At 38.4% G+C, this 53,683-nt stretch carries 40 protein-coding genes and 6 tRNA genes; 5 read left to right on the forward strand and 41 right to left on the reverse strand.

What is annotated here, in order from left to right; genetic code table 11:
* The 3 genes from P6922_RS05000 to guaA all read right to left on the reverse strand — a co-directional run.
* A partial coding sequence (locus P6922_RS05000) for an ESPR-type extended signal peptide-containing protein (RefSeq protein ID WP_276874865.1) occupies positions 1-4,875 on the reverse strand: 4,875 nt, incomplete at its 3' end.
* A gap of 527 nt (positions 4,876-5,402) precedes the next feature.
* Complete coding sequence (locus tag P6922_RS05005) at positions 5,403-6,560, reverse strand: MFS transporter (protein WP_276874868.1); 1,158 nt, start codon at positions 6,558-6,560, stop codon at positions 5,403-5,405.
* Positions 6,561-6,904: 344 nt separating this feature from the next.
* Positions 6,905-8,443 (reverse strand): glutamine-hydrolyzing GMP synthase, encoded by a 1,539-nt coding sequence (gene guaA / locus P6922_RS05010; RefSeq protein WP_276874870.1) that lies wholly within the window; start codon positions 8,441-8,443, stop codon positions 6,905-6,907.
* 146 nt (positions 8,444-8,589) lie between these two features.
* Here guaA and P6922_RS05015 point away from each other — a divergent pair, with 146 nt between their 5' ends.
* Entirely contained in the window at positions 8,590-9,954 is a 1,365-nt protein-coding gene (locus P6922_RS05015; RefSeq protein ID WP_276874872.1) for an amino acid permease, read from the forward strand.
* Positions 9,955-10,128: 174 nt separating this feature from the next.
* Here the strand turns inward: P6922_RS05015 and P6922_RS05020 are convergent, their stop codons facing one another.
* The 6 genes from P6922_RS05020 to P6922_RS05045 form a co-directional block, all read right to left on the reverse strand.
* Positions 10,129-11,190, reverse strand: coding sequence for an NAD(P)-dependent alcohol dehydrogenase (locus P6922_RS05020; protein ID WP_276874875.1), 1,062 nt, complete (start codon positions 11,188-11,190; stop codon positions 10,129-10,131).
* Positions 11,191-11,551: 361 nt separating this feature from the next.
* Complete coding sequence (gene metF, locus P6922_RS05025) at positions 11,552-12,436, reverse strand: methylenetetrahydrofolate reductase [NAD(P)H] (protein WP_276874876.1); 885 nt, start codon at positions 12,434-12,436, stop codon at positions 11,552-11,554.
* Positions 12,414-14,696: a 5-methyltetrahydropteroyltriglutamate--homocysteine S-methyltransferase gene (metE, locus tag P6922_RS05030; RefSeq protein WP_276874879.1), complete on the reverse strand. Its 2,283-nt coding sequence runs from the start codon at positions 14,694-14,696 to the stop codon at positions 12,414-12,416. The genes metF and metE overlap by 23 nt, the downstream gene beginning before the upstream one ends.
* A gap of 100 nt (positions 14,697-14,796) precedes the next feature.
* Positions 14,797-15,723: a LysR family transcriptional regulator gene (locus tag P6922_RS05035; protein WP_007555051.1), complete on the reverse strand. Its 927-nt coding sequence runs from the start codon at positions 15,721-15,723 to the stop codon at positions 14,797-14,799.
* Between the two features lie 406 nt (positions 15,724-16,129).
* Positions 16,130-16,681, reverse strand: a complete 552-nt coding sequence (locus P6922_RS05040; RefSeq protein ID WP_007555041.1) for a phosphoribosyltransferase family protein — start codon at positions 16,679-16,681, stop codon at positions 16,130-16,132.
* A gap of 22 nt (positions 16,682-16,703) precedes the next feature.
* A complete protein-coding gene (locus P6922_RS05045) occupies positions 16,704-17,390 on the reverse strand; it encodes a hypothetical protein (RefSeq protein WP_276874881.1) in 687 nt (228 codons plus the stop codon).
* Between the two features lie 136 nt (positions 17,391-17,526).
* On the opposite strand from P6922_RS05045, the gene P6922_RS05050 reads away from it, so the two are divergent.
* Positions 17,527-17,617 (forward strand) — tRNA-Ser (locus tag P6922_RS05050).
* A 79-nt stretch (positions 17,618-17,696) separates the two neighbouring features.
* Here P6922_RS05050 and P6922_RS05055 read toward each other — a convergent pair.
* From P6922_RS05055 to acpS, 3 genes are read right to left on the reverse strand one after another with little or no spacing between them, the layout of a single operon-like run.
* Positions 17,697-18,683 carry a diaminopimelate dehydrogenase gene (locus P6922_RS05055; protein WP_276874883.1) on the reverse strand — a complete coding sequence of 329 codons (987 nt, stop codon included), beginning with the start codon at positions 18,681-18,683 and terminating at the stop codon, positions 17,697-17,699.
* A 60-nt stretch (positions 18,684-18,743) separates the two neighbouring features.
* The gene (locus tag P6922_RS05060; protein WP_276874885.1) at positions 18,744-20,273 is read right to left on the reverse strand and encodes an NAD(P)H-hydrate dehydratase; all 1,530 of its coding nucleotides are present in this window, start codon (positions 20,271-20,273) and stop codon (positions 18,744-18,746) included.
* Positions 20,274-20,275: 2 nt separating this feature from the next.
* Positions 20,276-20,644: a holo-ACP synthase gene (gene acpS / locus P6922_RS05065; protein WP_007554716.1), complete on the reverse strand. Its 369-nt coding sequence runs from the start codon at positions 20,642-20,644 to the stop codon at positions 20,276-20,278.
* Between the two features lie 144 nt (positions 20,645-20,788).
* Between acpS and rpsT the strand changes: the two genes are divergently transcribed.
* A complete protein-coding gene (rpsT, locus tag P6922_RS05070; protein ID WP_007554724.1) occupies positions 20,789-21,046 on the forward strand; it encodes a 30S ribosomal protein S20 in 258 nt (85 codons plus the stop codon).
* Positions 21,047-21,139: 93 nt separating this feature from the next.
* Here the strand turns inward: rpsT and rplL are convergent, their stop codons facing one another.
* The 20 genes from rplL to truA all read right to left on the reverse strand — a co-directional run bounded on the left by rplL (position 21,140) and on the right by truA (position 33,139).
* Positions 21,140-21,511 carry a 50S ribosomal protein L7/L12 gene (gene rplL, locus P6922_RS05075; RefSeq protein ID WP_007554715.1) on the reverse strand — a complete coding sequence of 124 codons (372 nt, stop codon included), beginning with the start codon at positions 21,509-21,511 and terminating at the stop codon, positions 21,140-21,142.
* Between the two features lie 35 nt (positions 21,512-21,546).
* On the reverse strand, positions 21,547-22,086 hold the full coding sequence (gene rplJ / locus P6922_RS05080) for a 50S ribosomal protein L10 (protein WP_007554718.1): 540 nt from the start codon (positions 22,084-22,086) through the stop codon (positions 21,547-21,549).
* Positions 22,087-22,247: 161 nt separating this feature from the next.
* Positions 22,248-22,955 (reverse strand): 50S ribosomal protein L1, encoded by a 708-nt coding sequence (rplA, locus tag P6922_RS05085; protein WP_007554722.1) that lies wholly within the window; start codon positions 22,953-22,955, stop codon positions 22,248-22,250.
* A gap of 41 nt (positions 22,956-22,996) precedes the next feature.
* Positions 22,997-23,422, reverse strand: a complete 426-nt coding sequence (gene rplK / locus P6922_RS05090; RefSeq protein ID WP_007554723.1) for a 50S ribosomal protein L11 — start codon at positions 23,420-23,422, stop codon at positions 22,997-22,999.
* 95 nt (positions 23,423-23,517) lie between these two features.
* A complete protein-coding gene (gene nusG, locus P6922_RS05095; protein WP_276874887.1) occupies positions 23,518-24,141 on the reverse strand; it encodes a transcription termination/antitermination protein NusG in 624 nt (207 codons plus the stop codon).
* Between the two features lie 12 nt (positions 24,142-24,153).
* Positions 24,154-24,387, reverse strand: coding sequence for a preprotein translocase subunit SecE (gene secE / locus P6922_RS05100; RefSeq protein ID WP_007554714.1), 234 nt, complete (start codon positions 24,385-24,387; stop codon positions 24,154-24,156).
* A gap of 31 nt (positions 24,388-24,418) precedes the next feature.
* The gene (rpmG, locus tag P6922_RS05105; RefSeq protein ID WP_007554713.1) at positions 24,419-24,568 is read right to left on the reverse strand and encodes a 50S ribosomal protein L33; all 150 of its coding nucleotides are present in this window, start codon (positions 24,566-24,568) and stop codon (positions 24,419-24,421) included.
* 482 nt (positions 24,569-25,050) lie between these two features.
* Entirely contained in the window at positions 25,051-26,238 is a 1,188-nt protein-coding gene (tuf, locus tag P6922_RS05110; protein ID WP_276874890.1) for an elongation factor Tu, read from the reverse strand.
* 313 nt (positions 26,239-26,551) lie between these two features.
* A tRNA-Met gene (locus tag P6922_RS05115) sits at positions 26,552-26,628 on the reverse strand.
* A 1-nt stretch (position 26,629) separates the two neighbouring features.
* Positions 26,630-26,705 (reverse strand) — tRNA-Thr (locus P6922_RS05120).
* 20 nt (positions 26,706-26,725) lie between these two features.
* A tRNA-Met gene (locus P6922_RS05125) sits at positions 26,726-26,801 on the reverse strand.
* 5 nt (positions 26,802-26,806) lie between these two features.
* Positions 26,807-26,891, reverse strand: a tRNA-Tyr gene (locus P6922_RS05130).
* 3 nt (positions 26,892-26,894) lie between these two features.
* Positions 26,895-26,970: transfer RNA gene (locus tag P6922_RS05135), tRNA-Thr, on the reverse strand.
* 136 nt (positions 26,971-27,106) lie between these two features.
* On the reverse strand, positions 27,107-27,337 hold the full coding sequence (locus P6922_RS05140; RefSeq protein ID WP_007554044.1) for a DUF951 domain-containing protein: 231 nt from the start codon (positions 27,335-27,337) through the stop codon (positions 27,107-27,109).
* Positions 27,338-27,347: 10 nt separating this feature from the next.
* Positions 27,348-28,382 (reverse strand): copper amine oxidase, encoded by a 1,035-nt coding sequence (locus P6922_RS05145; protein ID WP_276874892.1) that lies wholly within the window; start codon positions 28,380-28,382, stop codon positions 27,348-27,350.
* The gene (gene whiA, locus P6922_RS05150; protein ID WP_276874894.1) at positions 28,372-29,313 is read right to left on the reverse strand and encodes a DNA-binding protein WhiA; all 942 of its coding nucleotides are present in this window, start codon (positions 29,311-29,313) and stop codon (positions 28,372-28,374) included. The genes P6922_RS05145 and whiA overlap by 11 nt, the downstream gene beginning before the upstream one ends.
* A complete protein-coding gene (yvcK, locus tag P6922_RS05155) occupies positions 29,313-30,647 on the reverse strand; it encodes a uridine diphosphate-N-acetylglucosamine-binding protein YvcK (RefSeq protein WP_276874896.1) in 1,335 nt (444 codons plus the stop codon). The genes whiA and yvcK overlap by 1 nt, the downstream gene beginning before the upstream one ends.
* Positions 30,644-31,543, reverse strand: a complete 900-nt coding sequence (gene rapZ / locus P6922_RS05160; protein WP_276874898.1) for an RNase adapter RapZ — start codon at positions 31,541-31,543, stop codon at positions 30,644-30,646. The genes yvcK and rapZ overlap by 4 nt, the downstream gene beginning before the upstream one ends.
* Position 31,544: 1 nt before the next feature.
* Positions 31,545-32,354: a Cof-type HAD-IIB family hydrolase gene (locus P6922_RS05165; protein ID WP_276874899.1), complete on the reverse strand. Its 810-nt coding sequence runs from the start codon at positions 32,352-32,354 to the stop codon at positions 31,545-31,547.
* A gap of 50 nt (positions 32,355-32,404) precedes the next feature.
* On the reverse strand, positions 32,405-33,139 hold the full coding sequence (truA, locus tag P6922_RS05170) for a tRNA pseudouridine(38-40) synthase TruA (protein WP_276874902.1): 735 nt from the start codon (positions 33,137-33,139) through the stop codon (positions 32,405-32,407).
* 81 nt (positions 33,140-33,220) lie between these two features.
* Here truA and P6922_RS05175 point away from each other — a divergent pair, with 81 nt between their 5' ends.
* The gene (locus tag P6922_RS05175; RefSeq protein ID WP_276874904.1) at positions 33,221-34,486 is read left to right on the forward strand and encodes a M18 family aminopeptidase; all 1,266 of its coding nucleotides are present in this window, start codon (positions 33,221-33,223) and stop codon (positions 34,484-34,486) included.
* 188 nt (positions 34,487-34,674) lie between these two features.
* On the opposite strand, the gene P6922_RS05180 is transcribed toward P6922_RS05175, so the two are convergent.
* The 6 genes from P6922_RS05180 to P6922_RS05205 all read right to left on the reverse strand — a co-directional run bounded on the left by P6922_RS05180 (position 34,675) and on the right by P6922_RS05205 (position 40,103).
* Positions 34,675-35,466, reverse strand: coding sequence for a carbon-nitrogen family hydrolase (locus P6922_RS05180; RefSeq protein ID WP_276874907.1), 792 nt, complete (start codon positions 35,464-35,466; stop codon positions 34,675-34,677).
* Positions 35,467-35,514: 48 nt separating this feature from the next.
* Positions 35,515-36,864 carry a phosphoglucosamine mutase gene (gene glmM, locus P6922_RS05185; RefSeq protein ID WP_007554012.1) on the reverse strand — a complete coding sequence of 450 codons (1,350 nt, stop codon included), beginning with the start codon at positions 36,862-36,864 and terminating at the stop codon, positions 35,515-35,517.
* A gap of 77 nt (positions 36,865-36,941) precedes the next feature.
* Positions 36,942-37,862: a CdaR family protein gene (locus P6922_RS05190; protein ID WP_276874910.1), complete on the reverse strand. Its 921-nt coding sequence runs from the start codon at positions 37,860-37,862 to the stop codon at positions 36,942-36,944.
* Positions 37,859-38,689 (reverse strand): diadenylate cyclase CdaA, encoded by an 831-nt coding sequence (cdaA, locus tag P6922_RS05195; RefSeq protein WP_035062696.1) that lies wholly within the window; start codon positions 38,687-38,689, stop codon positions 37,859-37,861. The genes P6922_RS05190 and cdaA overlap by 4 nt, the downstream gene beginning before the upstream one ends.
* A 205-nt stretch (positions 38,690-38,894) precedes the next feature.
* The gene (locus P6922_RS05200; RefSeq protein WP_007553949.1) at positions 38,895-39,170 is read right to left on the reverse strand and encodes a hypothetical protein; all 276 of its coding nucleotides are present in this window, start codon (positions 39,168-39,170) and stop codon (positions 38,895-38,897) included.
* Positions 39,171-39,176: 6 nt separating this feature from the next.
* Positions 39,177-40,103: a LysR family transcriptional regulator gene (locus P6922_RS05205; RefSeq protein WP_007554057.1), complete on the reverse strand. Its 927-nt coding sequence runs from the start codon at positions 40,101-40,103 to the stop codon at positions 39,177-39,179.
* Positions 40,104-40,350: 247 nt separating this feature from the next.
* Between P6922_RS05205 and nifJ the strand changes: the two genes are divergently transcribed.
* On the forward strand, positions 40,351-43,956 hold the full coding sequence (nifJ, locus tag P6922_RS05210; protein ID WP_276874920.1) for a pyruvate:ferredoxin (flavodoxin) oxidoreductase: 3,606 nt from the start codon (positions 40,351-40,353) through the stop codon (positions 43,954-43,956).
* A gap of 470 nt (positions 43,957-44,426) precedes the next feature.
* Here nifJ and P6922_RS05215 read toward each other — a convergent pair whose 3' ends face one another.
* The 3 genes from P6922_RS05215 to P6922_RS05225 all read right to left on the reverse strand — a co-directional run bounded on the left by P6922_RS05215 (position 44,427) and on the right by P6922_RS05225 (position 53,669).
* Positions 44,427-45,947, reverse strand: coding sequence for an alanine/glycine:cation symporter family protein (locus P6922_RS05215; RefSeq protein ID WP_276874912.1), 1,521 nt, complete (start codon positions 45,945-45,947; stop codon positions 44,427-44,429).
* Positions 45,948-45,963: 16 nt separating this feature from the next.
* Positions 45,964-47,214: an aminotransferase class I/II-fold pyridoxal phosphate-dependent enzyme gene (locus tag P6922_RS05220; RefSeq protein ID WP_276874915.1), complete on the reverse strand. Its 1,251-nt coding sequence runs from the start codon at positions 47,212-47,214 to the stop codon at positions 45,964-45,966.
* Positions 47,215-47,522: 308 nt separating this feature from the next.
* Entirely contained in the window at positions 47,523-53,669 is a 6,147-nt protein-coding gene (locus P6922_RS05225) for a YadA-like family protein (protein ID WP_276874917.1), read from the reverse strand.
* Positions 53,670-53,683: the final 14 nt, after the last annotated feature.

Genomic DNA, 53,683 nt, shown 5'->3' on the forward strand with positions numbered 1-53,683 from the left:
TTCCGTCTTACCGCTTACTTCTGCCAAACCTTCGCCGACAAATTTCACGGTTTGTGCATTGGTCACGGTGGCATGATAATTACCGCCGTCAGCTACCACAAAGCCTACCCGTTTCAAATCGTCTACGGTTGCTACGGTACCTGATTTCGCATTCGCCAAATCTGCCAAGCCGTTAGTCGGATCATTTGGTTTATCAATGGCACTTGTTGCCGGAGCTACATTGGTGAGCTGTGTCGTTTTACCTTTTTCACCTACCTGAATACCTGCCGGTTCCACTGCCTGTGCACCCTGTGTAGGCTGTCCGTCTTCGCCTACCTTATCTTTCGGATAATATTTACCGTCTTTTGCTTTAACAAGCGGATTTCCGTCTTTATCTACATACTGTGTCGGAGCGTTTCCGGCTTTATCGTTAATGCTCTTTACGGCATCAGCCACTTTCTTGTCATCGACTTTAACCGTAATAACTCTCTTTTCGCCTTCCGTCTTACCGCTTACTTCTGCCAAGCCTTCGCCTTTAAAGTTGACTTCTTGAGCATGTTGTACTTTTTCGGAATAATTATCTCCGGCACTGACAACAAATCCCAATTTCTTCAAATCGTCCACGGTTGCTACCGTTCCGGGTACGGCATGTTCCAAATCTGCCAGTCCTTTGGTCGGTCCGTCTGCCGTGATGTCATTCGTTCCAGGTTTTACATTAGTGAGCTGCATGGGCTTATCTTTTTCACCCAAGCGTACACCTGCCGGATCGACCGCTCCGCCGTCTTTATCCGGTGTACCGTCTGCTTTCGGTTTGTAATACTTACCGTCATCACCCTTTACAAGCGGATTGCCGTCTTTATCCACATACGTTGTCGGTGCGGCTCCCTTCTTCGCATTTTCTGCATTAACCGCTTTGGCAATCTCTTCTTTATTTACCTTAACAGTTACTTTGCTTACACCGTCTTTAGATTCGGTAATGACTTTTGCCAAATCTTCACCGGCAAATTCTACCGTATCGGCATGTTTTACCTGTGCAACAACATCAGTTGTTCCATCTTCCGCTTTACCTTTAATGACAAATCCCAATTTCTTCAGATCTGCCACTGTTGCTACAGTACCATCTTTCGCCTTCGCTAAATCTGCCAATCCGTTTGTCGGGTCATTTGGTTTATTAATAGCTTCCGTTGCCGGTGCTACATTGGTAAGCTGGATCGGTTTATCTTTTTCACCCAAACGTACGCCTGCCGGTTTCTGTTCTCCTGCCGCTGTATTCGGAGTTCCGTCCGGATTCGGTTTGTAGTACTTACCGTCATCACCTTTTACAAGCGGATTTCCGTTCTCGTCTACATACGTTGTCGGAGCGGATCCCTTCTTAGCACCGTCCGCATTGATGGCCTTTGCCACTTCGTCTTTATCTACTTTAACAGTAAATGTGCGAATATCACCCTTTGTTTCACCGGTTACCGTTGCCAAGCCGTCGCCGACAAATTTCACGGTTTGTGCATTTGCCACGGTGGCATGATAATTCGCTCCGTCAGCAACTACGAATCCCATTTTTTTCAAATCATCCACGGTCGCTACCGTTCCGGATACGGCATTTGCCAAATCTGCCAGTCCTTTTGTCGGGCCTTCTGCTGTGATGTCATTCGTTCCCGGTTTGACATTCGTAAGCTGAGTGGGCGTATCTTTTTCTCCTAAGCGTACACCTGCCGGATCGGTCGTGTCGTTATCGAGTGTACCGTCATCTTTTACTTTGTGATAATTACCGTCATTGCCTTTTACAAGCGGATTACCATCTTTATCTACATACGTAGTCGGCGCAGTCCCTTTTTGCGCATTGGCGGCATTTACAGCCTGTGTAACATCATCTTTATTTACTTTAACGGTCACTTTGTGCTTACCGTCTTTAGATTCGGTAATAACTTTGGCCAAATCTTCACCGGCAAATTCTACCGTATTGGCATGTTTTACCTGTCCGGTGACATCACTGTCATCATCAGCTTTACCCTTGATGACAAAGCCCAAATTGTGCAAATCTTCTACAGTTGCTACATTACCTCTCTGACTGTCTTTACTCAAATCAGCCAGTCCGTCTGTCGGATCACCGGTTTTATTAATCACATCGGCACCGTGTTTAACATTGCTCAAAACGGTCGGATGAGATTCCACATCCGCCATACGAGCTGCCGGCTCTACAGACGGTTTACTCGTATCCGGTGTATCATCTGTAGGACTGACAGGATAATAATATTTCCCGTCCTTAGCTCTAACCAACGGCTTATTATCGGCATCTACATAACGAATCTGTGTAAATCCGTTATTGAGGAATTCCTGTTCAACTGCTTTTCCCGTTTCTTTACGGTCAACGGTCACCGTAATTTTTCTCGGATCTTCGCCTTTACCGGCACCGGTGACTTTCGCCAAATCATTACCAAAGAAAGAAACTTTGCGATTATGAATAACCGCTTCGGAATAATTATCTTTCGGAACACTTAAAATCCAGCCGATTTTACTGATATCATCGACATTTACACCGGTCGTTTTCGGAATGTTGGATAAATCGGCAAGACCGTCCGGTGTTAACTGTGTAACGGCACCGTTCACATTGGCCAGTTGCAATCCCGGTCGTTTACTTGTAATAGCCGCCGGTGTTTCCTCCTTCGTTTCATCCAAAGAACCGTCCGGATTTACCTTAAAGAACTTACCGCCTTTTTGCTGTAATTTTTCACCTTTATCATTCAAATAAACAAGCTCGCCTATTTTCTTTTCCAGATTGTCACGTTCCTTTTTAGCCGCATTCATACGTTTGACTAATTCACCGGCCGTAATCAATCCGTCTTCATTATTTTTCGTTGTATAGGTACCGTCTTGATTGCTGACCAATTCCGTGGTTTTGGCTTTAAGGGTAATACGCGGCCCTTCTTTATCTTGTGAAAGTTCTGTACTAAGGTATGATTGTCCGGAAATTTTCAAACGTGAATTATCTAACAAAAAGTCGCTAAAAGCCTTCGGTGTTCCTGCACCGGCAGAATCCGCTTCAATCATCATATTTACGTTTCTGAGCTGTGCCACGTTAACGGCATCCGTATCATTCGTACCGGCTGCGACATTGACAATCTGACGCGTAATTGCATCCACTGCATCCGGAGTACTTCCCTTTTTACCGATAGACAACGCACCGGCATTAGCCTTTAACGCAGGTCCTTTCAAGCCTTCATACACATGTGTACGGAATCCTTTTTCAATATCCGTTTCTGTTGCCTTTGGTACTTCCCAAGCAGACGGAGTCACCTTCACTTCATAATTTTCAATCAAATCCGCCGCTCCGTCTTTCAGCTTCAGCTGTATAGAACCGGCTTCTTTGGACTTATCAATAGTTGCCGAATTGTAACCGTAGAAATATCCCGCCATGTCGGATCCTCTGTCGGCTTCCGCTAAAGAACCCAATGCAACGCTGTCAGCATTGTTGGCGACCGTACCGTAACCGATAGCCGTTATACGGTGTATATCGCCACCGGGATATGCATTTGCACGACTACCCAAAGCAATCGTCCCGATACCCTTAGCAGAACTGCCCATACCGATAGCCACCGCCCCATTACTGTCGTGACCTCTCTGCGTTCCTACGGAAGCCCCGGCACCGAGGGCGACAGCACCGAAAGAGTTCGGTTCAATACGAGCCAGCACCCCTACGGCCGTTCCCATTTGTGTCATCATTACATGCGCTTTCGTACCGATAGCCACACTAGCTTCACCGGCATATGTCGTTCCTTCATTATAATTCCCAGGATTATTGTCCACAGGTCTATATCCGGACAACTTTCTGAAAATACCGTCTTTGGTTAAATACATCGCATAAAAGGAGTCATTATCCTTATCATCTCCAAACGTATTACCGCCCATGACGATACTGTATCTACCCGCTATGGAATTGGAACCGATGGCAACGGCCTGATCTCCGATAGCACGACTTTGATGTCCGAGGGCCACCTGATCCGTGCCGCTGTCCCGTACAACATCATAAAGTTTCAAATCCCCATCGCCTTTTGCGGCGGCATTAATATCCCCTTCGCCATAAAAACGATCGGAAATAGGTTTTTTATCTCCTGCCTTTATTTTTGTCATTTGTGCACGGGAATATATACGACTGGCCCAGAAGTTCGCCGTACTGGTAAAGTCCAAATAAGTACCTTCACCCCCGGCAAGAAGATATGCTATGTTACTGGCCCCTGCCAAGGCGTTGGTACCGATGGCTACGGCATTCTTATTGAATACAGGATTATTCGGATCATCGCCGCCTAAAGGATACGTTACTTTTGCCCCGGGATTCCCTATATTTCCGGGACGACTATAGGCGGCACGCGCCATTCTGCCAATCGTAATGGAATTGAGTCCGGACTGCGTGTCACGACCGATGGCGATTCCGGATATACCGCGAGCATACGAATCACGGCCGAAAGAAATACCGTCATTTTGAAGTGCATTCCCCAGAATCGCTATACCGCCGTCTATCATCGCATTTGCACCGGCTCCGATAGCTACCGTACGATATTGCACCGCATGTGCATTTCTGCCTATAGCTACAGCACCGTATTGTTCAGCATTTGCTTTTGCCGGAGTTTCACCATTTTTTACCACATCATTATCTACTGCGGTACCGTCTCCGATTCCCTTTTTCACATAGTTGGCCTCTACCTGTTTCATTACTTCCTTCACAATATTTTCTTCGGAAGGGGTCAATGCAGAAACAAAACCCGTACCTGCGGAAACTCCCATCACGAATGCCAACACCGATGCTGTCAGCTTTTTCTTTCCGCCGCAAGCATTGGCAAATTCGGAAACGACAATATATGTTCGTTTCGACTTACTCCAAATAATTTTGAAAATTCGATTCATTAATTATCCTCCTTATCTATAAAATAAACATAATATTGCATTTTCTACGAAAAAATTAAATTTACAGAAAGACATACTCGCTATTATTTTACATTATTTATTTAGATAAATAAATGATAAATAGCAATTTAAAAATCCTATTATTTAGACTTTATCATAATTCCTTTCAAAATAAACAACATTTTAAATTTAATAAAACTGCATGACTCATAAGAAAACAAGCTATATTCAAAAGTTTCTATTTTATAAAATATTCGTTATAAGTACTGACAAATACTATAAATATTAAAAATTTTTATAGCAAATTATAAAAGTGTACAAAATTTTATTTTTCCCCCCTAAATTCTTGCTTGATACTCAGCAACCGTCCTATTTTATTCCTTTATAATTTCAACAAAAATGATTGTACCGTTTTATTTCAAACACATTTATTGCAAAAATCACAAACAAAAAAGATACGATTTTCATCAACCGTATCTGTAAATCAAACTTGAGTAAAAATATCCTTTATACATATAAATTTATCGTCAAACCGATTTAAACTTTTTTTGGGACAACAATGAAATCACAAGCCCTATGGCAAATACCCCGAAAGCGGCAATCACAATTGACATAATCCCATGATTATCCAATAAATATCCTGCACCTGAAGAACCTGCCATAATAGCAAAATTAAATGAAGTCGACTGTATGGAATTGGCAACGGCAACACCTTCCTTCACTTGTCGTGCCGTTGCAGTCTGATATACACTGCTTAACGATCCGAATGTAATTCCCCACAACACAAATGCCAAATGAATGCACACGATTTCATGGCATAGATAAAAAAGAGCCATGGTACCGGCACCCAACAAGTACACGGATATCATCAGAATCGACAAATATTTATCAATAAATTTCATCGTCAAAAATACTGAAATAACCGATCCTATACCAAAAAACATTTGAGCGATTTCAATATCGGGATAAAAGCGATTACTCACTAAATTTGTAATAAATGTATATAACCCGTAGTTCGATCCCACTCCGAGAAAAGTCAATACAATCACAACTATAATTCCTGAATTTTTAAGCATGGTAAAAGGAGAATTACGCTTTGACAATTTTTCCCCTGACATTTCCGGCAGCTTCATATGGCAAAAAACACCTATTATGAACAAAGAAATTCCCAATATAAAAAACGACACACGATACCCGAAATAATTACCTACCCAAGTCATAAAAGGAATTCCTACCGACATACCCACGGTAATACCGGACATAATTATCGTGACCGCTTTTCCCTGATCGTCTATATCCACAAGCTGCATTCCATATGCCGTTATCATCGGCCAAAGAGTCCCGGCACAAATACCTCCAAGCAATCTTCCGACTATTGCAGTTTCAAAGGAAGGTGCCAAACTCACAATAATATTTGATATGGAAAAACCTGTCAAAAGCAAAAATAAAAGTTTTTTACGGCTCCATGAAATGGTGGCGGACACCAGGTATATACCGAAAATGGCAGATGACACGGCATATATTCCTACCAAAATTCCCGCTTTGGAGTCGGATATACCGTACATCTTACCCATTTGAGGTAAAACACCCGAAGGCATCAGCTCGCATAGTATCGCCATTAACGTGATGCTTGCCATAAGAATAAGCAACGGCAAATTTTTCTTCGTATTTCTTAACTCGTTCATCTCATCACCTACATTATATGCTTTACAAATATAATTATAACAAAAAAATAAGACGAATTTTACAAACCCGTCCTTCTATACAATGTTAATACATATTATACTGCATTTCATGTGCATTTATGACGAAGTCCATACTTCAATACTCTCTCGAAAAACACATTGCCTGCAACCACATCCGATACTATCATATTGATTACTTTTCTCAAGGCTTTACACAAACAAATCATTTGTAATTTTATTTTTTATAATTCACCGCATGCAAAAAACGCTTTCAATACCGTAAATCCGTTAATTGAAAGCGTTTTTAATTGTACTAAATATAAACAGATATCGTAATTACAAGCTTACTCCCATTCGATTGTGGACGGGGGTTTTGAGGTGATGTCGTAGACTATTCTGTTTACACCTTTAACTTCATTGCAAATTCTTCTGCTCATTTCGTCTAAAACGTCCCATGAGAAACGATAGTAGTCGGCTGTCATTCCGTCCGAGCTTGTTACCGCTCTGATACCTACAGTGTAGTCGTATGTTCTTTCATCGCCTTGTACTCCTACACTTCGTATTGCGGCGGGAAGGACTGCGAAGGATTGCCAAATTTCTTTTTCAAGTCCTCTTTTCTTGATTATATCTCTAACGATGTAATCCGCTTTTCTTAATATTTCAAGTCTTTCTTCGGTTATGTCTCCTACAATTCTTATTGCAAGTCCCGGGCCCGGGAACGGTTGTCTGTTGACAATTTCTTCCGGCATACCGAGTTGTCTTCCGAGTTCTCTTACTTCGTCTTTAAAGAGTTCACGAAGCGGTTCGATAAGTTTGAATTTCATGTCTTTCGGAAGTCCGCCTACATTGTGGTGACTCTTTATTGTCGCTGCAGTTGCGGTTCCGCTTTCAACTACGTCAGGATAGAGTGTTCCTTGTACCAAAAACTTTACGTCTTTTATTTTGTCCGCTTCTCTTTGGAATGTATTTATAAATTCAGCACCGATGATTTTACGTTTTTTCTCCGGTTCCGTAACTCCGTCCAAGAGTTCCATAAAGTGTTTCGATGCATCAATATGAACGAGTTTCATATTGAATTTGTTTTTAAATGTTTCTACTACTTGCTTTGCTTCTCCCAGTCGCATGAATCCGTGATCTACAAACACACATGTAAGTTGTTCTCCGATTGCACGATGTACGAGTACTGCCGCTACCGATGAGTCCACTCCGCCCGAGAGTGCGCAGATGACTTTATTTTTTCCTACTTTTTCTCTTATTTCTTTTACTGCTATATCTATGTAGTTGCCCATGGACCATCCGCCTTTGCATTCGCAAATGTGGAAGAGGAATTGTTCGAGCATTTTCATTCCTTCGGGTGTATGCACTACTTCAGGATGAAATTGAACTCCGTACAGTCTTCTTGCTTCGTCTGACATTGCCGCCGTAGGTGTCAAGTCCGTGTGTCCGGAAAGTCCGAATCCTGCCGGCATTTCAGATACGGAGTCGCCATGACTCATCCATACTGCGGTTTTCTTTGATACGCCTTCAAAAAGCGGACAGCTTCCGTCTCTATAGAAGTCGGTATGTCCGTATTCTCTTTTTTCCGGTTTCTGTACTTTTCCTCCCAATGTTTGTGCCATGAGCTGCATTCCGTAGCAAATACCGAATACCGGTATTCCTGAATGGAATATTTTTTCGTCAATTTTCGGTGCATTTTCTTGATTTACGCTTGAAGGTCCTCCGGATAAAATAATTCCTTTGGGAGCGGATTTAAGTATTTCTTCAGCCGTTTTTGTATAAGGAAGTATTTCACAGTATACTCCGCATTCACGCACTCTTCTTGCAATGAGTTGTGCGTATTGACCTCCGAAATCGACAATTACAATCATTTCCTGATGTTTCATGAATTTCCTCCGTTTTGTACTTTTTCCAATATTATATCATATTTCATTTTTACTTTTATGCTTTTCATATTGTTTTTAAAAGTGGTATAATATTTTTATATTTTTTTATATTTTATCTTATTATAACAGGATGGTAGGATGGTAGTATGGAACAAAAGCAAAATTTACAACGAAATTTAAAAAGTCGTCATGTTGAGATGATTGCTCTCGGTTGTGCAATCGGTACCGGTTTGTTTTACGGTGCTTCTTCAACAATTCAATTGGCAGGCCCTGCAGTTTCATTGGCTTATGCCATAGGTGGTATTTTTATTTACTTTGTAATAAGAGCTTTGGGAGAAATGTCTGTCTATCGTCCTGTGTCGGGTTCATTTCCGGATTATGCTCAATTGTATTGGAGTCCGATTGCCGGTTTTATAGCCGGTTGGAATTATTGGTTTTTGCATGTTGCGGTTTCTATGGCGGAACTCTCGGTTATAGGATTGTATGTCCATCATTGGTTTCCGGATATACCTTCGTGGATTTCCACATTGACAATGTTTTTGATTGTCAATATTATAAATTTACTCAGTGTAAAAATTTTCGGAGAACTTGAGTTTTGGGGATCTTTTATAAAAGTTTCCGCTCTTGCTTTGATGATAATTTTCGGTTTATTTATGATTGTAACTGGAATAGGTACCGAATCGTCTACACCTATCGGTTTGCATAATTTATGGCAGCATGGCGGATTTTTCGCTACCGGTTGGAAAGGCTTGATTCAATCGCTCGTGGTTGTAACTTTCTCTTTCGGAGGTACCGAACTTATAGGTGTTGCTGCCGGTGAAGCTCAAAATCCCGAAAAAACTATACCGAAATCGGTAAATATGACTCTCGGTCGTATTTTGATTTTTTACATCGGTGCGGTTTTCGTTCTTGTTACTTTGTATCCTTGGAATGAGGTCGGAGTAAACGGAAGTCCTTTTGTGGAAATTTTTTCAAAATTAGGTATTTCCATAGCTTCAGATTTATTGAATATTGTCGTAATTATTGCAGCTTTATCCGCTTATAACAGTTGTTTATTTGCAAATGCACGTCTGCTTCACAGTATGGCTTTGCATGGTAATGCTCCCAAGTTTCTTGCTGCAACTTCAAAACACGGTGTTCCGTGGAAGGGTGTTTTTTTCAGTTCGTTTTTCGTAAGTTTGGTTGTTTTCCTTTGTTACATTCTTCCGCACGAAGCTTTTACTTATATAATGAGTATCGTTACGGTTGCCGTTATTACAAGTTGGATTTTAATAATTTTAACGCATTTCAAGTTTCGTAAATTTTTGGGTGCTGAAGGCGTGAAAAATTTATCTTACAAAACAATTTTCTATCCTTACGCAAATATCCTTACTTTAGGTTATTTCGCACTGGTTATATTTGTTATGATTTCAATGCCGGAATTCCGTATTGCAGTTTGTTTGGCACCGATTTGGTTGGCTATTATTTATATAGGTTACCGTTTCACGGTAAAGAATAAATTAAATAAATAACAATCGCATATAAAACTATAATAAATGTCGGAGTAGGGAAATATCCTTACTCCGCTTTTTACTTGAAAATTGCCTTATAAAACAAAAACACCGTGAATCTGCTTATTACGCAAAATTCATGGTGTTTTTCGTCATTCGATAAATGAAATGCAAAAGAATATGCAATTCAATAATTTATTCTTCAAAAACAACAACCGGTTTAATCAAATCTTTCGGTTTGTCTTTCATAATTTGAACAGCTTTCGGAACTTCTTGCCAACCGTGGAATACATGTGTCGCAAGCAAACTTACATCAAGCTTTCCGCTTGCAACAAGAGCACCGAGTTTTTCCATACGCAAACGTCCTCCGGGCATCAGTCCTCCGTTGATGGATTTATGTCCCATACCTACACCCCATTCAATTCTCGGTATCTTTATATAATCTCCTTCACCCAAGTAATTTACGGAACCTATATGTCCGCCCGGTTTCACAACTCTTACGGCAGAAGCAAATGTGTCAACTGTACCTCCGGCAATAATTACGCAATCAACGCCTTTACCTGAAGTAAGTTTCATTACCTGTTCTTCTATTGAACCGTTTTTGTAATTGACAATATCGTCGGCTCCGTATTTCTTTGCAACTTCCACACATACCGGACGACTGCCTACGGCAATAATACGTGAAGCCCCTCTCAGTCTTGCACCGGCAACCGACATCAGACCTACCGGTCCTATTCCTATTACAAGAACTACGTCACCGAATTTTACATCGGCGAGTTCAACACCGTGGAAACCTGTAGGAACCATATCAGACAACATACAAGCATCTACGACATTTATTTCTTTAGGAAGCTTTGCCAAATTTCCGTCAGCATCATTTACATGAAAAAATTCAGAAAATACTCCGTCTTTTATATTTGAAAATTTCCAACCTGCAAGCATTCCGCCTGAGTGCATTGAATAACCGGCCTGAGCTTCAAGGGAATTCCATTCCGGAGTAATTGCCGGAACCAAAACACGATCTCCGGCTTTGAAATCTTTAACAAGTTCACCCACTTCTACAACTTCGGCACAACATTCATGTCCCAAAATCATATCCGTTCTTTCACCTACGGCACCTTCCCATACAGTATGTACATCCGATGTGCATATAGCTATTGCCAACGGTTTACAAATTGCATCCATAGGTCCGCAAACAGGACGATCTTTTTCTACCCAACCTACTTCTCCGATTTTTTTCATTGCAAAGCCTTTCATATACATGCCTCCACTCCTCATTCTCAACAATTAATAAGTATACTCTTATTATATAAACATTTGCAAAAAATCACAAATAGAGCGTATTGAAAGCACTTTTATAAATACTGTTTTCTGCAAAACTTATGAGTTATTCTCATTTATTATTTTAACTGTTAATCATACATGCAAAAACTATAACTTTTTACATACAAAAAATTCTCGGAATTTTCAAAAGTTTCAACAAATTCCACCGCAAAAATTTTATTATCCGACTTTACATCGGCTACAGCAAAAGTATTTTAAAAAAACATAATTCTTTCGAAACGTTGGTTTCTATAACGATAAAAGGAGACAGTTTTTTCACTATCTCCTTTTTTGCTTATGCTTCTTTCAAAAATTCAGTTTTATCAAGCAGTAAATTATTGATTGCTTCATGAATTCTTTTTGCTACATACGGATTATTCATTGTATAAAGGTGAATTCCGTCCACTCCTTGTGTTATGAGATCTGCTATTTGATCTATTGCATAAGCTATACCGGCATCTCTCATCGCTATTTTATTGTGTTCGTACCGATTCATCATTTTAAGAAATTTTTTCGGAGTTTCAACTTTACAAAAACTCGTCATTTTTTCGATTTGTCTTTTATTTACTACCGGCATTATTCCTGCTTCAATAGGTACGTTTATATCTGCAAGCTCACATCTTTCTTTGAATGCGTAGAAGTAATCGTTGTCGAGAAATAATTGTGTTATAAGTTGATTTGCTCCGGCATCTACTTTTATCTTTAAATTCTTTACATCTTCAACTATATTTTTGGAGTCGGAGTGTTTTTCCGGATAACATGCGGCAATTATATTGAAATCACCATGTTCTTTTATAAATGTTATCAAGTCCGAAGCATACTTGAAATCTCCCTTTCGATATCCGTCTTCCGGTTTGTCACCTCTTAGCGCCAAAATATTATTTATTCCGAGTTTTCGAAGTTCTTCCAATTTCAGAAGTACTTCTTCTTTTTTCAGTTCCAAACAGGGAAGGTGCGTTATCGATTCTATTCCGTAGGATTTAATAAGAGATGCAATTTTAAATGTATCGGTATTGTTTCTCGCTCCTATAGCTCCATATGTCACACTTATAAAATCGGGATTTAATTTTTTTAATTCTTTTATCGTTTCGCAGACTGAATCTATTCCGGCATTTTTTCTGGGAGGAAATACTTCATAAGAAAATACTTGCTTTCTATTAAATATTTCCCTTAAACTCATCTCTGATTTCCTTTACTGCCTTGACTACATTTATCAAGCTTTCTCTTACTTCTTTTTCTCCCCTTGTTTTCAGTCCGCAATCAGGATTTATCCATAATTTTTCTTTTTTTACTTTTTTCAGTATTCTTCTTATTTGTGTTTTTATTTCTTCTTCAGAAGGAATTCTCGGTGAATGTATATCGTATACTCCCGGACCAACTTCCGTTTTGAAATTGTTTTCTTTTAAAGAATCCAATATTTTCAAGTCGGATCTTGATGCTTCAAATGAAATTACGTCCGCATCCATATCGTCTATGGCTTTTATAATGTCGGTAAATTCACTGTAACACATATGTGTATGAATTTGAGTTTCTTCTTTTACTCCGGAGTGTACAAGTCTGAATGCCGGAATTGCCCAATCCAGATATTCACCGAACCAGTCGGATTTTCTGAGAGGTAATTTTTCTCTCAAAGCCGCTTCATCTACTTGTATAATATTTATTCCGTTTGCTTCCAAATCGAGTACTTCATCTCGAATGGCAAGTGCAATTTGTAAAGTTTGTTCTTTGACGGTTATGTCTTCTCTCGGAAATGACCAGTTGAGTATCGTTACCGGACCGGTAAGCATACCTTTTACTTCTTTTTCGGTTAATGAGTTTGCATATTTTGACCACGGAACGGTTATTGCCTGTTCTCTTTTTACATCTCCCCACACAATCGGCGGCTTTACACATCTTGTTCCGTATGACTGAACCCATGCATTATTTGTAAATACAAAGCCTTTCAATCTTTGACCGAAATATTCGACCATATCATTTCTTTCGAATTCACCGTGAACTAAAACGTCAAGTCCGATTTTTTCCTGTTCTTCGATGCATTCTTTAATTTTTTCTCTGTTGAATGCAATATATTTTTCTTGTGAAATAAGACCTTTTCTGAAATCTCTTCTGTTTTGTCTTACTTCTTTTGTTTGAGGGAATGAACCTATTGTCGTTGTCGGGAAAAGCGGAAGTTTGAATCTCGCTCTTTGCACTTTTTCTCTTACGGCAAATTCCGGAGTACGAATATAGTCTTTTTCTTTGATATTTGCAACTCTGTCTTTAACTTCTTTCCTGTATGCGTCCGGTCTTTCCGATGCAAATAACTTCTGATTTTCGATAAAGCTTTCTTCTTTTTCATAGTCTTTGCCGAACAAGTTTTTCAATTCTTCAAGTTCGTTCAATTTTTCTTCGGCAAATGCAAAATGTTCTTTGTATTCATCTTTTAATTTATCTTCATGTTTCAATGTGTACGGAACATGCAAGAGTGAAGATGATGTATTCAATACGAATTCTATATTCTTTTCTTTTAAGAAATTAAGTGCTTCCAATGTTTTTTTATAATTGTTGCGCCAAATATATTTTCCGTTGACAAGTCCGGCAAAAAGAATTTTTCCTTCTTTAAATCCGTTCTTTTCTATTAATTCCCTTGTCTTTATTCCTTCGATAAAGTCCAAACCTATTCCGTCAAAATCAAGTTCGATAAGTTTATTGTAAATATCACGAACATCGCCGAAGTAAGTTTGAAGTAAAATTTTCGTATTCTTTTTAGATTTCAAAATTTCTACATATAAATTTTCAAATAATTTTATTTCACTTTCATCTAAATCGTATACGATTTCCGGTTCATCTATTTGTATCCATTTTGCACCGAGTTTGTTCAACTTCACAATTATTTCCGAGTATGCTTCGATAAAATCTTTTATAAAGTCGTTTGCGTTTTTCTTTCCCGTATATCTTATTTTTCTCAAAAGTGTATACGGTCCGATTAAAACCGGTTTTGTATTTATTCCGGCAGTTTTCGCTTCTTGATATTCATCGAAAACTTTAGTGCCGACAAGTTTCACTTCCGTGTTGTCATCAATTTCAGGAACCATGTAGTGATAGTTTGTATTAAACCACTTCTTCATCGCCAATGCTTTTACGTCACCATGCTCACCTTGATATCCTCTTGCCATCGCAAAATATGTATCAAGATTCGAAAGATTTAAATCTTTATATCTTTGTGGAATTATATTAAGTAATGCCGCAGCATCCAATGTAAGATCGTAAAAAGAAAAATCGTTTGACGGTATAAAGTCCAATCCCGATTCTTTTTCGGTTTTCAAATTTTGCAATCTTAATTCTTTTGCCGTTCTTTCCAATTCTTCGCTTGATATTTCTTTTTTGAAATATTTTTCCGTTGCGAATTTCAGTTCTCTCAAACTTCCCACTCTGGGAAATCCTATAATTGATGTTTTCATATGTCTCCTCAGATTTTCAAATAACAATAAAATAAGCTGTAACTTGTGCTATAGTTTATCAAGTTACAGCTTATATGTGTTAATACTTATTTTCTTTCACTCACGATAACTTTTGGTTATGTCTATAAAATTTAATGTATTTTTTCAAATGATTTATATATGAAATACATATTTTTGAAAGCGGTCTGTCTATATTTTTTATATATCCGATTTCCATTATTTCATCGGTTTGCAAAGGTATCGCAACTATTTCGGTTCCGTTCAGATCTGAGGATAATACTCCGGAAGCAATTGTATATCCGTTCAAACCTATCATAAGATTGAAAATTGTCGCTCTGTCCGTTACTATAATATTTTTATTTGAATCTATTATGGGTTGGGGTTCTTCCGCAAAATAAAAAGAGTTTTTTATTCCCTGATCATATAAAAGTCTGGGAAAATTTTTCAAATCGGACAGTTTTACTATTTTTTCTTTCGCCAAAGGATTTTTTCTCGATACAAATATATGCGGTTTGACGGCAAATAATTTTGTAAATTTCAAATCCGCATCTTCAAGCATCTTGAGTATAACTTTTCTGTTGAAATCCGATAAAAACAGTACGCCTATTTCGGATCGTGATGTTCTCACGTCTTCTATTATATTGTTTGTCAAAGTTTCTCTTAAAGAAAATTCATACTTGTTTTCACCGTATTCTTTAACCAATGCCACAAAAGCATTTACTACAAACGCATAGTGGTGACTTGTTATAGAAAACACTCTTCTTTGTTTTTCTTTATTTTTGTACTTGTTTTCCAAAAGATCCGCTTGTTCTACTACTTGTCTGGAGTATGATAAAAAACTCAGTCCTTCTTCAGATAAATAAACTCCTCTGTTGTTTCTGTTAAAAATAGTTATTCCCATTTCTTCTTCTATTTGATTTACAACTTTTGACAGTGAGGGCTGTGAAACCAAAAGTTTATCGGCAGCAGAAGTTATGGAGCCTGCTTCGGCTATGGCAATTATGTATCGTAATTGCTGCAAAGTCATTACATCACCTCTTATTTTCAGATATTATTATGCTTTATTTATAAAATTCAATTGTTATGATAAAAATATTTCTTATTGACAGTTTGTGTCCGAAATAAATTACATAACTTTATTCCCGTTCAATTGTTCCAATGGTTAAAATTATATAATAAACTATTCTATTTCCATCTTCAACTTCATTTCAAATTTTTCCAATCTTTTCATTGACTGCTTCTCGGAAAATTCGACAGTCCGTCCGAATTTGTTACCGCTCCTTATTGCTGCGTATGTATTTCTGTTTGTCAGACATTGTTCAGGCAGGGGATTATTTATGCACATGATAAAAATAATTTAAATAAAAGTTGCATGTAAAAAGCTCTGTGATATACAGATAAATTTAAATTCGATATATTACAGAGCTTTTGTTTTATTTCAATTTTATTAAAGGAAGTTCTTCAAGGAATATAATATCTTTTCTTTTTACCGAGTCTCCTTCTGCAAGTATTGCGGCTTCTCCTACAACGGTTGCACCAGCAGCAGATGCCAATTTCTTCATCGCAGTCATCGAGCCTCCGGTGGAAATGACATCATCTACAAGTAATACGTTTTTACCTTTCAAAAGTTCGGCGTCGGTATCCATAAGGCACAGTATTTGCTTTCCTTTTGTTGTAATGGATTGATCTTCTACCACGAGAGGATTTCTCATGTATAATTTTATACTTTTTCTTGCGACAATGTATCTCTTCATTCCGAGTACTCTTGCCATTTCCGCAACAAGCGGTATTCCTTTTGTTTCCGCAGTCATCAAAATTTCGGTTTCTTTCGGAATTCTTTTCGCAAGTTCACTTGCCGATTTTTCTACAATTTCCGTATCTCCCAATATTATAAATCCTGCTATGGCGATATCTTCCGATATAGGCATTATAGGTAATTTTCTTTTACAACCTGCAACATTAAGTTCATAGTATTTATTAGGCATTTTGTTCTGCACCTCTGTTTAATTATGGATGTGATGTTATTTCTACTTGTACATCATCATGACTTACTATTTCAACTGTGGGGGTTTCGGTGATTGTTACTACAACATCATCCGATTTGGCATTTTTCTTCGCTTCTTTTTCTTTCATGGATTCGAGTTCTTTGTCGGTAAGTACTTGTCCGTGTGTTTTCACACCTGTGATGTCTATTTTATTTTCATATTTTTTGTTTTGTTTACGTTTTGCTTTATTTTTTTTGTTATGTTTTTTATGTTTGATTATATATTCGATTTGTTTAAGAAATATTTCTCTTCTTTCCGAAGACCCGAGTTCTTTACGAATTATCGGTATTGCCTTTTTGAATTTTTTCCCTTGTTTTTCATCTACGGATACCCATTTATTTTTTATTTGAACGGATTCGGTTCCTTTGGTGGGCAATAAAAATTTTACGGGACTTTCTTTTACTATATTTCCGGATTTCATTTCTACGATACAAATTACAACTTCAAGTGCATTTTTTTGTACATCCGTTACTGCCAGTGTTTCTTTATCGGCAATAAAAATTTTACCGTTTTCTTCATAAATGTTATCTTTCTTGTCAAGTATTATAGGTACTTCTTCATATTTCAAAGGGTCTACTGAAGCATGTACGCTAAATGTAGTGCATGTAGCAAGTACGCATATAGCAAGTATGAGTTCAGCTTTTTTCATTTTATATCCCCCTTTATAATCCTTATAGATTATACCATGATTATATCGTCTAAACTACATTTTTATTTTAACGTTTTTTTATAAAAAACTTGACAATTACCTTAAAAATAGTGTATCCTAAACAAGTCAGTTATATGGAGCGGTACTCAAGTGGCTGAAGAGGACGGTTTGCTAAATCGTTAGACGGTTTATCCCGTGCGGGGGTTCGAATCCCCCCCGCTCCGCCATTACCGATAAAGCCTTCGGGCTTTTTTTATTATATTTTCTCATAAAAAAACTTGCACGTTTTGTGCAAGTTTTTTTGTTTTATAATATTGTTTTTCTTAATTCCGCTCCGCCGAGTTGTGAGAGGTATGCCGGCGGTATGTCGAATACCGTTTTACATCCGTATTCATTGTCTTTATACATTCTCACGCATGCTCGTGCATATGCCGCAAGAACTTGTGCGGTAAATTCCGGATTTGAATCCAATTTTACATTGTATTCCACAACTTGTTTGTGTTCTCCGCTTTCGCCTGTTTGTCCGGTACGTATTACAAATCCTCCGTGCGGCAATTCACTGTGATTTTTTATAAATTCTTCTTCGCTGATGAAATGTACGGTTGTATCATATTCATCAAAATAATTCGGCATCGTTTTTATTTCTTTTTCTATTCTTGCAAGATCTGCGCCTTCTTCTGCAACTACAAAGCATTCTCTTGTGTGTTTCTGTCTTGTTGTAAGTTCTTCCTGACTTCCGCTTCTTGCAATTTCCAATGCCTCTTTTACCGGTATTGTATATTGCTTTGCGTCTTTTACGCCTTTAATTCTTCTGATTGCATCGGAGTGTCCCTGGCTTACTCCTTTTCCCCAAAATGTATAGTCCTTACCTTCCGGAAGTATACATCTTCCATAAAGTCTTGACAGTGAGAAAAGTCCGGGATCCCAGCCTACCGAAATGATTGCGGTATGTCCGTTTTCTTTTGCAACTTCGTTTACATGATTGAAATGCTGCGGTATGTGCGCATGTGTATCGAAGCTGTCTATAACATTGAAATATTTCACGTATTCGGCGGTTTGTTTCGGAAGATCGGTTGCTGAGCCTCCGCAAAGTATCAATACATCTATTTTATCTTTCCATTTTTCTATTTCCGATACGTTTACTACGGGTACATTTTTCGTCTTTATTTTTATATTTTCCGGATTTCTTCTTGTAAATATCGCTTTAAGCTGCATGTCCCAGTTGTCACGCAATGCGAGTTCAACACCTTTACCGAGATTACCGTATCCTAAAATTCCTACTCTTATACTCATATTTCCTCCTTATTTATCAGATTTCAAGTACATTATACTCTTTTAAATATGAAATAAAAATTATTTTTTATTTTCCGACATTTTTCTTACGTAAGGCAATGTTTGTGCAAGTTCGCTTGCGGTATATCCTATGCCTTTTTCTTTGAGTAATATATCTCCTGATTTACCATGCATATACACTCCAAATGATGTAGCATATAATGTATTTTCAATTTGGGCATTCATTACCGCAATTATTCCCGAAAGTACATCTCCGCTGCCTCCGCTTGCCATTCCGGCATTTCCTGTCGTATTTACAAATGCATTACCGTTTTCATCGGCCGTTACTGTCGGAAATCCCTTAAGTACAACAGTAACTTTATTTTCTTTTGCATATCTTATCGCTTCGTCTATTCTGTTTCTTTCTATTTCTTTTTTATCTTTTCCCGTAAGTTTTGAAAATTCTCCTACATGGGGTGTAAGTATAAGTTTTGCCTTACATTCGCTTAGATTTATATGTTGATCGGCTATCGCATAGAGTGCATCCGCATCTGCAATTATTTTTCCGTCATGTCGAGTAAGTATTTCTTTCACAAATTTTTGCGTTTCTTCATTTCTTCCTATTCCGCATCCGAGTACAATCGTTTTATAATTCATTGCTTTTTCAAGTGCGGCTTCAATTGATTTTTGTGTGAAATATTCACCGTCTTCAAGTGCCGTTACCATTACTTCTTTTATTTTACCTTTTACACTTCTTGAAACTTTTTCCGCAACATTCAGTGATATTTTACCTGCTCCGGCATACAATGCTCCGGATGCGGCAAGCAGTGATGCACCTTCCATACCATATGATCCGGCATATATTCCTATATGTCCGTTTTTACCTTTATGCGTTATTCTGTTTCGTTTGGGAACAGTTTTTTCCGCTTCGGTTTCGGTAAATATTTTTACCGGATATTTTTCGGTTTCGATGTACGGATATCCTATATCTGCAACTATTGTTTTTCCGCAATATTCTATTCCGGGATAAAGCACATGTCCACGTTTCAATGTCCCCATTGCAATTGTATAATCTGCATTTACACAAACAGGTTTCATTTGTCCGTCCGTACCCGAAAGTCCGCTCGGTATATCAAGAGATATTATTGTGCCTTTGTATTCGTTTATAACTTCTATCAGTTTTATTTTTTCATTGTTGAGTGTTTTTTTCAGTCCGCTTCCGATAAGTGCATCTATGAGTATATCTTTATTGAATAACTGTTCTTTCAGTTCTTTTTCATTGTTTATATATACAAATGGTATATTCATTTCTTCGGCAATTTGTCTATAATGTTTTGATGTTTGTCCTTGTTTTTCCATATGTCCGTTTTCAAGTATGACTACATCCACACAAAGATTTTTTAAATATCTTGCAGCAACGTATCCGTCTCCGCCGTTATTTCCGCTACCGCACAAAACTGCCGCAGATTTATTTTTCAAGTTAATATTTCTTTCTATAATTTGTACCGCTTTGGAACCTGCCGTTTCCATAAGTGTTTCTTCTTTTATTTTCCACTTGTTCATCACTTTGAAGTCCAATTCTTCGGCTTCTCTTGAAGTCAGCAGTATCATTTTTACCTCCCCAATACAACTACCGTTATTGAAAGATTATCTTCATGAGAAATGGACATTGCCATTGTTTTTATTCCCATTTGTGTCGCACGTCTTTTAAATTCTCCTTTTAAATGAAGTACCGGTGCACCCAAATTTGTCCATGTAACGTATGCATCTTGCCAAGTTGCTCCTTGCAATCCTATTCCCAATGCTTTGCCTGCAGCTTCTCTTGCACCCCAAAGGGCGGCATACGATTCGGCTTTCTTTCGGCCTTTTTTTTCACAATGCTCTATTTCTTCCGTAGTAAATATTTTTTTCAATCTTTCCGGATATTTTTCTATTATTTTTTCCCAACGTTTTATTTTCACTAAATCTACACCTATGTACATATTTCCTCCGTTCATTTAATTATATAATATAAAAGCTTTTTTAAATATTCAAACTCAAACTTCGATTTATATTCATTTCTTGCCATAGATGATGAAACATGTTAGAATAACAAGGTATGAATACATCTGACGGGAGGTGAAATAATGGCACAAATCAAGGCTAGTATCAAGAGTATAAGACAAGATATTAAAATTACTGCGGCAAATGCGTCTGTTAAGTCCGAAATTCGTACTGCTGTAAAAAAGGCAATCGCTGCTGCAGGTACTGAACAAGAAACTGAATCTTTACGTTCTGCAATCAGCGTAATCGACAGTGCAGAAAGAAAGGGTATCATTCACAAGAATAATGCCGCTCGTAAAAAATCCCGTCTGAACGCACGTATTAAAGCTCAGAAGGCTTAATTCAGACATAAAACGAAGTCCTTTGTGTCTTCGTTTTTTATTTTGCATTAAAAAAGACTCGTTTTATCAACGAGTCTTTTCTTATAATTGAAATTATTTCAATTCAACTGTAGCGCCTACAGCTTCGAACTTCTTCTTCATTTCTTCAGCTTCTGCCTTAGCTACGCCTGTCTTAACTTCCTTCGGTGCGCCGTCTACGAGGCCCTTAGCGTCTTTCAAGCCGAGTCCTGTAATTTCACGAACAACCTTGATTACCTGAATCTTCTGGGATCCTGCATCTTTGAGGATTACATCGAATTCAGACTTTTCTTCAGCTGCTTCGCCTGCTGCCGGAGCTGCTGCTGCTGCTACTGCTACCGGTGCTGCTGCGGATACGCCGAATTTTTCTTCAATTGCTTTTACCAATTCACTAAGTTCGAGCACGGACATGCTACTAATCGCTTCAAGAATTTCTTCGTTTGTCATTTATTTTTCCTCCAATGGATATTTAAGATTAATAATTAAGCACTTTCTTTCTGTTTACGTACAGCTTCAAGCGCATATGCCAAGTTTTGAATGTTGCCGTTCAATGCACGTGCCAATCCTGTGATAGGAGCTGCCAACGTACCTGCGAGAATGCCAAGCATCTGTTCGCGAGAAGGCAAGTCTGCCAAAGCCTTAATGGCTTCAACGCCAATTACTTTTCCGTCTAAAATTCCGGCTTTGATTTTTATTGCTTCACTCTTTGTTTCTTTCAAAAATTCCTTGATTGCTGCAGCCGGAGCTACTCCGTCTTCTTTTGAATAAGCAATACCGTTAGGTCCCTGTAAGAGATCATCGAGTTCAGTAATACCTAAATTGTTTGCCGCAATACGTGTCAAAGTATTCTTTACAACCTTGTATTCAACGCCGTGTTCAAAGAACTTACGACGCAGTGCCATTGCACTTTTTACGTCAAGCTTGTTGAATGAAATAAGAATTACACCTTCTGAGGATAATTTTTCTTTCATTTCATCTACTATTGCCACTTTTTCCGGATGAATCTTCAATTCATAACTCATTTTACACCTCCTCTGCACTTTTTTTATATTTATCACGTTAGCTAAAACGACCTCACAAAGCTTGCGAGGTCGTGTACTGTCTTTTTTTCAGTACTCAGCCTCGGGAGGCGGGTTTTCACCCATTATAAATACCGCCGGTCTTAAGCTAAGTGTAAATAACTTTATTCAGCTTTCGGTGCTGCCACAGTGTTGAGATCCAAATGAATTCCGGGTCCCATTGTGGAGCTTATTGTAAAGCTCTTAATGTATACACCCTTTACGGATGCAGGACGAGATTTCAATACCGTTTCATAAATTGAACGGAGATTTTCTTTCAATTTTACTTCATCAAATGATGCTTTTCCGATAACTACTTGTACATTACCGGCTTTGTCGGTACGGTATTCTACTTTACCCGCTTTAATTTCTCCGACAGCTTTTGTAATGTCCATTGTAACGGTTCCGACTTTCGGGTTAGGCATCAAACCTTTCGGTCCGAGTACACGTCCCAAACGTCCTACTACAGCCATCATGTCCGGAGTTGCAACCACTACATCGAAGTCGAACCAACCTTTCATAATTTTGTCTGCGTAGTCTTTGCCGCCTACGTAGTCAGCACCTGCAGCTTTGGCTTCTTCTTCTTTCTTGTCTTTTGCGAAAACAAGAACTTTCTTTGTTTTGCCTGTGCCGTGCGGAAGAACTACCGCACCGCGCAACTGCTGGTCTGCGTGTTTTGTATTTACATTCAAGTTAAAAGCTACTTCTACAGTTTCATCAAACTTTGCGGTAGCTGTCTTTTTGAGCAATGCCACAGCTTCATCGAGGTCATAGAGTTTATGACTGTCAACGATGGCTGCTGCCGCTTTTTGCTTCTTTGTCAGTTTTGCCATTGTTTCCTCCTATGTGTAAGTATACTTACACTCACAGTCAATTATTCTACTACTTCGATACCCATGCTGCGTGCTGTACCTTCAATGATACGCATAGCTGCATCTACATCGTTTGCATTCAAGTCAGGCATCTTTGTTTCAGCGATTTCCTTAACTTGAGCTTTGGTTACCTTACCTACCTTCTTGGTATTCGGTTCACCCGATGCAGTTTCAATTCCGGCTGCTTTCTTCAAAAGAACTGATGCCGGAGGAGTTTTACAAATAAATGTAAAGCTTCTGTCTTCATAAACAGTAATTTCTACAGGAATAATAAGACCTGCCTGTTTTGCCGTACGATCGTTAAAGTCTTTAACGAATGCCATAATGTTGACACCGGCCTGACCGAGTGCCGGACCTACCGGCGGTGCAGGGGTCGCCTTTCCTGCAGGAACCTGCAATTTAACAAATTTTGTTGCTTTCTTTGCCATGTGTTACACCTCCTTTTCCTTTTTAGGAATGTGGTTTGCGGGCTGTAACAACCCTCCCACAAAAAAGATTCTTTAATTGAATCTTACAGAGTATATTAACGAAGCAGTTCAAAAAATCCTGCTTCCAACTCTATCTTTGTTGTATTTCCGAATGTACTGATATCTGCTATTACAAGCTTCTTATCATCGGAAACTTCCAAAACGACAGCAGAGTGTTCTGCAAACGGGCCTTGAGTAATACGGATTTTGTCTCCGACTTTTGCCTCGGTTGTAACAGACACTTTTTTATTGTCGCCTGCAATTATTCTTTCGGCTTCCTCATCAGACAACGGAATCGGTTTCGTTGTAGTTCCTACAAATCCGGTAACACCGGGAGTATTTCTTACAACGTACCAACTATGATCATTGACTTCCATTTGTATGAGAAGATAACCGGGGAACACTTTACGGGCAACTACTCGTTTTTCCCCGTCTTTCACTTCTTCTTCATTATGCATAGGCAGCATAATTTGTAAGATAGTGTCGTCCATTCCCATGGAATGCACCTTGCGTGTCAAAGTTTCTTTGACTTTATTTTCATATCCGGAGTATGTATGAATTACATACCAACGGATATCCTTATCGGTACCTTCTTTAGGTTTACCGATTTCGGTAGGTGCATTTACACTTGCTTCAGCGTCTTGCACAGTTTTATTTTTCTTATCTTCAGTACCTGACATATCGGCTCTCCTTTATCCTAAACTACTTATCAAAAACTTGGACAGAGCCATAAATGCGAAGTCTACAACGACAATCAAAAAAGAAACAAGAACAACGGAAACAATAACAGCGATTAAATATTGAATCATTTGCTGTTTTGTAGGCCAAATGACCTTTTTCATTTCCATTTTTGTTCCACGGAAAAATCCGGTCATTGCAGCACTTTTTTCTTCCGATGACGCCATTACCGTTTTACGCTTCGCCATGCTTACACCCCGATCTCATATGAAAAATAAATTACTTTGTTTCTCTATGAAGAGTGTGCTTATTCAAGTACTTGCAGTATTTCATCAATTCCAAACGTTCTGTTGTATTCTTCTTGTTCTTTGTTGTTCTATAGTTACGACGCTTGCTTTCTGTGCATTCGAGAGTAATTCCTCCACGCATTCTTTCCACCTCATTATCTTTACAAACTTCAATCAATACATACTCGATTAGTATAACATGAACTGTTTTTTCAGTCAATAAACAGCATTTAAAAAAAGCCGGTTACTTCCAGCTCATACATTGTAACATATAAAATATTTCATTACAAGTTCTATATATCTGCATTTTTTCAAATATTTGGAGTAATATTTTTATATTACATATATTGCTATTGCAAATCTATCACAAATCTTATTTATTGAATATTTTTCTTTAAATGTTCATCTCATTTTATCTTCTCTCACTTTTTAATTCATTGTAAAATAAATACTTTCAAATTTACATTTTAAATTCAATTGGCAAAATTGTTTTTCTTGAAAGTAGTTCAATTGTTTGCAGTTATATCCATTGCAAATTTTATTTTCCGCAAAATTATTTTGCACAAATTATTTCACATAAAAAAGAGAATCGATTTCTCGATTCTCTTTTGAGTGTTTCTAAGATTATTTTACAATCTTGGATACTACACCTGCTCCTACTGTACGGCCACCTTCACGAATTGCGAAACGCTGTCCTTCTTCGATTGCTACCGGTGTTATAAGTTTAACGGACATTTCAATGTTGTCGCCCGGCATGCACATTTCTGTACCTTCCGGCAATGCAATGTCTCCTGTTACGTCTGTTGTTCTGATGAAGAACTGCGGACGGTATCCGTTGAAGAACGGTGTATGTCTTCCGCCTTCTTCTTTCTTAAGTACGTATACTTGTGCTGTGAATTCTGTGTGCGGATGTACTGTGCCAGGTTTTGCCAATACTTGTCCTCTTACGATGTCGTCACGTTCTACACCACGCATCAATGCTCCGATGTTGTCTCCTGCCAATGCCTGATCCAATGTCTTTCTGAACATTTCTACGCCTGTGATTACTGTCTGGGTCGGCTTTTCCTGAAGTCCTACGATTTCAGCTGCGTCTCCTACTTTTACTGTACCACGTTCTACACGGCCTGTTGCTACTGTACCACGGCCTGTGATTGTGAATACGTCTTCGACAGGCATAAGGAACGGTTTTTCCGTGTCACGTGCCGGTGTCGGTACGTATTCGTCTACTGCTTTCATCAGTTCACGAATCTTTTCTTCGTCTGCCGGATTTCCGTTCAATGCGCCCAATGCGGATCCTACTATGATCGGCACTTCATCGCCCGGGAAGTCATAGGATGAAAGAAGGTCTCTTACTTCCATTTCTACCAAGTCGATAAGTTCCGGATCGTCTACCTGATCTGCTTTGTTCAAGAATACTACGATTGCCGGTACACCTACCTGTTTTGCCAAGAGGATGTGTTCTCTTGTCTGCGGCATCGGGCCGTCTGCTGCTGATACTACGAGGATTGCTCCGTCCATCTGTGCAGCACCTGTAATCATGTTCTTTACATAGTCTGCGTGGCCTGGGCAGTCTACGTGTGCGTAGTGACGGTTTTCTGTTTCGTATTCTACTGTTGCAGTATTAATTGTAATACCACGTGCTCTTTCTTCCGGTGCTTTGTCGATTGATGCATAGTCCAAGAAGTTTGCTTTACCTTCCAAGGACAATACTTTTGTGATTGCCGCTGTAAGTGTTGTTTTACCATGGTCTACGTGACCGATTGTTCCGATATTTACATGCGGTTTAGTTCTTTCATAATGTGCCTTTGCCATTTCTTTTTCCTCCGTCAAAAAAAAGAATCAATTTCACCACTATTATACATTTTAAAACTGTATTCTACAAGCATTATAGCCGCTATGATTTCATTTTTCCATATAAAATTTATTTTTAAGTTTTTATTTCTCATATTGCATTTTTACATTGCTTTTACAAGACAAAATCATTATAAATAAAATCTTAACTTTTTATCTTAAATAATATTTGCAGTTTTAAAATATAAAAACAAAACGCAGTTTATTCAACTGCGCAATTTCATCATATAAAATTTAAAAATAAAAAAGACCCTTGGCAAGGATCTTAGTCTTTTGGTGGCGACTCAGAGATTCGAACTCCGGACACAGCGGGTATGAACCGCTTGCTCTAGCCAGCTGAGCTAAGCCGCCATGGAGCTGATAACCAGGATTGAACTGGTGACCTTATCCTTACCAAGGATACGCTCTACCGACTGAGCTATATCAGCATGATTAAGGGATAAAAAAATGGTTGCGGGGGTAGGACTTGAACCTACGACCTTCGGGTTATGAGCCCGACGAGCTACCAACTGCTCCACCCCGCGATATTTGGTGGACAGAGTAGGATTCGAACCTACGAAGGCGATGCCGGCAGATTTACAGTCTGCTCCCTTTGACCGCTCGGGAATCTGTCCATATGGAGCTGGCAATAGGACTTGAACCTACGACCTGCTGATTACAAATCAGCTGCTCTACCAACTGAGCTACGCCAGCACGCAAGTGACAAATGATATTATACACACTTCGGTACATTTTGTCAACAGCTTTTTGTGATTGGTGTTCAATCCCCTATCACACTTCACAATTATATCATTTAAATTTTTTACTGTCTAGATGTTTGCTTATTTTTTTAAATATCTTTTCTTGTTTGTATTCCTATATCTATAGTTATATCTCTATTTAAAACTTTTTTTACATTTTTCATGAATTTGGGACGATTTACCAAAGTTATATGTTCACAACCTTTACACCGGACTCTCATGTCGCTTCCAAGTTGCAAGACTTCCCAATTATCCGATCCGCACGGATGCTTCTTTTTCATTTGTACTATATCGCCTACACAAAATTTTATAAATTTCATAGTTCCTCCGTTATTGCGGTATGAGAAGTAAACGTATAGGAAGATTTGATGCACCGGGCGGTGTTAATCTTATTTTCAAATCTTTTCCGGCTTCCCATATACCCATATTCATATAATCATAAATTGTATTATGTCCGAACATGTCGCTTCTTATTTCCGTATTGTACGGATAATATACATATCCTTGTCCTATTTCAATTATTCCCATATAAACTCCGCCTTGAGGATTCAAGTATACGCTGTACTTGCCTTTTCCTTTGCTGTGAATATTTATATGGTATGTTACTCCGAAATTTCCGGTATTTTCACGTTTCACTTTATCTATTTCATCCATGCCTTGTAAAAATACATCTCTTTTACCGTCACCGATTTTTATTTCCGCAGGTCCGTTCGATATATTCCAAGGTTTTTCATTTTCAAGGTATATGTCGGATGAAAAAGTTCCTCTCATTTCATGTTTATCTACCGCTATTTCTTTTGCGTTTTTCAGTGAATTTTCTATTTTTCCGATTTTCGGAAGAAATACCACTCCGTAAGTTATTTCATCTTTACTATATACGTCAACCATTCCCGACACGAGGTATTCGGGTTTTACGTATTCAATTGTATCTTCAAGTATTGTTTTTTCTTTATTTGCAAGTACAATTTCTTTTTTACGCTTTCCTTCTCCGTTTGCAAGACGTTCCGAAAGTGTTTTCCCCGTTGTTATATAGTCTACACTCGCATCTCCTTTTACTATACGTTTTATTTCCGTTTTTTGATTTGCTTTACCTTGCGCAAATATCGCAATTATTCCGGGTACATATTTATCGTTTACATGGTAGTAATAAATTTTCCCGTTTCCTTTTATTTTCGCTTTTGCAACTATTCCGAATTCTTCGAGGTATTCAGGAGAATCTGAAAAAAGAAGTTTACCTTCTTGTTTTACGGTTTTCATCTTAAGAGGTTCATAGTTTTTATCTATTAATGCCGTTTCTGCGAAAGCATTTACAGAAAACATCAAAGACATAATTGTAATTATTATTGCCGTTATTTTATTTTTCATATTTTTTCTTTTCTTTTTCTTCAAATCTTTTTACCATACTTGCAATTCGACCGAATCTGTGTGCCATTCCGGATTTCGATATGTGGCACATTTCTGCAAGTTCTTTCATTGATGCGTTCGGGTATGCTACTCGAATTTCACAGGTCTTTCTTATTTCCGGTGATAACGCCAATATCGGTTTGTATCTCAATAATTTTTTTATATTTTCCATTTGTCTTACAGATGCATCTACAGTTTTTTGTAAATTTGCAGTTTCACAATTTACTTGTCTGTTTATACGATTTCGCATATCTTTTACAACTCTTACGTTTTCGAAATCCAAGTAGCTTTGAGATGCTCCTATTATCTGAATAAATCCGCTTACTCCGTCACCTTCTTTTATGTACACTATGTAATCGCTTTTTCTGTCTGTCAGTTTCCCGTTTAAATCGAAACTGTTCATAATTTTTATTATTTCTTTTGCAAATGCCGATGACTGTGTGACTATTTCAAGGTGATAATCGCCTTGAGGACGATTTACGGTTCCTCCGCCCAAAAACGCACCTGCCAGGTATGCTCTTTTTTCTTCTTGAGTTTTCAGCATGGAGGCATCTTCCACCGGTTTCATCGGATGCAAGTTCAATTCTTCTATGAATTTCATACCTTCTTTTGATGGTTGTACTACTAATGTGTACATATTTTTCTTACGTAGTTTTCTTCCTTGTCGTACCATTGCCGAGGGATTGAGTCCGAAATCTTTTTTCAGTGTAACAAGCACTCGTCTTGCAACTGCGTTGTTTCCTGTAGAAAATTCCAGTCCGCTGCTTCCGTACATTCCCGTAACAAATGAACCGCCTATTCTCAAAAGTGAGAGCAGTTCGGCTTTGCGTGATTTTTTATCTTCACGCACCAAGTGCGCAAGTTCATTTTTTACTTTTTCGGTAAACGACATTAATCTTTCCTCCGCAAATATTCCGTTAAAAGTTCGGGTTTTATATTTGAATTTAAAAGATTTCCTATGCTGATAATTTTGTCTGCAAGTATATCCATATCATGCACTGCACCTTTTGATTTTCCGATTAAATCGCAAGCTACGAATTGTATGCCCTTTTCTATCAATTTTTCTTCATCTATTTCTACGGGTTTCGAATTTGAAATTGCATATTTTTCTATATTTTCTTCGGAGGGTAAAGCATTGTTTATAAGTACGCAATCTATAATGTTTTTTCCTATATGCTCATATAATGCCTGCACGTGATCGCTTACAGTGTATCCTTCGGTTTCTCCCGATTGTGTCATTACATTACATATGTATATGCAAGGCGCCTTACTTTCCTTTATTGCTTGCATTATTTCTCCCACAGCCAAATTCGGAAGAACGCTCGTATAAAGACTTCCGGGTCCAAGTGTAATTATATCCGCTTTACGTATGGCTTCCAATGCCGCTCCTACCGCTATCGGATTTTCCGGAATTGTAGTTATTTTCTTTATTCTTGCAGGATATTCCGCAATTTCGGTTTCACCTTCCACAATTTTTCCGTCCGCCATGAGTGCACGCAATTTTATTTTCTCAGGTGTCGCAGGCATTACTTTACCGCGTATATTCAATACTTTACTTGCAGCTTCAAGTGCAAATTGTACACTTCCGAATTCTTTTATAAGTGCCGCCAAAAATAAATTTCCCAAACTGTGTCCGGAAAGTTCTCCATTTCCTCCGAATCTGTACTGGAAGAGTTGTTCAAGTACGGATTCTTTTTCCGCCATTGCTACAAGGCAATTTCTTAAATCTCCGGGGGCTATTATATCCATTTCTTCTCTAAGTCGTCCGGATGAACCTCCGTCATCTGCAACCGTTACTATTGCAGATAAATTGGATGTTCTTTTTTTCATTCCGCGAAGCAACATGGACAATCCGTGTCCTCCGCCTATCGCAACTACGTGTACTCCCTTTGCAAGTTCAACTTTGCTTATTAACTTTTTGGATAATTCTTTTTGATCCGGTACAAGAAGTTGTAAAAAACGTTTCACCATTTTACGAACGGATACATACATTATGTATATACCTAAAATTGCAAGTAATATACCCGTACCTACAAGAAAGAAATAGTTATAACTTCCCGTCCACACATACAAAAGATATAGAACTTCATCTTCCAATGCACCGAAAAGTTGGTAGTTTATTATTAATGTCGCACCGAAAATCAATATAATAAGGCCTGTTGAAAACAAAATCATCCAACGTTTTATTTGAAGTCCGGGTGACATCCATCTCATTATTTCTTTCATAAATTTTCCTCTGCAACATCATGTTCAATTTTGTTTTTATGAAGATCTCTATGCTCTATATTTACACCGGTATGACTTTTTTTCAAAAATTTTCCGAGTTCTTCAGTGATGTATACGGATCTGTGCATACCTCCTGTGCATCCTATCGCTACCGTGAATTGAGCTTTTCCGGATTTTTCAAATTGATCCGTCATAAACGACATGAAGTCAAAAAGATGCTTTTTGAAATCTTTCGTCACTTGTGAGGAGTCTATATAGTCTGCAACTTCTTTTACTCTTCCTGTCCAGTACTTGAACTTGTCTATATAAAAAGGATTGGGCAGACAGCGTACGTCTATAACCATATCCGCATCTATCGGTATTCCGTATTTAAATCCGAAAGAAAAGACCGTTATTTGCATTTCTTTTCGTCCGGAATTTATTCCGAATCTGTTTTTGAGGTACTTTGTCAGTTCGGATGTCTTCATATTTGTTGTATCTACAATCGTATCGGCTTGTGCACGTATACCGGCCAAAACCTTTCTTTCCTCACGTATACCTTCTTGTATACGCATATTTTTTGCAAGAGGATGCACACGTCTTGTTTCCATGTATCTTCGTACCAATGCTTCATCCGATGCTTCCAAAAATACTACTTCATGAGGTATTCCACGATTTGTCAGTTCGTCCAAAGCTTGAGGAAGTGCATCAAAAAACGATCCGCCTCGAATATCCGTAACTACAGCCACATAGTGCATATTGGCATTACTTTTCCAACATAATTCCGCAAAACGTGCTATAAGTACGGGCGGTAAATTATCTACACAATAATATCCTATATCTTCAAGTTTTTGCATGAAATTCGTTTTTCCGGCACCGCTCATACCGGTTATTACTACAAAGTGAAATTCTTCCATATTATGCCTCCAATACGTACTTTTCTATCGCATGTGCAACTCCGTCTTGATTGTTTGAAAGTGTTGTAAATTTTGCAGATGCTTTTGCAACTTCCGATGCATTTTCAACTGCAAACGACCATGGTGACAATTCAAACATTGAAATGTCGTTTTGTGCATTTCCGAAAGTCATTACACTGTCCAGCGGTATATTACGCTCATTACATAATTTTGTAATAGCGTTTCCTTTGGATACACCTTTTTTATTGAACTCGAAATAATTCGGTTGAGAAATAACGCTTCCGGCAACTTTTTCAAATTTTTTACCTACAAGTTTTCGGATTTTTTCCATTACCGATAAATCATTGTCATAAAAAAGTACCTTTGTCGGTGCTTTTTCAGGTGTCCAAAAATCATTTCCGACTACATGTGCCCGTATATTGCAAATACGCTCATAGTGATCGGTACGTTCATCTCTGAAAGGTACATAAACTTTGTCGTCAATATACGATTGCATGTACCAATTATTTTCTTTTCCTTCATTTAAAATGTCTCTCGCAACGTTTAAATCCATACGTTGGTCCGAAATTATTTTTCCGCTTTCACAAAGTCCTACCATTGAACCGGTATATGCACAAAGGGGTACATCTCCTATACCTATAACTTTCCCCCATTCACGTGCGGAACAAAACATTCTTCCCGTTGCAATTACAATATAAATACCTTTTTCTCTCACTTTAGATAAAACTCTTTTTGTATAATCCGATACGGAAATATCATCACGAAGTAATGTTCCGTCCAAATCAATTGCTATTAAACGAATGTTTTTCATAAATTCACCTCAACTTATACCGATTTAATTCATTATATCACGCATTTATTTCAGTATTGAACACTTATAAGAGTAAGTCCTTGCGGCGGTGCGGTAAAGCCTGCATTACTTCGTTGTTTCGATTTCAAAACGTCGTATAGCGAATCCGCATCTCGCTTGTTTTCTCCGACTTCAACCAAAGTTCCTACCATAATACGTATCATACCTTGCAAAAATCCGTCACCGCAAAAACGCAAGTGCAATATGTCGTTTGAAGTCGATATTTCTATGGAGTACACGGTTCTTACTGCGGATTTTTTAAAATGTTTATTGTTGCAAAATGCCGTAAAGTCATGCGTACCTTGCAATATTTCCGCCGCTCGTTTCATCTTTTCAATACAAAGAGGTTTTGCAAATTGCCATATGAAACGCTTTTGGAATACATCTTTATTACTTCCTATACGCAAATTATATTCATAAATTTTACTTTTTGCATGAAATCTCGAATGAAATTTTTCTTCAACTTCAGTGCATTGTTTTATATAAATATCATCGGGAAGAATTTCATTCAATTCATTTTTCAAGTTTTCCGCATTCAAATCATACGGTAAATGTACATTTGCGACTTGACCTTTTGCATGAACGCCGGAATCGGTTCGTCCGGCACCTATGATTTGTACATTTTCACCTATAACTTTTTCAAAAGCTTTTTCAATTTTACCTTGCAACGTTTCATCGCTATGTTTTTGTTTTTGCCAACCTTCATAACGTGTTCCGTCATATTCAATAATCATTTTGTAATTCATAAGTTCACACTCCGATTTTTTCTCATGTTATAATTATAGACGATTTTAAACTCTTTTAATACTGAAAAAGGTGAATTGATTATGTACATGGATATAGCAAAAGATTTATTACATTTTATAGACAAATCTCCCTCTCCGTTTCATGTTTCCAACAGTATGAAAACGGCACTTATTTATAACGGATTCATAGAACTCCGTGAAGAAGATTCATGGAAAATCGAAAAAGGAAATAATTACGTAGTCACTCGAGGCGGCACCGCATTGATTGCATTTTCCGTTCCGAATGAAAATGCAAAATCATTTCATATAACTGTCGCTCATTGTGATTCTCCTACGTTTAAGGTAAAGGAAAATCCTGAAATCAAAGATAAATATTATACACGTTTAAATGTGGAATCTTATGGCGGCATGAATATGCAGTCATGGATGGATCGTCCTCTTTCCGTTGCCGGAAGAGTTCTCGTTTCGCATAACGGATATGTAGTTCCGAAACTTGTAAATATAGAAAAAACAATTCTTACAATTCCTTCCTTGGCAATTCATATGAACAGAAATCTTAATCAAGGTCAGGCATTGAAGGTGCAAAACGATATGCTTCCGTTGTACGGACTTTCAAGTTCAAAAAAATCTTTTATGGATCTTGTAGCGGAAACTGCAAAAGTAAATAAAAATCAAATATTAAGTCACGATTTATTTCTTTATTGCAGAATTCCGGGAATTATTTGGGGAAGTGAAGATGAATTTATTTCTGCTCCCAAATTGGATGATTTACAGTGTGCATTTGCAACTTTCCGCGGTTTTACAACAGGAAAAAAAGAAAAACACATAAGTGTTTATACTCTCTACGACAATGAGGAGGTCGGAAGTACAACCGCACAAGGTGCAGGCTCTACATTTTTATACAATGTACTGACACGTATAGCAAACTCTTTGGGACTTTCTTACGATGAATCTATGGCAATGACGGCAAGAAGTTTCATGATTTCCGCAGATAACGGACATGCAATACATCCGAGCAGAATAGATGTAGCGGATCCGATAAACCGTCCAGAATTGAATAAGGGCATTGTAATAAAGTACAACGCACAACAGAGATATTGCACAACGGGATTTTCATCCGCAATATTTAAAAATTTATGTATGGAAAACAATATTCCGACACAAATATTTACAAACAACAGCAACATTGCCGGCGGTGCAACACTTGGAAATATTTCAAATACACAGGTTGCCATCCCGTCTGTAGATATAGGACTTCCGCAAATTGCAATGCATTCCGCATATGAGACTGCAGGTGTAAAAGATACCGATTACCTCGTTAAAGCAATAAGTGCATTTTTCGAATAAAGGAAAATAAAAAAGACTACGCACAAAGATTACTCTTCTGCATAGTCTTTTAAAATGCAAGTATTTCAATAAAAACATTTGCTTCTTAGGTAATGCCGTTCTTACATCATAACGATTTTATGATTTACAACCGACCTAGATATTTATTTTCGTTTTCACCGTTTATTGAATTTTTCCGTTACTGTTCTTTACAGCGTATCAATTCCTTTTACTCTGTCTTCATACACCGGTATTAATTGTCTGACGGTATTTAATTGGTCGGTGTCAATATTTCCTATAATGATTTCCTCTTGTTGCGTTCCTTGTGCAATATAATTTCCCAAAGGATCCAACAACATGGAGTTCCCCGCCAATATATTTTCTCCGCTTTTGCCTACTTGATTGACGGCACATACGAAGATTTGATTTTCAATCGCTCTTGCACGATTAAGTATGTTCCAATGATTTTTTCTTAAATTTGGCCATGCGGCAACAACGAACAGTATGTCGATATGTTGCAATGCCAGTTTTCGAATTAATTCAGGAAAGCGTATGTCGTAACAAACAACGATACCTGCACGTAAATTTCCCAAAGTAAAAGATACCGGATTTTTGCCTCTTTCAAATTGTTTGTGTTCACCGGAAGGACTGAATCTATGTATTTTATCGTAAACCGCCGCACATTCTCCGCTACGATTGATACAGTAAGCTCTATTATATAAATCTTTTCCGTCAGTAACCGCAACCGTTCCTCCGATTATGTGTACTTGGTGTTTTTTCGCCAATTGCGTTAACAGATTAAGTGTTTGTTGTCCCTTATAATCAGCCAAATTATGCAATTTTTCTTTAGGAAAAAATCCAATATTCCACATTTCAGGCAGTACGACAATATCTACTTTTTGTTGTGCCGCTTTTTCTATAAGATGTTTTGCTTTGTCGAAATTTGTTTTAAAATCCGACATAACAACATTCATTTGTAATAAAGCAATTCTATATATCATATCCGTCTCCCGAAAACTATAAAAAAACCTGCCCGAAGGCAGGTTTTTTTAATTTCCTTCCACACCGAGTTCTTGTTCCACAACCGATGCTATGTCATCTATAATTCTTTGCAATTGGTCCAAATCCTTACCTTCACCCATTACTCTTATGAGCGGCTCCGTTCCGGATGCACGTACCAATATACGTCCTTCTCCATTCAATTCTTCTTCTGCCGAAGCTATCGAATTTTGTATGAGTTCATTGTTTTCCCAACCGTTTTTACTGTATACTTCAACATTTTTCAAAACTTGCGGATATGTTGTCATAAGTTTACGTAAATCGGATAATTTTTTACCGCTTTCTTTCAATACGCACATTGTTTGAACTGCCGTAATCAATCCGTCTCCCGTTGTATTGAACTGAGGGAAAATAATATGTCCGGATTGTTCTCCGCCCAATGAATAATCATGTTTTCTCATTTCTTCAAGCACATAGCGATCTCCTACACGTGTTGACACAGTCTTGCAGCCATGTTCTTTCAAAGCTTTTCCGAATCCTAAATTACTCATTACGGTTCCGACTACCATATTGTCCTTCAATTGATTTTTTTCTTTCATATGCAATGCGTTTATGAGCATAATATGATCTCCGTCCAACACATTACCTTCTTCATCTACCAAAAGACAACGATCTGCATCTCCATCATTTGCTATACCGCAAATTGCACCTTCTTCAACTACACGTTTTTGCAATGCTTCAATATGTGTGGAGCCGCAATTTTCATTGATATTCACACCGTCCGGTTCACAAGAGAGTGCCACTACATCCACACCTAATGCACGAAGAATTTCAGGCATGAATTTACTTGCCGCACCGTTTGCCGAATCGGTAACTATCTTCATTCCTTTCAAATCTTGGAATGCGGTAGATGCCACATACTTACGATACTTTTCAGCCAATTCGGTACGCTGTCTTATAACACCTACATCGGCACCCAAAGGTCTCGGAATAAGTTCGTTGTGACGAAGTATATCTTCAATTTCGTTTTCCGTACTGTCCGGCAATTTATATCCGTTTTTGTCGAAAAATTTTATTCCGTTGTCACGAAATGGATTATGAGATGCAGAAATAACAACACCTGCATCGTATCCTTCCACACGAGTCAAATAAGCTATCGCCGGTGTAGGAATTACACCTGCAATATCAACATCTACACCGGATGAACACAATCCCGAAGCAAGAGATGCCATAAGCATAGTACCCGAAATTCGTGTATCCATACCGATTAAAAACTTATGTCTGCCTTCACGTTTACAAAAATAAGCACCTGCCGCACGACCTAATTGATATGCCAATTCCGGCATCAATGAAGAATTTACTACACCTCGTACACCGTCGGTACCAAATAATTTAACCATTTTCCTTCCCCCAAAAATTATTATCTGAACTTTCCAATAATAACTCTTTTAACATAAATTCGCAAATATTTTACAAACTATTCTTTCTTTATCTCGACAGTCACATTAACCGTACTCGGTGAAACTGTCGTATCATCCGGTGTTTCTATGGAAACCGTTCTCGTTACATCTTCGGTAGCTCCGCTTACGTCCACACTTTCGGTTGAAAGTGAACTTTTCTCATCAAACAAACTGTAAGGTCCTTTTACACTTACAACCGGAGTATCTATTGAAATTCGCCCTACATGATACCCTTTCATAGGAGTACCGGTGACTTGAGGCTTTACATTCAACATTTCAGTCTTTGCGGCTTCCGTCACCTTGACATTTACCTTTACTTGAGTAGGCATTATATCTATACCTGTGACCGTACTTCCTGATTGATCAAGTACGTTTATACTGTCATACTCGGAAAAATCTTTTTTCTTTCCGTCGGTTTTTACCGAAACTACCGCACGATCCGCTTTTGCTACACTTGTGCTGCTTCCCGCTACGGTTATATATTCCGGAGTGACCTTATCCAACTTCACACCGAAATTCTGTGGAGATTTACCGAAAAATTCAACTGTAATAGGTAAAGTTTTTACTGCATAAGTATCTATTTCCACATCAATATATTCAGGACTTATAGAAACTGCCGGATCGCTGCCGGGTACCGATGCATGAACCGGTATATGCTGATAAACTCCATTCGAAAATCCTTGTAAATCTATATAAGCTTTTATTTTATCGCTACGCAAATTAATCATTTCTTTCCTGTTGAGCTTTACTTTCACCTTCACCGTCTTAGGTAAATTCGTAGCAACAAGAGAACGATCCAGATTATGAACTTCTATCGGAACTTGAAATGTTTCTTCGACAATAGGATTTTGTTCATTTATTACATAAACCCAAAATGCAAATGCCGCTATAAGACACAGCAACTTGGGTAACCACCACTGTAACTTGGTAAACTTCATTTAAGCGGGCTCCATTTCTGTAAAATATTACCTACACTTCTGTTCTTCTTTTGCAACAAGAATGTACGCAACCTGTTTCTAAGCGACTCGGAGTCCATATGACGATATATATGACCTCCATATGCATAGGAAATAATTCCCGTCTCTTCACTTACAACTACAACCACGCAATCTGCCTGTTCGGATAAACCGATAGCCGCACGATGTCTTGTACCCATTTCCGATGACAAAGAACGATCTCTTGTGAGCGGCAAAAGACAACCCGCCGCCATAATTCTTCCTTCACGAATAATAACCGCTCCGTCATGCAAAGGTGTATTTACAATAAAAATATTTCCTAAAAGTTCTTTTGAAACCAATCCGTCCACACGAATTCCAGAGTCTATATAGTCGTCAAGACCTACGCTGCATTCAAAAACAATCAAAGCACCGATTCTCTTTTCAGCCATAATCTCGGAAGCTTCAACAACATCATCAATTACCGATTCCCAATCGGTTTCATTCATAACTTGAGAAGAAATATAAAGCTTACCTCTTCCGATTTGTTCCAATGCACGTCTTAATTCCGGTTGAAAAACCACCGGCAATGCGACAATCAAAACTGTCATCAATTTTTCCAAAATCCAATTTACAACATGAAGTTGCAAACTTCCGGACAAAAGTGACAAAAATCCTAAAAAAAGTAAACCTTTTAAAAGTGCCGTAGCACGAGTATTCTTAATTAATGCATATATACGATAAAAGAAAAATGCAACGACCAATATATCTACTACATCCCATATACCTATACCGTAATACGCCAATGAAAGTTGCTGAAATATAGACATCTTCATTCTCCATAAAATAATTTATTTTCATTGTATCACGTAAACATTGCCTTTGCACATAAAATACATATTCGCTTACAAAAGCTTTTAAACTGTGCATTTATTTTTTTACAAAATTTATAACTTGCAATTTTTCAAAACTGTAAAAAAATCTCTCGCAATTCGATTTTCATCTCGAAAAGCAAGAGATTTTCAATAAACGATTTTATTTCCCGTAAAAATCCCAACTCAATTTCAATAAATTGAAACGATTTTCAGAAGTTTGCTTTTGCAAAGCTCTTATATCTTTCTTTTGTTCTTTATTCTCCGACAATGCCGTTTCGGCTTCCCACCTTATATCATTCAGTTGATTATCATATTTTACAGACTCTATATTCATCATACGTTCCTGTAAATCTGAAATTTGGTATTGCTGCCATATCACAATTGCAAATAATACAAAAGTAATTATTTTCAATAAATTGTTTTTGATATATTTCATTTTTCTTTATTCTTCTGTATGATCACTTTCCGGCGTTTCATCCGCATTCAACAAAGAAAGGTGACGTTTTGTGAATTCTATCCACTGCCTTGCAGCTCTTGATAAGTAGCGACCTTTTTTCCATATAGCATACAAGTGATGCGTCATTTTCGGTTCGGTCATAGGACGAATTGCTATTTTATCCTTGTATCTGTTTCTCGGACAAAGTCTTTTCGGAAGTATTGCAACTCCCAAACCTGCCGCTACAGTTTGTATCATAAGTTCACGCTGACTTGTTTCAAATACGACTTTCGGTGAAAATCCTATTTTTTTACAATTTAAGAGTATATCGTCATGAAGATTGAAGTCGTCACGATACAAAACCAAAGGATAATCCGCCAAAAGTTTCATCGGAACTTCTTCATGCTCTTCAAGAGGGTAACCCTTAGGCATCATTACGTACATATCATCTTCGGAAAGGAAGAAAGATTCAAATTCTTTGTTCGGTATTGTACAAATAATTCCTACGTCTATTACACCTTCCTGTACGGACGACTCTATCATCTTTGAACCGTGTTCATACAATTTTATCGAAATTTGAGGATATTCCTGTTTAAATTCTCCCAAAAGTTTTGCAAATACATTTGCATTTGTTATAGGAGGCAATCCGATTTCTATTGTATCGTGTTTCATGTTGAATTCATTTTCAAAATCCGATTTCAAATGTTCGAAAACAAATAAACAACGTTTCGCATAATTCAAAAAAATTGTCCCCGGCGTAGTAATTTCTACAGTTTTTGCATTTCGTATGAAAAGTGTCACTCCGAGTTCATCTTCAAGCGACTTTATCATACGACTTATGGCTGATTGTGAAATGTGCAAATTTCTTGCGGCTTTGCTGAAGCTTTTTTGTTCCGCGACTTCCATAAAATACTTCAAGTGCCGATAGTCCATAATATTTCCTCCAATTTGATAATATTCTTCGACTTTGTATGATACATAAACTGATAGTATTATCTAAAAAAAATATACTTTCTTGTCTTAACATTGAGTTTATTCTATAATTAATCGTAATGTGTTTTTTCAATAAATGTATCGAAAATGCATGTATAAATCAAACTCCTTATACTTATGCTATTTACTCATACATTCATTGTACAAAATTTTAAAAATTCTTGCAAGATTTAAACGGAGGAGTGGTATTGTGAGAAAAACTAAAACCATGGACGGAAATACTGCTGCAGCATATATTTCTTACGCATTTACGGAAGTAGCAGCTATTTATCCGATTACGCCGTCTTCTCCGATGGCTGAAATGGTAGACGAATGGGCGGCTCACGGAAAGAAAAATATTTTCGGTGATACTGTACATGTAGTGGAATTGCAATCTGAAGGCGGTGCCGCAGGTGCTTTCCACGGTTCGCTTCAAAGCGGTGCATTGACATCTACTTATACAGCATCACAAGGTATGATGCTTATGCTTCCTACAATGTACAAAGTAGCGGGCGAACTTTTGCCGGGTGTTTTTCACATAGCTGCACGTGCTTTGGCAAATCATGCACTTTCAATTTTCGGAGATCATCAAGACGTCATGGCGGCACGTGCTACGGGATGTGCAATTCTCGCTGAAAGCGGAGTTCAAGAAGTAATGGATTTATCTGCAGTTGCACATTTATCCGCAATAAAGGGACGTATGCCTTTTATTAACTTTTTTGACGGTTTCCGTACGAGTCATGAAATTCAAAAAATTGAAGTTTTGGAATACGATGAACTTGAACCTCTTATAGACAAAAAAGCTCTTGAAAATTTCAAAAACAATGCTATGAGTCCTAACAAACCGGTTGTACGTGGAACTGCACAAAATCCGGATGTATATTTCCAACATTGTGAAGCGGCAAATCCTTTTTATAATGCATTGCCTGAAATCGTGCAATCTTACATGGACAAAATAAATGAACTCACCGGTAAAGATTACAAATTATTCAATTACTACGGTGCAAAGGACGCAGACCGCATTATTATCGCAATGGGATCCGTCACCGACGTATGCAAAGAAGTTTGCGATGTGCTTAATTCACAGGGAGAAAAGGTCGGTGTTTTGAATGTACATCTTTTCCGTCCTTTCTCGGTAAAACACTTTTTAAATGAAATACCGGAAACGGTAAAGAAAGTTGCCGTATTGGATCGCACACGTGAACCCGGTGCAATAGGAGAACCTTTGTACCTTGATGTACAAAGTGCTTTCGCATCCGGAAACAGAAGTGCAAAAATTTGCGGAGGACGTTACGGATTAGGTTCAAAAGACGTAATCGCAGAAGATATAGCGGCAGTTTATAAACATTTGGAAGATGAAAATCCTCGTCATAATTTCACATTGGGAATAAAAGACGATGTCACAAATTTATCGCTTGCTCCCGTTCCGATAAAAGAATCGGACGAATCTGCAATTTCATGTAAATTCTGGGGATTCGGTTCGGACGGTACGGTAGGTGCAAATAAAAATGCTATAAAAATTATCGGCGATCATACAGATATGTATGCACAAGGATATTTTTCATACGACTCGAAAAAATCCGGCGGAGTTACTATTTCTCACTTGCGTTTCGGCCCGAATCCAATACGCAAACCGTACTTAATCAGTCATGCAAACTATATCGCTTGTCACAGACCGTCTTATGTATACAAGTACGATTTACTCAGAGGACTTAATAAAGGCGGCATTTTCCTGCTTAATTGCCGTTGGCGCAAAGAAGATTTGGATCGTGCATTACCTGCAACTCTGAAACGTAAACTTGCAGCACTCGATGCACAATTTTACATAATAGACGCTTTTGAAATAGCAAAGAAAATCGGACTCGGCGGAAGAATAAACATGATTATGCAATCGGCATTCTTCAACCTTACAAATATCATTCCGACAGAAGATGCTATAAGCTACTTGAAAAAAGCAATTGAAAAATCTTACGGACGAAAAGGCCAACATATCGTAGATATGAACTACAAAGCAGTTGAACTGGGTGCTACAAGTTATACAAAAATAGACATACCCGAAGAATGGCTGCATGCAACGACTGGCGGTTCGATTGCACGTCCTTCACGTCCCGAATTTATTTCAAATTTCTGTGATGTAATAAACAAACAACAAGGTGACGATCTTCCCGTTTCAAGTTTCAAAGGAATGGAAGACGGAACATTCCCCGTAGGCACGACAAAGTACGAAAAACCTACAGCGGCAATAAATGTACCTGAATGGATTCCGGAAAATTGCATACAATGCAATCAATGTGCATTCGTATGTCCGCATGCGACTATTCGTCCTTTCATACTCTCGGAAGACGAAGCGGTAAAAGCTCCGGAAGGTATGATTGTAAGAGAATTGGCGGGACCGAAAAAGGGATTGAAGTTCTGCATCGTTGTAGATCCGGAAGACTGCTACGGATGCAATATCTGTGCAAATACATGTCCGGCACCGAAAAAAGCATTGGTAATGAAACCGATAGAAACACAATTGCACAAACAGAAATACTGGGATTATGCAATAAAATTACCGCGTAAAGAAAATCCGATGAACAAATTTACCGTTCGCGGATCTCAATTCGAACCTACATACTTCGAATTTTCAGGAGCTTGTGCGGGTTGCGGAGAAACACCGTACGTACACTTGGTAACACAACTGTACGGAGATCGCATGACAATAACAAATGCGACAGGATGCTCATCCATATACGGTGCAAGCTGCCCGTCAATCCCCTATACAACAAACTCCGGCGGACAAGGACCGGCATGGGCAAACTCGCTCTTCGAAGACAATGCGGAATTCGGATACGGTATGCACCTTGCAGAAATAAAACTGAGAGAACGTGTCACACGTAAATTAAACGAAGTCCTCGAAACATCGGACGAAAATACACGCAGCGCAATTCAAGAATGGCTCGACAAAAAAGACCTCGGTGACGGTACAAGAGATCGTGCCGAAAAACTTGAACTCGCACTCAAAAACGCAGTAGATTTACACCCTGAATACAAAGAAATACTTGCACTCAAAGAACACTTCATCAAAAAGAGTCAATGGATATTCGGCGGTGACGGTTGGGCATATGATATCGGATTCGGAGGACTCGACCATGTACTTTCATCCGGAGAAGATATAAATGTACTTGTACTCGACACCGAAGTATACTCAAACACCGGCGGACAATCATCAAAATCTACACCGTCGGCAGCAATTGCAAAATTTGCGGCATCAGGAAAACGTACCAAGAAAAAAGATTTGGGAATGATGGCGGTATCCTACGGATACATATATGTAGCGCAAATCGCACTCGGTGCGGATATGAACCAAGCAATACGTGCAATACATGAAGCGGAATCATACCCTGGCCCGTCACTCATAATTGCATACTCACCATGTATAAGCCACGGAATACGCTCCGGAATGGGACACGCATCACAAGAACAAAAAGATGCGGTAAACTGCGGCTACTGGTGCAATTGGAGATACAATCCTCAACTTCTTGAACAAGGAAAAAATCCTTTCAAACTAGACAGTCGTGAACCGAAAGGAAACTTCCGTGACTTCCTCTTGGGAGAAGTAAGATACTCAAGTCTTCAAAAACTCTTCCCGAAAGAAGCCGAAGAACTTTTTGCAAAAACCGAACAAGATGCAAAAGACAGAAGACGCAGCTATGTACGTATGCAAAAAGCATTCGACCTTGAAATCAAAGAAGCAAAAGCAAAAGCCGAAGCGGAAAAAGCAAAAATGCAAGCAGCAATGCAAACACAACAAGAAAACGCTCCAAGAGCATAAAAATAAATCCTCGGAACTTATTACTCCGAGGATTTTATATTGCAAATCATCTAAAAAATACCGATTTTTCTGAAAATTTCATATATAAATTCTTACATTTTAATGTCATTACGCATTTATTATTTATATCTGGAGAAGAAATTCCGTAAAAATTTATATAAACACCGAGGTTTTTGGTATTAAGTTTTTCGGCAATTTGAATTAATGTGTAGCCTTGAGAAATATAATATTTCATATCTTCAACTTTTAATTTTTGTGAATAAATCTCTATTTAAACCGATTTAAACATTGTTCTGTGAACAACCGGTTACATTTACTCTTTATCCGCATTACAAGCAATTAAAAACACACATAATTGCAACTCATGTGTGTTTTTATCTTATATTCATCTTTTTGTTTATTGTAGTAAACAACAGTTTCCTTTATCAAAACAGTTTGTTTTTACTTTATTTTATTTTAAGAAAAATATATCAATCTTTTTTCCATACGGGAAGATCCATTCCTATTATTTCTCCCGTAAATTTTTCATTCTCGTTTTCGGTATATTGTTTTGTCGCTTTCAATACATACTTAAATCCCATGTAGAGTATCGGAACGTTACAGTACACGATAATAATATTTCCTAAATCCGAGAATGCCCAAAGATTTGAGAGGTCATATCCCGCTATACTGCATGCTATACCGAATGCCGCTACGAAAAGTGCAAGTATACGTATACCGTTTATAAATCCCTTTGAACTGTTTATTCTGTTTGCCGCAATTTCAGAAAATGTAATAAATCCTATTACACATGTAAGTGCAAAAAGACAGAAGCAAAGCGATACTAAAAACATTATAAAATTTTCCATTCCCGACGGTGTGAGCGAGTGCATCGAAAGAAGGAATTTACCATATGTTCCTGCATCTTTCCATGCTGCACCGTTTCCTGCCCATTGATGTGCCATGACTATAATGAAACCTGTCATTGTACAAATTACATGTGTATCGAGAAATACTCCCAATGCGGAAATAATTCCCTGTTCACCGGGATGTTTTGCTTCTGCAGCAGCCGCCGGCATGGTTATTGTACCTTGACCGGCTTCATTCGACATAAGTCCACGTTTTACACCTTGCATAAGCACGGTACCGAAAGCTCCTCCGAAAAGTGCATCCGGTGTGAACGCTCCTTCAAATACCGCTTTGAAGAAATACGGTATGCTGTTCAAATTTGTCACGATAAGAAGTAATACGGTAAGTACATAAATTATCGACATTACAGGTACAAATCTGTTACTTGCACGTACTACACGTTTTATACCGCCGAAAGCAACTATTGCCGTCACGATAATTAAAAGTACGGATACTACGTAGAAAAATGTAGATTGTACCGGTATTTGAATTCCGGTTACTATATTTGCCATCGCACCGATAGAAGTTACTACATTGAGTCCTTGTGCAGGTAAACACATCAATGCATAAAAAATATAGATTGACGACAGAAGTGTACCTACCCACACTTTATTGTTGCAAATTTTTCGTGCATAAAAGGGAAGTCCGCCTACAAATTCGTCTCCTCTTTTTTCCTTGAAAATTTGTGCTAGCGTACATTCTACATATGCCGTCGCCATTCCGAAAAATGCCGATACCCACATCCAAAACAAAGCTCCCGGACCGCCGGCGGCTATCGCACCTGTTACACCTATCATGTTACCCGGTCCTACACGCATTGCCGTGCTTAGGAAAAATGCCGCCAAAGGTGATATACCTTTATATATTTTTCTTTTCTCGCCAAGTACATGCACACCATGCTTGAATTTTCTTACTTGTATGAACCCTAAACGGAATGTGAAATATATACCGCTGCCTACAAGTACAATTACTGCAAGTGAGAACTCTCCTATCAACGGTATCGCTTTCCAAAAATCGAACATTTTCGGAAAATCCCAAAAGAAATCCGATACCGGTGTTACAAATGACAATACTGCATTTATCGTTGCAAATATACCTTGCATAAATACTCCTTACCAACTATTGATTTATACCTAATTTTTTCATAGTTTCAACAAGTTTCAAGGCAAGCCCGTGCATTTTCTTTTCAGATACCGAACAAACGGCTACACGAACTCCGTTCTTCATCGGTACCAAAAATATATTTTCCTTTTCAAGTGTTGCACATATTTCCGCTGATCTTTCTACGGGAACTGTAATGAAAAATCCGGATACATACGGTACATACTTAAGTCCGACTTTATCGGCTTCTTTTGTAAATACACCCGCTCTTTGATTCAGCTTTGTTACATATACTTGTCTTTCTTTTTCAATATCTTTCAAAAGTTCTTCGTTTTCACAAATATGTACAAGCATATTCATACCGCTGCTGTTGCAATTTGACCATGTGCCTCTACTTGAATATTGCAGTGCCGCCATAAACTCGTCAATAACACTTTTTTCCTGACTTATTGCAATCATTGCACCGGCTCTTTGTCCGTACATTGTAAAACTCTTTGATAAACTGTATGCACAAACAAAAAGTATATTTTTCGGAAGTTTGTCGAAAACTTTAAAAAATTCACGAGTCTTTTCGTACTCTCCGGCATAGTCCATGTATGCAACGTCAGCCTCTATGATAGCACGTTTCCCGTTTTCACGCACTTCTTTTTTTAAAATATCTACCGCTTTTTGCCATTCTTCGACTGTCATACTGTAGCCGGTAGGATTATTTGCAATTCCGTTCAATATAATTACTATACTGTCTTGTTTTTCAAGTATTTCATGTACATTTCTTTGGAAATCTTCGGCATTGAATACACCTTTGTCATTCAAAAATTTGAAAGTACGTACATTACGTCCTGCAATTTTTATAAATCCGTCATAAGCTGTCCAATGCCAATCGGTTATGAGTACATCATCTCCGCTTTCGGCATAATTATATACAACCTGCCTTAACGCTCCTGATCCTCCGGGAATTGCACAAACTCCTACATATCCGCTCGGACGATGTTTTCCGAAACATTGTTCAACGGCAAATTTTTTAAATTTATCATAGCCCGATATCGGTGCATATGCTGCAAATTCTTTCGGTGAAAGTGATTTATATGCTTCTTGTACACCTCTGTAAACTACCAAATTACCTTCATCATCAAGAAGTGAACCTACAGTACCGTTTATTACTTTATCTTTTCCGATGCGATCTGCAAGTGCTATAGCCCTTCCGTTTGCCGCAAAAATATTGTCGTCGGCACGTTTTCCACGTGCATGTGATGCTGCCATACTGTACATAATTTCACCCTCCATATAACTATCAAAAGTCATTAATATTTTATCATTACAAAGATTACCGTTCAACGTTGACAAAAGGGGTTTTTTACACGCATTTTTGCCGAAAACAACGATAACATCTGGCTTTTTATACTAAGTTTACAATTAATATATTTCATATTAAATTTTGTTTTAATCAACAAATTTAAGTGAAAATTACTGAAAATTCGTTCGTTTTTTTCATTTTTCTTTCTTTTATAATTACTTCAAAAATAAAAACTGACCCGAAAGTCGTTTTCATTTCAACTTTTCGTGTCAGTTTTTATTTTTTATTGTACGAAGTCTTGTGTTTGCTTTGTATCATATTCAGGATTTACACGCACTCTGTCATTGTAATTACCGTTTTCATGCAATCTGTCTACTCGAATACGACTATCTCTAATGCCTCTGATTTCATTTTCAAATTCACTCAGCGCTCTATCCATAGTGTCATCTACAGCTGCACCTTTTTTCAAAGCGGCATAAATCATTTGTGCCATTTCCATACGTGTATATTCTTTTTTGACGGTATTGAACAAAATCTTACGATTTCTCAATTCATTGATGTATTCATACGCCCAATGATTTTTTTCCGTATCCGGATACATTGTCGGTACATAACGTTCCGAATCGGATATATCGAGTTTGTCAAAAATTTTATTCATCTTATTTTCCATATCGTCAAGTCTTGATTTCAAAGCTTTATTCTCTTTGCGAAGATCTATTATTTCCTTTGCCATTGCAACTCTTGAGTTTGTTACATTATTTCCTTGGCCAAGCTTCATACTCAATCCGACGTTGAGCATATTGTTACCGTCTCCCAAAGTACCGCCTACACTTATCATGGTGCTTTCGTTCGGACGATAGTATGCACCAAGTGCAAATGCATTATTGCCGGAGTATTTTCCATAAGATGCCGCAAAATCCCACTTGTCGTCCGGATCGAAATCAAGCGGATGCAATCCTGCCAATGCGGCTGCTCCTGCTCCTACTTGATTTACACGTCCGCCAATTTCTGCGATACGCATTTCCGTTCCGAAAAGTTGTGACCCGTTAACGGCATCAAAACTGTTGGGTGCAATAGTTCCCGGTGCAACATTATGAATGGCTTTACCGCCGGCATTAATACCTGCTTTTGTCATAGACGGTCCATTCTTGATAGTAAGTCCGGTTTCATTCAAAGTAACATCGCCCATTGTCATGGATTTTGTTTCGATTGTATCAGCTTTGAGTACCTTGGTTTCTACACGATCAAGGTTCTTCAACTCTTTAGCAAGTTTCACCGTCATCTTACCGTTTGCCTTGTCTGTGACAACTCCGATATTTCCATCGGAAAGCTTGGTAGCCTCTTTCACTCCGCCTTCGATGGTGAGTGTGTCGTTCAATTTACGGTTGACTACATCACCGCTGTCGCCCATGAATTTCAAGCCGTCATTCATCGTTGCCAATTCATTGACTTTATCGCCATCTTTGACAACAAGACGTGTCGTACCGTCTTTACCGTCAACTCCGACAGTTCCATTTTTGGTGGTAATGTCTACTTTATTCGTACCTTCTTTACCTTTGATACCGATTGAACCATCTTGACCATTCAAAGTAACGCTATTTCCGTCTTTGCCGGTAACACCCATCTTGCCGTCTTTACCGTTAAGAGAAACGGTATTTTTCTTGCCATCTTTATCAGTAGCACCGTTAATAGTCGTAGTACCATCTTTACCATTGATAATAACAGATGCACCGTCTTTGCCATCAGCACCTTTTGGTCCTTGAGCACCGATTGTGCCATCTTTCGCGTTCATGGTAACCGTTGTACCATCTGCACCTTTACCGCCGATGGTACCGTCTTTACCATTCATGGTGACCGTTGTACCATCTGTGCCTTTAGCGCCCACAGTACCGTCTTTGCCATTTACAGTAACCGTTGTACCGTCTGTACCTTTACTTTCAATGACACCATCCTTACCATTCATGGTAATGGATTCTCCATCTTTACCATTAACAACTAATTTACCGTCTTTTTCGCCTTTTTTGCCGATTTCGATAGTATCTTTCATCGCATAGGTAATCTTCTTGGTATCTTTGTCAATAGTAGCAATCAAACCATTTCCGGCGGCAAATTCTACGGTTTCTTTCTTATCCTTACCTAAGGCAACATTAGCTCTATTTTCGGCTTTATCTTCTCCTACCAATACATCAAAACCTTGATTTGTCTTGTAAAGTTGACTACCGTTTACAGCTTCTTTTGAATCTTTACTAATCTCACCATCTGCAATAGATGTTAGCTTATTACCGCCGTTATCTAATCCTTTGTCAGTTAAAGAAACAGTGTTCTTACCGTTTGCCTGAATAGTAATACCGCCCTTATTGATACTTGTGCTATTACCGTCTTTGTCAGCGGTTGTTACGCCATCCACTGTGGTAGTAGTCTTATTACCTTTTCCATCAGTAGTTGTTACGCCGGTAGCATTTGTAGTAGTTGTATTACCCTTAGTATCGGTTGTAGTCGTACCGGCACCGGTCATATTGGTCGTATTGCCTTGATCGTCCTTCGTTTCTACACTTGTCAAGTCTTTCAAGTCTTTTGCCAATTTAACCGACATCTTGCCGTTTGTTGCATCGGTTACTACTCCGATATTCTTTTCGGATAATTTTGTTGTATCTGCACCACCTTCAATTGAAAGTGTTTCATTCAATTTACGGTTGACTACATCGCCACTATCACCCTTAAATTTCAAGCCGTCATTCATGGTAGCCAATTCATTTGTTGTCGTACCTTCTTTCACAACAACACGAGTTCCGGCCTTACCGTCTATGTCGACTTTACCTTCTTGCGTGCCTATGGTGACTTTATTTTTACCGTCTTTACCGTTCATATCGATAGTGCCGTCTTTACCGTTTAATACAACAGCACTTCCATCAGCACCTTTTGCACCGACAGTGCCTGTATCCGCATTCATTTCAAAAGCGTTTCCGCTCTTGCTATCACCGCGAACGGTACCGTCTTTGCCGTTCAAGGATATCTGATTTTTCTTGCCGTTCTTATCTGCAGCACCGGCTAAGGTCAACTGACCGTCAGTGCCGTCTACAGTTACGGAATTACCATCTTTACCGGTAACGACAAACTTACCGTTCTTACCGTCATCTTTACCTTCACTGTTCTTTTTACCCAAGGTAATATTATCTTTCATAGCATAGGTAATTTCTTTGCCGTTTCGTGTAATTTCAAGTCCGTTACCCGCTAAGAATCCAAAAGCTTCTTTTTCATCTTTTCCAAGGGCAATATTGAAAGTATTTTCAGTTGTTTTTTCTTTAATATATACATCAAATCCGGCATTATTCTTCTTAAGTTTTTCATCTACCGCATTTTCTACATCTTGAATTTGTCCTTGTGTGGCCGCTTTGGATGCATCAAAATCAGTACCTCTCTTATCCTTAGCCGGCCATGTTACATTGGAAAGTCCGGTAATGAAATTATTCTTACCATCTTTCAAGAATGTCATAGTCGTCAAATCTTTGATAGTACGTCCAACACCGTCAATAGTCATCGGATTGGTCTTGTCCTGACTGTTGAAGGTGATACTTTCCATATCGGAAAGTTTCTTGGCTAAACGAATCTTCATCTTCGCATTCTTGCCGTTTTGATCGTCTACTATGGATTCAACACCGATGTTGTTATCAGTTAAATTCTTAACCGCATCGCCTTCTTTTTCGGCCGCAACACCACCGACAATATTGATTTGGTTATTTAATTTCACACCTACGGCTGTGCCGCTGTCACCCATGAATTTCAAACCGTCATCCATGGTAGCCAACGCATGAGGAATATTGCCTTCCTTCATCAAAAGACGTGTAGAGCTGCCTTGACCATCAACACCAACTTGTCCTTTTTGTGTTGTCAAATCAATTGCCTTATCACTGCCTGCACCTTTAATGTGAACAAATCCTTCACCATATAAAGTGACTCCATTATTTTCTTTACCGGTAACTCCCATAGTACCGTCATGGCTCTTGAGGAATACTTCATTCTTTTTACCGTTTTCATCTGTAGTTTCAACGGTAACTTCCCCATTTTTACCATCCAGTGTCATCTTTTCACCGGTTGTTCCATGGATAGTTATCTTACCGTTTACACCCGGTTTGTCGGCAGTCTTTGCTTCACCCAATTCAATTTCGTCATTCAGACGGTAGGATACTTTCTTGGTTGCCTTATCAAGTGATGCCGACAAATTCTTACCGGCTTCAAATTTGACTGTTTCTTTCTTATTTTGTCCGAGTGCTACATTAGCTCTATTAGCCTCTGTATCTTCACCGACTAAAATATCGAAACCTTGATTGGTCTTGTACAACTGACTGCCGTTGACAGCTTCTTTACTGTTTTGGGAAATATCTCCGCCTTTTACATTTTTGATGACTGTACCGTTTGTATCGCCACCTAAAGTAATAGAATTCTTGTCTACAGAGCCGTCTGTGTTTTTATCATATTTAACGGCAAATTTATCTGTATCGTTTGCTTTATCCAAAACTTGCTTCAACTGTCCTTGACTTGCCGCTTGATCGGCTTGCATCGTTTTTAAATCTGTCGGCAAGGTCGTATTGGAAAGTCCTGTAATTTTGCTTACATTACTGATTGTCTTAGTTGCACCGTCAATCTTCATCGCTTTATCGTCGGCGCCCAATGTAATGCTGTCCAAACCTTTAATTTCTTTAGCCAAACGGAGTGTCAATTTAGATGTACCGTCTGCAATAACGCCGATATTGTCGTCTTGACTCAGTTTTGCATTGTCTGTAATTCCGCCGGTAACGGTAAGCTTCTGATTTAACTTCAGTTTATTTTCATCACCGATGTCGCCGTCAAATTGCATACCATCGTTCATCGTTGCCAATTCGTGCGTCTTCGTGCCTTCTTTGACAACAAGACGTGTGTCTCCATCCTTACCGTCAACGCCGACTTTGCCATCTTTTGTGGTAATGCTTACTGCATTCGTACCATCTTTGCCCTTCATACCGATAGAACCATCTTGTCCATTTAATGTAACGCTATTGCCGTCTTTGCCGGTAATGCCCATCTTGCCGTCTTTACCGTCAAGAGCGATGACATTTTTATGATCCTTTTCATCGGTAGCACCAGTAATCGTTGTAATTCCATCTTTACCGTTGATAGTAACAGATGCACCATCTTTGCCATTAGCACCTTTTGGCCCTTGAGCGCCAATTGTGCCATCTTTACCATTCATGGTAACACTTGTACCGTCTGCACCTGTAGCACCTACAGTACCGTCCTTACCATTTACTGTAACGGTTGTACCGTCTTTTGTCTTGCTTTCGATCTTACCATCTTTACCATCAATAGTGACTTTTTCACCGTCTTTACCATTGACAGTCACCTTGCCATCTTTGCCAGCCTGTCCAGGTTGTCCTTCTTTGCCGACTTCGATGTCATCTTTCAAGGAATACGTTACTTTCTTAGCATTCTTATCCAATGTGACTTCAAGGCTATTACCTGCGGCAAATTCAACCGTTTCTTTCTTATCTTTGCCAAGGGAAATATTGGCTCTATTTGCTTCAGTATCTGTTCCTACTAAAATGTCAAAACCTTTATTTGTCTTGTCCAAATTGTTCGTTATATTCGTAACATTTTGATTGGTCTTATAGAGTTGACTGCCATTGACAGCTTCTTTGCTATTTTCAGAAAGTTCTCCACCTTTTACATTTTTAATAACGGTACCATTTGTATCTCCACCTAAGGTAATAGAGTTTTTGTCAACTTCACCAGTATCTTTCTTATCATACTTAACAGAGAAATCATCGGTAGCAGTTGCTTTATCTAAAACTTCCTTCAATTGTCCTTGGCTCGCTGCCTGATCCGCTTTCATTTTAGTCAAATCAGTTGGCAATTTTGTATTGGAAAGTCCGGTAATTACCTTATTTTCTCCATCTACGGTAACACTATCGGTACTACCATCTTTACCGAAGGTCATTTTCTTGATATTTTCGATAGTCTTCGCATTGCCATCAATCTTCATTGGAGTCGTTTTATCTTTACTATTAAAGGTAATGTCTTCCAAATCGGAAAGGTTCTTCGCCAAGCGAATCTTCATCTTCGCATTCTTACCATCTGTTTCATCTACAATGGATTCCACACCGATGTTATTATCGGTCAAATTGGTGATGGTTTCGCCTTTTTTGACAATTTTAGCGCCCCCAACGATATTCACTTGGTTGTTTAATTTGACGCCAATAGCATTGCCGTCATCACCTTTGAATTTCAAGCCATCGTTCATAGTAGCCAATTCATTCACATGGTTGCCTTCTGTAACGATAATTCGTGTCGTACCGTCTTTACCGTCTACGCCAACAGTACCATCACCGGAAGAAATAGTAACGCCATTTTTACCGTCTTTACCATTCATGCCGATAGAGCCGTTTTGACCGTTCAAAACAACAGCACTGC

The organism is Dialister micraerophilus (assembly GCF_947090205.1).
Taxonomy (GTDB): domain Bacteria; phylum Bacillota; class Negativicutes; order Veillonellales; family Dialisteraceae; genus Dialister; species Dialister micraerophilus.

Coding starts and splice junctions, on each gene's coding strand:
- P6922_RS05005 (WP_276874868.1), bottom strand. CDS start 6,560: ATGAACGAGTTAAGAAATACGAAGAAAAATTTGCCGTTGCTTATTCTT.
- guaA (WP_276874870.1), bottom strand. CDS start 8,443: ATGAAACATCAGGAAATGATTGTAATTGTCGATTTCGGAGGTCAATAC.
- P6922_RS05015 (WP_276874872.1), top strand. CDS start 8,590: ATGGAACAAAAGCAAAATTTACAACGAAATTTAAAAAGTCGTCATGTT.
- P6922_RS05020 (WP_276874875.1), bottom strand. CDS start 11,190: ATGAAAGGCTTTGCAATGAAAAAAATCGGAGAAGTAGGTTGGGTAGAA.
- metF (WP_276874876.1), bottom strand. CDS start 12,436: ATGAGTTTAAGGGAAATATTTAATAGAAAGCAAGTATTTTCTTATGAA.
- metE (WP_276874879.1), bottom strand. CDS start 14,696: ATGAAAACATCAATTATAGGATTTCCCAGAGTGGGAAGTTTGAGAGAA.
- P6922_RS05035 (WP_007555051.1), bottom strand. CDS start 15,723: ATGACTTTGCAGCAATTACGATACATAATTGCCATAGCCGAAGCAGGC.
- P6922_RS05040 (WP_007555041.1), bottom strand. CDS start 16,681: ATGCCTAATAAATACTATGAACTTAATGTTGCAGGTTGTAAAAGAAAA.
- P6922_RS05045 (WP_276874881.1), bottom strand. CDS start 17,390: ATGAAAAAAGCTGAACTCATACTTGCTATATGCGTACTTGCTACATGC.
- P6922_RS05055 (WP_276874883.1), bottom strand. CDS start 18,683: ATGAGTATAAGAGTAGGAATTTTAGGATACGGTAATCTCGGTAAAGGT.
- P6922_RS05060 (WP_276874885.1), bottom strand. CDS start 20,273: ATGATACTGCTGACTTCAAGAGAAGCCGAAGAATTGGACTTCAAAGTG.
- acpS (WP_007554716.1), bottom strand. CDS start 20,644: ATGTACATAGGTGTAGATTTAGTGAAAATAAAACGTTGGGAAAAAATA.
- rpsT (WP_007554724.1), top strand. CDS start 20,789: ATGGCACAAATCAAGGCTAGTATCAAGAGTATAAGACAAGATATTAAA.
- rplL (WP_007554715.1), bottom strand. CDS start 21,511: ATGACAAACGAAGAAATTCTTGAAGCGATTAGTAGCATGTCCGTGCTC.
- rplJ (WP_007554718.1), bottom strand. CDS start 22,086: ATGAGTTATGAATTGAAGATTCATCCGGAAAAAGTGGCAATAGTAGAT.
- rplA (WP_007554722.1), bottom strand. CDS start 22,955: ATGGCAAAACTGACAAAGAAGCAAAAAGCGGCAGCAGCCATCGTTGAC.
- rplK (WP_007554723.1), bottom strand. CDS start 23,422: ATGGCAAAGAAAGCAACAAAATTTGTTAAATTGCAGGTTCCTGCAGGA.
- nusG (WP_276874887.1), bottom strand. CDS start 24,141: ATGTCAGGTACTGAAGATAAGAAAAATAAAACTGTGCAAGACGCTGAA.
- secE (WP_007554714.1), bottom strand. CDS start 24,387: ATGGCGAAGCGTAAAACGGTAATGGCGTCATCGGAAGAAAAAAGTGCT.
- rpmG (WP_007554713.1), bottom strand. CDS start 24,568: ATGCGTGGAGGAATTACTCTCGAATGCACAGAAAGCAAGCGTCGTAAC.
- tuf (WP_276874890.1), bottom strand. CDS start 26,238: ATGGCAAAGGCACATTATGAAAGAACTAAACCGCATGTAAATATCGGA.
- P6922_RS05140 (WP_007554044.1), bottom strand. CDS start 27,337: ATGAAATTTATAAAATTTTGTGTAGGCGATATAGTACAAATGAAAAAG.
- P6922_RS05145 (WP_276874892.1), bottom strand. CDS start 28,382: ATGAAAAATAAAATAACGGCAATAATAATTACAATTATGTCTTTGATG.
- whiA (WP_276874894.1), bottom strand. CDS start 29,313: ATGTCGTTTACCGAAAAAGTAAAAAATGAACTTGCGCACTTGGTGCGT.
- yvcK (WP_276874896.1), bottom strand. CDS start 30,647: ATGAAAGAAATAATGAGATGGATGTCACCCGGACTTCAAATAAAACGT.
- rapZ (WP_276874898.1), bottom strand. CDS start 31,543: ATGGAAGAATTTCACTTTGTAGTAATAACCGGTATGAGCGGTGCCGGA.
- P6922_RS05165 (WP_276874899.1), bottom strand. CDS start 32,354: ATGAAAAACATTCGTTTAATAGCAATTGATTTGGACGGAACATTACTT.
- truA (WP_276874902.1), bottom strand. CDS start 33,139: ATGAATTACAAAATGATTATTGAATATGACGGAACACGTTATGAAGGT.
- P6922_RS05175 (WP_276874904.1), top strand. CDS start 33,221: ATGTACATGGATATAGCAAAAGATTTATTACATTTTATAGACAAATCT.
- P6922_RS05180 (WP_276874907.1), bottom strand. CDS start 35,466: ATGATATATAGAATTGCTTTATTACAAATGAATGTTGTTATGTCGGAT.
- glmM (WP_007554012.1), bottom strand. CDS start 36,864: ATGGTTAAATTATTTGGTACCGACGGTGTACGAGGTGTAGTAAATTCT.
- P6922_RS05190 (WP_276874910.1), bottom strand. CDS start 37,862: ATGAAGTTTACCAAGTTACAGTGGTGGTTACCCAAGTTGCTGTGTCTT.
- cdaA (WP_035062696.1), bottom strand. CDS start 38,689: ATGTCTATATTTCAGCAACTTTCATTGGCGTATTACGGTATAGGTATA.
- P6922_RS05200 (WP_007553949.1), bottom strand. CDS start 39,170: ATGAAATATATCAAAAACAATTTATTGAAAATAATTACTTTTGTATTA.
- P6922_RS05205 (WP_007554057.1), bottom strand. CDS start 40,103: ATGGACTATCGGCACTTGAAGTATTTTATGGAAGTCGCGGAACAAAAA.
- P6922_RS05215 (WP_276874912.1), bottom strand. CDS start 45,947: ATGCAAGGTATATTTGCAACGATAAATGCAGTATTGTCATTTGTAACA.
- P6922_RS05220 (WP_276874915.1), bottom strand. CDS start 47,214: ATGTACAGTATGGCAGCATCACATGCACGTGGAAAACGTGCCGACGAC.